The organism is Pantoea sp. SGAir0184 (genome assembly GCF_043544755.1).
On sequence record NZ_CP028050.1, the window covers coordinates 2914375 to 2970179 of the forward strand.

At 59.4% G+C, this 55805-nt stretch carries 56 protein-coding genes, 3 tRNA genes and 1 riboswitch (2 of these 60 only partly in view); of the genes, 19 read left to right on the plus strand and 40 right to left on the minus strand.

The window, feature by feature from the left end:
• The 4 genes from C1N60_RS13785 to C1N60_RS13800 all read right to left on the minus strand — a co-directional run.
• On the minus strand, positions 1–792 hold the 5' portion of the coding sequence (locus C1N60_RS13785) for an MFS transporter (protein ID WP_222951147.1). The gene continues 408 nt to the left of window position 1, outside the view; only the first 792 of its 1200 coding nucleotides appear in the window; its start codon is at positions 790–792; the stop codon falls past the left edge of the window.
• 174 nt (positions 793–966) lie between these two features.
• The gene (dusC, locus tag C1N60_RS13790; protein WP_031279875.1) at positions 967–1929 is read right to left on the minus strand and encodes a tRNA dihydrouridine(16) synthase DusC; all 963 of its coding nucleotides are present in this window, start codon (positions 1927–1929) and stop codon (positions 967–969) included.
• A gap of 4 nt (positions 1930–1933) precedes the next feature.
• A complete protein-coding gene (rhlE, locus tag C1N60_RS13795; RefSeq protein WP_278706925.1) occupies positions 1934–3340 on the minus strand; it encodes an ATP-dependent RNA helicase RhlE in 1407 nt (468 codons plus the stop codon).
• A 239-nt stretch (positions 3341–3579) separates the two neighbouring features.
• Positions 3580–3972 (minus strand): YbhQ family protein, encoded by a 393-nt coding sequence (locus C1N60_RS13800; RefSeq protein ID WP_021508485.1) that lies wholly within the window; start codon positions 3970–3972, stop codon positions 3580–3582.
• Positions 3973–4148: 176 nt separating this feature from the next.
• Between C1N60_RS13800 and C1N60_RS13805 the strand changes: the two genes are divergently transcribed.
• The 3 genes from C1N60_RS13805 to C1N60_RS13815 are packed head-to-tail and all read left to right on the plus strand — an operon-like array spanning position 4149 to position 7116.
• Positions 4149–4910 (plus strand): endonuclease/exonuclease/phosphatase family protein, encoded by a 762-nt coding sequence (locus C1N60_RS13805; RefSeq protein WP_021508486.1) that lies wholly within the window; start codon positions 4149–4151, stop codon positions 4908–4910.
• A complete protein-coding gene (clsB, locus tag C1N60_RS13810) occupies positions 4907–6151 on the plus strand; it encodes a cardiolipin synthase ClsB (protein WP_058757843.1) in 1245 nt (414 codons plus the stop codon). The genes C1N60_RS13805 and clsB overlap by 4 nt, the downstream gene beginning before the upstream one ends.
• On the plus strand, positions 6151–7116 hold the full coding sequence (locus tag C1N60_RS13815; protein WP_021508488.1) for a lysylphosphatidylglycerol synthase domain-containing protein: 966 nt from the start codon (positions 6151–6153) through the stop codon (positions 7114–7116). Before clsB ends, C1N60_RS13815 begins: the two co-directional genes overlap by 1 nt.
• A gap of 136 nt (positions 7117–7252) precedes the next feature.
• Here C1N60_RS13815 and C1N60_RS13820 read toward each other — a convergent pair whose 3' ends face one another.
• From C1N60_RS13820 to moaA, 7 genes are all read right to left on the minus strand, one after another.
• On the minus strand, positions 7253–7960 hold the full coding sequence (locus C1N60_RS13820; protein ID WP_021508489.1) for a Bax inhibitor-1/YccA family protein: 708 nt from the start codon (positions 7958–7960) through the stop codon (positions 7253–7255).
• 57 nt (positions 7961–8017) lie between these two features.
• Positions 8018–9112, minus strand: a complete 1095-nt coding sequence (locus C1N60_RS13825) for a DUF1615 domain-containing protein (RefSeq protein ID WP_394520993.1) — start codon at positions 9110–9112, stop codon at positions 8018–8020.
• Between the two features lie 82 nt (positions 9113–9194).
• Positions 9195–9647, minus strand: a complete 453-nt coding sequence (gene moaE / locus C1N60_RS13830; RefSeq protein ID WP_021508491.1) for a molybdopterin synthase catalytic subunit MoaE — start codon at positions 9645–9647, stop codon at positions 9195–9197.
• Between the two features lie 2 nt (positions 9648–9649).
• On the minus strand, positions 9650–9895 hold the full coding sequence (gene moaD, locus C1N60_RS13835) for a molybdopterin synthase sulfur carrier subunit (RefSeq protein ID WP_021508492.1): 246 nt from the start codon (positions 9893–9895) through the stop codon (positions 9650–9652).
• The gene (gene moaC / locus C1N60_RS13840; RefSeq protein WP_021508493.1) at positions 9888–10373 is read right to left on the minus strand and encodes a cyclic pyranopterin monophosphate synthase MoaC; all 486 of its coding nucleotides are present in this window, start codon (positions 10371–10373) and stop codon (positions 9888–9890) included. The genes moaD and moaC overlap by 8 nt, the downstream gene beginning before the upstream one ends.
• Before the next feature lie 2 nt (positions 10374–10375).
• Positions 10376–10891 carry a molybdenum cofactor biosynthesis protein B gene (gene moaB / locus C1N60_RS13845; RefSeq protein ID WP_021508494.1) on the minus strand — a complete coding sequence of 172 codons (516 nt, stop codon included), beginning with the start codon at positions 10889–10891 and terminating at the stop codon, positions 10376–10378.
• A gap of 17 nt (positions 10892–10908) precedes the next feature.
• On the minus strand, positions 10909–11895 hold the full coding sequence (gene moaA, locus C1N60_RS13850) for a GTP 3',8-cyclase MoaA (RefSeq protein ID WP_021508495.1): 987 nt from the start codon (positions 11893–11895) through the stop codon (positions 10909–10911).
• A riboswitch (molybdenum cofactor riboswitch) is annotated at positions 11884–12020 on the minus strand. (Overlaps the previous gene by 12 nt.)
• Positions 12021–12214: 194 nt before the next feature.
• Here moaA and yvcK point away from each other — a divergent pair.
• Positions 12215–13117: a gluconeogenesis factor YvcK family protein gene (yvcK, locus tag C1N60_RS13855; protein ID WP_125308377.1), complete on the plus strand. Its 903-nt coding sequence runs from the start codon at positions 12215–12217 to the stop codon at positions 13115–13117.
• Positions 13118–13147: 30 nt separating this feature from the next.
• Here yvcK and uvrB read toward each other — a convergent pair whose 3' ends face one another.
• Positions 13148–15169, minus strand: coding sequence for an excinuclease ABC subunit UvrB (gene uvrB, locus C1N60_RS13860; RefSeq protein ID WP_021508497.1), 2022 nt, complete (start codon positions 15167–15169; stop codon positions 13148–13150).
• 918 nt (positions 15170–16087) lie between these two features.
• Between uvrB and C1N60_RS13865 the strand changes: the two genes are divergently transcribed.
• Entirely contained in the window at positions 16088–16804 is a 717-nt protein-coding gene (locus tag C1N60_RS13865) for an ABC transporter ATP-binding protein (RefSeq protein WP_021508499.1), read from the plus strand.
• A 42-nt stretch (positions 16805–16846) separates the two neighbouring features.
• Here C1N60_RS13865 and bioD read toward each other — a convergent pair whose 3' ends face one another.
• The 4 genes from bioD to bioB are packed head-to-tail and all read right to left on the minus strand — an operon-like array spanning position 16847 to position 20434.
• Positions 16847–17518, minus strand: a complete 672-nt coding sequence (bioD, locus tag C1N60_RS13870) for a dethiobiotin synthase (protein WP_394520994.1) — start codon at positions 17516–17518, stop codon at positions 16847–16849.
• The gene (bioC, locus tag C1N60_RS13875) at positions 17515–18270 is read right to left on the minus strand and encodes a malonyl-ACP O-methyltransferase BioC (protein WP_058781278.1); all 756 of its coding nucleotides are present in this window, start codon (positions 18268–18270) and stop codon (positions 17515–17517) included. Before bioC ends, bioD begins: the two co-directional genes overlap by 4 nt.
• A complete protein-coding gene (gene bioF, locus C1N60_RS13880) occupies positions 18251–19402 on the minus strand; it encodes an 8-amino-7-oxononanoate synthase (protein WP_141496539.1) in 1152 nt (383 codons plus the stop codon). The genes bioC and bioF overlap by 20 nt, the downstream gene beginning before the upstream one ends.
• Positions 19403–20434 carry a biotin synthase BioB gene (gene bioB, locus C1N60_RS13885; protein WP_058757850.1) on the minus strand — a complete coding sequence of 344 codons (1032 nt, stop codon included), beginning with the start codon at positions 20432–20434 and terminating at the stop codon, positions 19403–19405.
• A gap of 87 nt (positions 20435–20521) precedes the next feature.
• Here bioB and bioA point away from each other — a divergent pair, with 87 nt between their 5' ends.
• Both bioA and C1N60_RS13895 read left to right on the plus strand, forming a co-directional pair.
• Entirely contained in the window at positions 20522–21814 is a 1293-nt protein-coding gene (bioA, locus tag C1N60_RS13890) for an adenosylmethionine--8-amino-7-oxononanoate transaminase (protein WP_394520995.1), read from the plus strand.
• Between the two features lie 67 nt (positions 21815–21881).
• Positions 21882–22358 (plus strand): kinase inhibitor, encoded by a 477-nt coding sequence (locus tag C1N60_RS13895; protein WP_222985568.1) that lies wholly within the window; start codon positions 21882–21884, stop codon positions 22356–22358.
• A 78-nt stretch (positions 22359–22436) separates the two neighbouring features.
• On the opposite strand, the gene pgl is transcribed toward C1N60_RS13895, so the two are convergent.
• The gene (gene pgl / locus C1N60_RS13900; RefSeq protein ID WP_166719983.1) at positions 22437–23432 is read right to left on the minus strand and encodes a 6-phosphogluconolactonase; all 996 of its coding nucleotides are present in this window, start codon (positions 23430–23432) and stop codon (positions 22437–22439) included.
• Positions 23433–23580: 148 nt separating this feature from the next.
• Here pgl and C1N60_RS13905 point away from each other — a divergent pair, with 148 nt between their 5' ends.
• Positions 23581–24399, plus strand: coding sequence for a pyridoxal phosphatase (locus C1N60_RS13905; protein ID WP_394520996.1), 819 nt, complete (start codon positions 23581–23583; stop codon positions 24397–24399).
• Between the two features lie 169 nt (positions 24400–24568).
• Here the strand turns inward: C1N60_RS13905 and modC are convergent, their stop codons facing one another.
• The 4 genes from modC to C1N60_RS13925 all read right to left on the minus strand — a co-directional run bounded on the left by modC (position 24569) and on the right by C1N60_RS13925 (position 27375).
• The gene (gene modC / locus C1N60_RS13910; RefSeq protein ID WP_132465498.1) at positions 24569–25627 is read right to left on the minus strand and encodes a molybdenum ABC transporter ATP-binding protein ModC; all 1059 of its coding nucleotides are present in this window, start codon (positions 25625–25627) and stop codon (positions 24569–24571) included.
• On the minus strand, positions 25627–26319 hold the full coding sequence (gene modB / locus C1N60_RS13915) for a molybdate ABC transporter permease subunit (protein ID WP_021508509.1): 693 nt from the start codon (positions 26317–26319) through the stop codon (positions 25627–25629). Before modB ends, modC begins: the two co-directional genes overlap by 1 nt.
• Positions 26316–27089, minus strand: a complete 774-nt coding sequence (gene modA, locus C1N60_RS13920; protein WP_264441504.1) for a molybdate ABC transporter substrate-binding protein — start codon at positions 27087–27089, stop codon at positions 26316–26318. The genes modB and modA overlap by 4 nt, the downstream gene beginning before the upstream one ends.
• Positions 27090–27216: 127 nt before the next feature.
• On the minus strand, positions 27217–27375 hold the full coding sequence (locus C1N60_RS13925; RefSeq protein ID WP_021508511.1) for an AcrZ family multidrug efflux pump-associated protein: 159 nt from the start codon (positions 27373–27375) through the stop codon (positions 27217–27219).
• Positions 27376–27492: 117 nt separating this feature from the next.
• On the opposite strand from C1N60_RS13925, the gene modE reads away from it, so the two are divergent.
• The 6 genes from modE (at position 27493) to gpmA (ending at position 34212) form a co-directional block, all read left to right on the plus strand.
• On the plus strand, positions 27493–28275 hold the full coding sequence (modE, locus tag C1N60_RS13930) for a molybdenum-dependent transcriptional regulator (RefSeq protein WP_394520997.1): 783 nt from the start codon (positions 27493–27495) through the stop codon (positions 28273–28275).
• 76 nt (positions 28276–28351) lie between these two features.
• Positions 28352–29824, plus strand: a complete 1473-nt coding sequence (modF, locus tag C1N60_RS13935; protein WP_136546834.1) for a molybdate ABC transporter ATP-binding protein ModF — start codon at positions 28352–28354, stop codon at positions 29822–29824.
• A 262-nt stretch (positions 29825–30086) separates the two neighbouring features.
• Positions 30087–31130, plus strand: coding sequence for a galactose-1-phosphate uridylyltransferase (gene galT / locus C1N60_RS13940; RefSeq protein WP_394520998.1), 1044 nt, complete (start codon positions 30087–30089; stop codon positions 31128–31130).
• Entirely contained in the window at positions 31131–32279 is a 1149-nt protein-coding gene (gene galK, locus C1N60_RS13945; protein WP_058781271.1) for a galactokinase, read from the plus strand.
• Positions 32273–33307: a galactose-1-epimerase gene (galM, locus tag C1N60_RS13950; protein WP_058757860.1), complete on the plus strand. Its 1035-nt coding sequence runs from the start codon at positions 32273–32275 to the stop codon at positions 33305–33307. The genes galK and galM overlap by 7 nt, the downstream gene beginning before the upstream one ends.
• A gap of 152 nt (positions 33308–33459) precedes the next feature.
• Positions 33460–34212, plus strand: coding sequence for a 2,3-diphosphoglycerate-dependent phosphoglycerate mutase (gene gpmA / locus C1N60_RS13955; protein WP_010616013.1), 753 nt, complete (start codon positions 33460–33462; stop codon positions 34210–34212).
• Positions 34213–34275: 63 nt separating this feature from the next.
• Here gpmA and aroG read toward each other — a convergent pair whose 3' ends face one another.
• Positions 34276–35328, minus strand: coding sequence for a 3-deoxy-7-phosphoheptulonate synthase AroG (gene aroG / locus C1N60_RS13960; protein WP_021508517.1), 1053 nt, complete (start codon positions 35326–35328; stop codon positions 34276–34278).
• Between the two features lie 294 nt (positions 35329–35622).
• On the opposite strand from aroG, the gene C1N60_RS13965 reads away from it, so the two are divergent.
• The 4 genes from C1N60_RS13965 to zitB all read left to right on the plus strand — a co-directional run bounded on the left by C1N60_RS13965 (position 35623) and on the right by zitB (position 40663).
• The gene (locus C1N60_RS13965; RefSeq protein ID WP_394521755.1) at positions 35623–35982 is read left to right on the plus strand and encodes a YbgS-like family protein; all 360 of its coding nucleotides are present in this window, start codon (positions 35623–35625) and stop codon (positions 35980–35982) included.
• Between the two features lie 103 nt (positions 35983–36085).
• On the plus strand, positions 36086–36670 hold the full coding sequence (locus tag C1N60_RS13970; RefSeq protein ID WP_021508519.1) for a response regulator transcription factor: 585 nt from the start codon (positions 36086–36088) through the stop codon (positions 36668–36670).
• On the plus strand, positions 36652–39732 hold the full coding sequence (locus C1N60_RS13975; protein ID WP_394520999.1) for an ATP-binding protein: 3081 nt from the start codon (positions 36652–36654) through the stop codon (positions 39730–39732). Before C1N60_RS13970 ends, C1N60_RS13975 begins: the two co-directional genes overlap by 19 nt.
• Entirely contained in the window at positions 39707–40663 is a 957-nt protein-coding gene (zitB, locus tag C1N60_RS13980) for a CDF family zinc transporter ZitB (protein ID WP_021508521.1), read from the plus strand. Before C1N60_RS13975 ends, zitB begins: the two co-directional genes overlap by 26 nt.
• On the opposite strand, the gene pnuC is transcribed toward zitB, so the two are convergent.
• From pnuC to C1N60_RS13995, 3 genes are all read right to left on the minus strand, one after another.
• A complete protein-coding gene (gene pnuC / locus C1N60_RS13985; protein ID WP_058781268.1) occupies positions 40660–41379 on the minus strand; it encodes a nicotinamide riboside transporter PnuC in 720 nt (239 codons plus the stop codon). The genes zitB and pnuC overlap by 4 nt on opposite strands.
• A gap of 24 nt (positions 41380–41403) precedes the next feature.
• Positions 41404–42465, minus strand: coding sequence for a quinolinate synthase NadA (nadA, locus tag C1N60_RS13990; RefSeq protein ID WP_150058435.1), 1062 nt, complete (start codon positions 42463–42465; stop codon positions 41404–41406).
• A gap of 126 nt (positions 42466–42591) precedes the next feature.
• Positions 42592–43107, minus strand: a complete 516-nt coding sequence (locus tag C1N60_RS13995; protein WP_394521000.1) for a methylated-DNA--[protein]-cysteine S-methyltransferase — start codon at positions 43105–43107, stop codon at positions 42592–42594.
• A gap of 159 nt (positions 43108–43266) precedes the next feature.
• Here C1N60_RS13995 and C1N60_RS14000 point away from each other — a divergent pair, with 159 nt between their 5' ends.
• Positions 43267–44733, plus strand: a complete 1467-nt coding sequence (locus C1N60_RS14000) for an AlkA N-terminal domain-containing protein (protein ID WP_058769453.1) — start codon at positions 43267–43269, stop codon at positions 44731–44733.
• A 363-nt stretch (positions 44734–45096) separates the two neighbouring features.
• On the opposite strand, the gene C1N60_RS14005 is transcribed toward C1N60_RS14000, so the two are convergent.
• From C1N60_RS14005 to sucD, 15 genes are all read right to left on the minus strand, one after another.
• Positions 45097–45172 (minus strand) — tRNA-Lys (locus tag C1N60_RS14005).
• A 32-nt stretch (positions 45173–45204) separates the two neighbouring features.
• Positions 45205–45280: transfer RNA gene (locus C1N60_RS14010), tRNA-Lys, on the minus strand.
• Between the two features lie 50 nt (positions 45281–45330).
• Positions 45331–45406: transfer RNA gene (locus C1N60_RS14015), tRNA-Lys, on the minus strand.
• Positions 45407–45572: 166 nt separating this feature from the next.
• Positions 45573–46364 carry a cell division protein CpoB gene (cpoB, locus tag C1N60_RS14020; protein WP_058757869.1) on the minus strand — a complete coding sequence of 264 codons (792 nt, stop codon included), beginning with the start codon at positions 46362–46364 and terminating at the stop codon, positions 45573–45575.
• Between the two features lie 9 nt (positions 46365–46373).
• Entirely contained in the window at positions 46374–46892 is a 519-nt protein-coding gene (gene pal / locus C1N60_RS14025; protein ID WP_021508527.1) for a peptidoglycan-associated lipoprotein Pal, read from the minus strand.
• 64 nt (positions 46893–46956) lie between these two features.
• A complete protein-coding gene (gene tolB, locus C1N60_RS14030) occupies positions 46957–48252 on the minus strand; it encodes a Tol-Pal system beta propeller repeat protein TolB (RefSeq protein ID WP_021508528.1) in 1296 nt (431 codons plus the stop codon).
• A 116-nt stretch (positions 48253–48368) separates the two neighbouring features.
• Positions 48369–49628, minus strand: coding sequence for a cell envelope integrity protein TolA (gene tolA, locus C1N60_RS14035; protein WP_021508529.1), 1260 nt, complete (start codon positions 49626–49628; stop codon positions 48369–48371).
• Between the two features lie 25 nt (positions 49629–49653).
• Positions 49654–50082 carry a colicin uptake protein TolR gene (gene tolR, locus C1N60_RS14040; protein WP_021508530.1) on the minus strand — a complete coding sequence of 143 codons (429 nt, stop codon included), beginning with the start codon at positions 50080–50082 and terminating at the stop codon, positions 49654–49656.
• A 13-nt stretch (positions 50083–50095) separates the two neighbouring features.
• Positions 50096–50782, minus strand: coding sequence for a Tol-Pal system protein TolQ (gene tolQ, locus C1N60_RS14045; protein ID WP_010616001.1), 687 nt, complete (start codon positions 50780–50782; stop codon positions 50096–50098).
• Positions 50779–51201 carry a tol-pal system-associated acyl-CoA thioesterase gene (gene ybgC, locus C1N60_RS14050; RefSeq protein WP_168714917.1) on the minus strand — a complete coding sequence of 141 codons (423 nt, stop codon included), beginning with the start codon at positions 51199–51201 and terminating at the stop codon, positions 50779–50781. Before ybgC ends, tolQ begins: the two co-directional genes overlap by 4 nt.
• Positions 51202–51378: 177 nt before the next feature.
• The gene (gene ybgE, locus C1N60_RS14055) at positions 51379–51672 is read right to left on the minus strand and encodes a cyd operon protein YbgE (protein WP_394521001.1); all 294 of its coding nucleotides are present in this window, start codon (positions 51670–51672) and stop codon (positions 51379–51381) included.
• Positions 51672–51785, minus strand: a complete 114-nt coding sequence (cydX, locus tag C1N60_RS14060) for a cytochrome bd-I oxidase subunit CydX (protein ID WP_010615998.1) — start codon at positions 51783–51785, stop codon at positions 51672–51674. Before cydX ends, ybgE begins: the two co-directional genes overlap by 1 nt.
• Positions 51786–51800: 15 nt before the next feature.
• A complete protein-coding gene (cydB, locus tag C1N60_RS14065; RefSeq protein ID WP_394521002.1) occupies positions 51801–52940 on the minus strand; it encodes a cytochrome d ubiquinol oxidase subunit II in 1140 nt (379 codons plus the stop codon).
• A gap of 11 nt (positions 52941–52951) precedes the next feature.
• On the minus strand, positions 52952–54523 hold the full coding sequence (cydA, locus tag C1N60_RS14070; protein ID WP_058757874.1) for a cytochrome ubiquinol oxidase subunit I: 1572 nt from the start codon (positions 54521–54523) through the stop codon (positions 52952–52954).
• A 676-nt stretch (positions 54524–55199) separates the two neighbouring features.
• Positions 55200–55805, minus strand: the 3' portion of a protein-coding gene (gene sucD / locus C1N60_RS14075) for a succinate--CoA ligase subunit alpha (RefSeq protein WP_021508535.1). Its footprint extends 270 nt past the window's final position; the window shows 606 of its 876 coding nt (coding positions 271–876); its start codon lies beyond the right edge, outside the window; it ends in the stop codon at positions 55200–55202.

Sequence of the window (55805 nt, forward strand, 5' to 3'; positions counted from 1 at the left end):
CACCAGCACGAAGCCGAGGCTGAACAGCGTCAGCGCGAACGCCGCGCCGCTCCAGTCGCGACTGGCGAAATAGAGGGTAATGAAGGTGGAGATCACGCCAAAGCCGATGGTGCCAAATCCCAGCGCCAGGCCAAACAGCCAGACGCGGCTGACCACGCGATGAAACGGAATGCGCACGCCGGCGCTGACGCTGACCGCCGGCTTGCCGGAGGCCATCCAGAAGCCGATCGCCCCCATCAGAGCGACCAGGCCAGCAAAGCCGCTGATGCCAAAAATCTGATTCAGCAGCACGCCCAGCGGCGCACCAATCGCCATGGCAAAGTAAGTCGCCACGCCGTTCCACGAAATGACCCGCGCGGTTTGCCGCGGGCCAACGATGTTCATGCCCCACAGCGTCGAGCCGGTACTGCTGAAGCTTTCCCCGACGCCGAGAAACAGCCGCCCCAGCGCCAGCAGCGTCAGGCTCAGCAGCGGCGCACCGCTGCACAGCGCGGCAATGATCGACAGCACGCCGCTCATGCCGCAGCACACCAGCCCCATCATCACCACGCGTTTCGGGCCGTAACGATCGGCCAGCCGTCCAGAGTGCGGGCGACTGAGCAGCGTAGCGAAATATTGCAGACTGATGATCAGCCCGGCGATAAACGAGCTGAAGCCCAGCTGGTTATGCACAAACCCCGGCAGCACCGCCAGCGGCAACCCGACGGACAGGTAGCAAAAGAAGGTGAAAACGATGACGGAGAGGATGCGTTTATTTAACTGAGCATTACTCAGTACAGCGGCGTCAGACATGGAAGATGGCGTCAGAAACGTGGTGAAAGCGAAGGTTCACTATACCGGTTAGCAGACTAAGGATCGCGGCTTTTTTTGTTATAAAACATGGCGGCAGCGCACACTCTCGCGTGGTGATCGCTGGCTTGCCCGTTAACACGGCGGACCTGACGGTTCAGGTACCACCGCTCAGGTTCAGATGCAGGACACCTGGGCCATGCGTGCGGCATGGCGTTCGATGGCGCTGGCGATCTCGGCGGAGACACGCAGCGTGCGGATCTCGCTGAACAGGCCGTCGGCCTCATGGTAGGCTTTGCGCAGATAGCCCAGCCACTGCTTGATGCGCGCAACGTGGTAATTGCCGGTATCACCCTGCTTTTCCAGCTGGGTGTAGCGCAGCAGCAGCTCAACCACCTGCGACCACGGCATCGGGGCTTCGTTGTATTTCACCACGCGCCCCAGGTTAGGCACATTGAGCGCGCCGCGCCCGAGCATGACCGCGTCGCAGCCGGTAATGCGCAGGCAATCCTGCGCATCCTGCCAGTTCCAGATTTCGCCGTTGGCGATCACCGGAATTGTCAGACGCTGGCGAATCTCACCAATCGCCTGCCAGTTGATGCTCTCTGCACGATAGCCGTCCTCTTTGGTCCGGCCATGCACCACCAGCTCGCTGGCACCGGCCTGCTGCACCGCATCGGCGATCTCGAAACGCCGCGCGCCCGAGTCCCAGCCGAGCCGCACTTTCACCGTGACCGGCAGATGAGCGGGCACCGCCTCGCGCATCGCTCTGGCACCGCGATAGATCAGCTCCGGATCTTTCAGCAGCGTCGCACCGCCGCCGCTGCCGTTCACCAGCTTCGACGGGCAGCCGCAGTTGAGGTCAACGCCCCACGAGCCCAGCTCCACCGCGCGTGCGGCGTTTTCTGCCAGCCACTCAGGATACTGGCCCAGCAGCTGCATGCGCACGCGTGTGCCGGAGGGCGTCCGGCTGTGATGGTGCAGTTCCGGACACAAACGGTAGAAGGATTTTACCGGCAGCAGCTGATCAACCACGCGTAAAAACTCAGTGACGCACAGGTCATAGTCATTCACACCGGAGAGCAGTTCACGTACCAGCGAATCCAGTACGCCTTCCATAGGCGCCAGTAAAACCCGCATACCGTTACGCGTTCCCGTTGCTCTTCGCTGCCGGACGACGTGAGCGCGCCGGTTTACCCGCGTTGCCTGCCGCCGGGCCGTTGTTGCCCGGACGACGCGGTGCACGCGCCTCGCCCTGTGGACGCGCGCCGCCGTTACCGGCGCTGGCACGCTGACCATTGCCGCCGCTGCGGCTGCGCGGTGCGTCAGTACCCTGCCCCGGCGCGCGGCCCTGGCCACGTCCGCGTGGCTGCTGCTGACGGCCATTCTGAATCGGCTCCGCCTTGATGCTCGGATCCGGCTCAAAGCCCGGCAGCGCAATGCGCGGAATTTCCCGCTTCAGCAGGCGCTCGATATCACGCAGCAGCTTGTGCTCGTCCACGCACACCAGCGACAGCGCAGCACCGGTGGCCGCGGCACGACCGGTACGGCCGATGCGGTGCACGTAATCTTCCGCCACGTTCGGCAGCTCGTAGTTGACCACGTGCGGCAGCTCTTCGATATCCAGACCGCGCGCGGCAATATCCGTCGCCACCAGCACGCGAATGCCGCCGGTTTTGAAGTCGGCCAGCGCACGGGTACGCGCGCCCTGACTTTTATTGCCGTGAATGGCGGCGGCAGTGATGCCATCTTTGTTGAGCTGCTCAGCGAGGTGGTTAGCACCGTGCTTGGTGCGGGTGAACACCAGCACCTGCTGCCAGTTGTCGCGACCAATCATCAGCGACAGCAGTTCCCGTTTGCGCTTCTTATCGACAAAATGCACCTGCTGCGACACCTGCTCGGAAGCGGTGTTGCGGCGTGCCACTTCCACCTGTTCCGGGTTAGTGAGCAGTTTTTCCGCCAGCGCTTTGATCTCGTCCGAGAAGGTGGCAGAGAACAGCAGGTTCTGCCGTTTGGCCGGCAGTTTTGCCAGCACGCGGCGAATGTCGTGGATGAAGCCCATGTCGAGCATGCGATCCGCTTCGTCCAGCACCAGGATTTCCACCTGCGACAGATCGACCGCGTTCTGATGCGCCAGATCGAGCAAACGCCCCGGCGTGGCGATCAGTACATCGACGCCGCCGCGCAGTTTCATCATCTGCGGATTAATGCTGACGCCGCCGAACACCACCAGCGAACGCATATTGAGGTACTGGCTGTATTCACGTACGTTTTCGCCAACCTGCGCTGCCAGTTCACGGGTTGGAGTGAGGATCAGCGCACGTACCGGACGGCGACCGCGCGCCGCTGCCGGTTTTTCTGACAGACGCTGCAGCAGAGGCAGCGTGAAACCGGCGGTTTTACCCGTGCCGGTCTGGGCGCTCGCCAGCAGGTCACGACCGGCCAGCACCACGGGAATCGCCTGACGCTGGATTGGCGTCGGTTCACGGTAGCCCTGTTCTGCTACCGCACGCAAAATATCGGCATTCAAGCCGAGAGAGTCAAAAGACATGCAGGTGTATTACTCCGAACCGCCCTGATCGCGCTGCGCGATGTAGTTTTCAGGAGGGATATGACGCAGCCTCAAGGCCTGCGTGTGAAAAGGGCACAAACTACCATGCGTAAGAGCGGCAGTGTAGCAGCTTTCCGCAAGAACCGCGACCAGCAAAACGTGAGGGTGATGGGCCGCTACGCGGTAGCGCATAAAAAAGGAGCCGCAGTGGGCTCCTCTTTTCTTGCTGGCACGTCCGCTTAGCTGCGTTTTTTCTGTACGCGTTGCGGTGGCTCTTTGGCCAGCAGCGACACCAGCGCCGGGCCCACCAGCATTACCACGCCCAGACAACCAATCAGCAGATTGTTGTGGATGAAGCGTGAAATCAGGAACAGCGTCAGCATCGCCGCGCCGAAGTAGTATGTCGTCGTCACTTCTTCCAGAGAGTCACCAAAGCGGCGCAAACGGGCACTACGCTGCAGGGCCAGCATGGTGATGAACACCAGCGCATAAGCTGCCACCAGGGTACTGCTCACTTCGACCAGTGCCTTATGTTTCCAGCCCCACACCAGTGCCGCGATCACCAGCAGGTGGGTCGCAATATGCAGGCAGGTTTGACCGGTAACAATCTGAACACGATTAGACCATTTCATTCTCTTCTCCTGGCAGACCCAACAGGTCGCCCAAGTGTATCTGACCACAGCCAGACGGATTTCCTCAATGTAAAGCAAATTTCGGATAACACCCTAATTTTCTGTCTCCAGCACCACCCATTTGTGACAAAGACTACACTTTGTTCTGTTGATGATGAAAAGGAGCGCGTCGCAGTATGCCACAAAACACGCAAGGATCTTCATTTAAAGTCCTGACGATCAATACCCATAAGGGGTTCACCAGCTTTAACCGTCGCTTTATCCTGCCGGAACTGCGCGACGCAGTGCGCGCGACTTCGGCGGATATCGTCTTTTTACAGGAGGTGATGGGCACGCACGCCATCCACTCCGCACACATTGAAAACTGGCCGGAAAATTCGCACTACGAATACCTTGCCGACACCATGTGGCACGATTTCGCTTACGGCCGCAACGCGGTCTATCCCGAGGGCCATCATGGCAACGCGATACTGTCACGCTTTCCGATCACCGAATACCAAAACCGCGATATTTCTGTCGCCGGCAGTGAGAAACGCGGCATGTTGCATTGCCAGATCAGCCTGCCGGATCGGCCGGAACCGATTCACACGTTGTGCGTGCACCTCGGCCTGAAAGAGAAGCACCGTCTGGCGCAGATGCGCATGATGTGTGAACTGATTGAGTCGCTACCACCGGATGCGCCCCTGGTGGTGGCCGGCGATTTTAATGACTGGCAGGTACGCGCTAATCGATTCTTACAGCGCGGAGCCGGTCTGCAGGAGGTGTTTAGCATGAAAAACGGTCGCCCGGCGCGCACCTTCCCGGCGCGCTTTCCGCTGCTGCGTCTCGATCGCATCTATATCCGTAATGCATCGGTGAGCCAGCCGTGGGCGCTGCCGGTGAAACCCTGGTCACATCTGTCCGATCACGCCCCGCTGGCCGTGGAGATCTTTCTATGAATTTCAGCTGGCGCGAAGGTAACCAGCTGCGGCTGCTGGAGAATGGCGATCAATTCTTTCCACGCGTCTCCGGCGCGATTCAGCGCGCCCAGCGTACGCTGCTGCTGGAGACGTTTATCCTGTTTGAAGATGAGGTTGGTAAGGCGCTGCACCGCGATCTGCTGGCCGCCGCGCAGCGCGGTGTTAAGGTGGAAGTGATGGTGGATGGCTACGGCTCACCGGATCTTTCCACTCAGTACATCAACAGCCTGACCGAAGCAGGCGTGCGCTTTATCTATTACGATCCGCGCCCGCTGGTGATGGGCATGCGCACCAACGTGTTCCGCCGTCTGCATCGCAAAATTGTGGTGATTGATGAGGAGATTGCGTTTGTCGGCGGTATCAATTTCTCCGCCGAGCACAACACCGATTACGGGCCGGAAGCCAAGCAGGATTACGCCGTGGAGGTGAAAGGACCGGTGGTGCTGGACATCGCACGCTATGTACAGCAGGCGATCGGCAGCGAACAGGTAACGCGCCGCTGGTGGGGCGCGCGCTCCCAGCGCCTGGCGGTGAACGCCCTGCCCGGCGATGCGCAGGTGCTGTTTGTCTACCGCGATAACGATGAGCACCGCGACGACATCGAACAGCACTATCTTGATATGCTGCGCAAGGCGAAGCAGGATGTGATTATCGCCAACGCCTACTTTTTCCCCGGCTATCGCCTGTTGCGGGAAATGCGCAGCGCGGCCCAGCGCGGTGTGCGCGTGCGGCTGATTGTGCAGGGTGAACCGGACATGCCGATTGTCAAAGTCGGTGCCGAGCTGCTGTACAACTATCTGGTGGATGCTGGCGTTGAAGTTTACGAATACTGCCGTCGCCCGCTGCATGGCAAAGTGGCGGTGCAGGATCAGCAGTGGTCAACGGTCGGTTCCAGCAATCTCGACCCGCTCAGCCTGTCGCTGAATCTCGAAGCCAACCTGATCATTCACGACCACGCCTTCAACCAGACGCTGCGCGATAACCTTGAGCAGCTGCTGGCTGCGGACTGCGTGCGCGTCGATGAAGACAAGCTGCCGCCGCGCACCTGGTGGCAGCTGACCAAGAGCGTCATCGTGTTCCATTTCCTGCGCCATTTCCCGGCCATCGCCGGCTGGCTGCCTGCCCATACGCCCCATTTGTCTCAGGTCGATCCGCCGGTGCAGCCGGAAATGGAAACCCAGGACCGGGTTGAAGCCGATAACGAAGGAGCGAAACCCTGATGAGCAAAAAGAACCCGCGCTGGCAGTTAGCGAAAAAAATCCTTACCTGGCTGTTCTTCATTGCGGTGATCGTGCTGCTGGTGGTTTACGCACGCAAGGTGAACTGGGAGGACGTGTACAAGGTCATCGTCGGTTATAACCGCTACGTGGTGCTGAGCGCCGCCGCGTTAGTGGTGGTGAGCTACCTCACCTACGGTCTGTACGATTTGATTGGCCGCGCCTACTGCGGGCATAAACTGGCGAAACGTCAGGTGATGCTGGTGTCATTCATCTGTTACGCCTTTAACCTGACGCTGAGCACCTGGGTGGGCGGTGTGGCGATGCGCTATCGTCTCTATTCGCGCCTCGGCCTGCCCGGCGGCACCATCACGCGCATCTTTTCACTGAGTATTGCCACCAACTGGCTGGGCTACATTTTGCTGGGCGGCGTAGTGTTTGTCGCCGGTATGGTGCCGATTCCGCCCGGCTGGTTCATCGGCGAAGGCACGCTACGGGTGATTGGTGCGGTCCTGCTGGCGATGGTGGCGGTTTATCTGTGGGCCTGTGCTTTCGCGAAGAAGCGCCGCTGGACGGTGAAGGGCCAGCATCTGCAACTGCCCTCGCTGCGCATGGCGCTGTTTCAGTTTGCCGTTTCCTGCGCCAACTGGATGGTGATGGGCACCATTATCTGGCTGCTGCTGGCGCGTGAAGTGGATTATCCCATCGTGCTGGGGGTGCTGTTAATCAGCAGTATTGCCGGGGTGATTATTCATATTCCGGCGGGCATTGGCGTGCTGGAAGCGGTGTTCCTTGCGCTGCTCAGCGGCCAGCATGCCTCGCACGGTGAGATTATCGCCGCGCTGCTGGCTTATCGCGTGCTCTATTTTATTCTGCCGCTGCTGCTGGCACTGGTGCTGTATCTGTGGCTGGAGAGCCGCGCGAAGCATTTACGGCAGAAGAATGAGCGCAAGATGGCGGCGCGATAAGGCGTGCCAGGTGGAGGCTGAATAACGCTTAATACATTACGCCGCTACGGAGAAGGTGAAACGGGCTGATAAGTACAGACCGTTCACCTCGCCGTAGCGGCGCGATTATTTTCACAGCCTTAATGGCTGGTTACTGTTAACGACGGTTACCGAAAATCCGCAGCAGCATCAGGAACAGGTTGATGAAATCGAGATACAGCGTCAGCGCGCCCATGATGGAGAAGCGGCGCAGATTCTCTTTATCGTTAACATCAATGCCCTCACCGATGGCTTTCAGCTTCTGCGTGTCATAAGCCGTCAGGCCCACAAACACCACCACGCCGATATAGGTAATCGCCCACATCAGCGCCGGGCTTTTCAGCCAGAAGTTCACCAGCGACGCCAGCAGAATGCCGATCAGCGCCATAAACAGCAGACTGCCGAAGCGGCTCAGGTCGCGTTTAGTGGTGTAGCCGTAAAAGCTCATGGCACCAAACATGCCCGCGGTAACGAAGAAGGTACTGGCGATCGACGAGTAGGTATAAACAAGGAAAATACTCGCCATTGTCAGCCCGGTCAGCGCGGAATAGAGCATAAACAGCCCGGTCGCCACGGCGCCGCTCATGCGCTGCACCATGCCGGAAAGCACGAATACCAGCGCCAGCTGCGCGATAATCAGGCCGAAGAAGGTGATGCGATTGGCAAACACCAGCTCCATGACGGCAGGCGTGCGCGCGGCAAACCACGACACAAACGCCGTCAGCAGTAAGCCGCAGGTCATCCAGCCATACACCTGCGCCATATAGGTTTGCAGCCCGGTCGAAGCCTGCTGCACGATTGAACCATTACGTGGATATCGATCCATGATGCACCTCTTTAAAAGTTACTGATAACGTCAGTGTGAAGTGTACACCACCGATCGTCAACGGCGCGTCATACACTGCTGATATCGCCCGTCAACCCGCTGGGCAAACCACGCGGTGGTGAGATTACGGGTAATTTTCGGGCTCTCCAGCTTAATGCCCGGCAGCACTTCGCGCGGCAGACGTTTTCCCGCCATCTTATCGGCGAGGATAAAGGTCTGTTTCCACAGCGTGCTGTCGCTGAAGCTTTCGCTGTCGCCCTTCTCCAGATCGCGGCGAATTTCCCGCGGGCTCATGTCCAGCTGCTTCGCCAGCGTGCGCACCGCCAGTTCGGTGGCACTCGCCTGTTCGCTGCCGTAGCGGATCAGGTCGCCGTCCAGCGCCAGTTTGATGCCGCTGGCACGCGCCACCGCAGCCTGGAACGCGGCGTTGCGGCTGGCGTACCAGCCGGCGTTGAAGTCGGCGAAGCGATACAGCGGCTGGCTGTAGTCCACCGGATAACCCAGCAGGTGCAGCGTGCCGAAGTAGATACCGCCGCGCCGGCTAAACACTTCGCGCCGGATCGAACCGTCAATCGGGTATGGATAGCCCTGCGCATGCGCTTCGGCAAAGGCAATGCTGACCTGCATCGGCCCGCCGGTGTGGATTGGGTTGAGATTACCGAACAGCTTCTGCCCCATCGGCACCATATCGATAAAGTCATCGAAAATGGCGCTCAGCTCTTTCTCGCTGTGCACCTTATCGAGACGCGCCGCGTAGCTCTCGCCGTTAGAGGATTTGATCAGTAACGCGGTGCGCACCAGAAACGCCGGCACGTGCACGCTGGCGGCGCGGCGGTCAATCTCCGCCCAGGCGATTTTTGGCAGACCCGGCACGGTAGCATCGGCGCTGAAGTTAGATTCCTGATCGGTCACGGCGATCACCGCGCAAATGTTGCTGGCGCTGGCGTCGATGTGCTGCACGCGCAGCGCGGTGTAGATGTCGTCGGCCCAGGCCGATTTTTGCGTCATATGGGCGGGCAGCAATTGCTGAATCTGCGCTTTCACGTCAGCGGGCTGGCGGGCCGGCAGCTGCGGCTCCTTTTTGGTGCTGCATCCGGCCAGCACCAGCGCAGCCAGCAGCGCTGCGCCGCGTAATATCGTGTTGGTGTTCATCCTGCTCCCTGATAAGCCAGCAAAAACCGTACCTTACCGTTTTCGTGGTCTGGCGGCTATCAGCGCGGGCGGATTTTGCGCGCTAGTTCCAGCGTTCAGCGGCCTGATGGTCGCTGTCGCGGGCATCGACCCAGCGATCGCCCTGCGCAGTGGCTTCGCGCTTCCAGAACGGCGCGCGGGTTTTCAGGTAATCCATGATGAATTCACTGGCGGCAAAGGCGCTGCCGCGATGGGCGCTGCTGACGCCAACGAACACGATCTCATCACCGGGGAACAGTTCGCCTACGCGATGAATCACCGTCACCTGCTGCAGCGCCCAGCGCTGACGCGCATCCGCCACAATCTCTGCCAGCGCTTTTTCCGTCATACCCGGATAGTGCTCCAGCGTTAGCGCGGCCACGCTGTCGCCGAGATTGTGGTTGCGGACTTTGCCGGTGAAGGTGACGACCGCGCCGTCGCTGTCATGTGCCGCCAGCAGCGCATACTCGTCGCCAACGTTAAACGGCGCGCTGCCGACGCGAATTCGGGTTGTCATGCTCAGCCTCCGGTAACCGGCGGGAAGAACGCCACTTCATCGCCGGCGCGCAGCGGATGGTTCATCGGCACCAGCGTCTGATTCACCGCCGCCAGCAGCTTGCCGGACTCCAGCGCCAGCGCCCAGCGATCGCTTTTCTGCGCCAGCGCAGCGCGCAATGTGGCGACGTCAGCATACTCTGCCGCCAGATCCAGCGCGGCGGTGCCGGTCAGTTCGCGCACCTGGGCAAAAAACAGCACCTTAATCATGGCGCACCGCCCGGAAATCACCGGATTTACCACCGCTTTTGCTCAGCAGCCGCAGCTGGTCGATGACGATATCTTTCTGCACCGCTTTGCACATGTCGTAGATGGTCAGCGCCGCGACCGAGGCGGCGGTCAGCGCTTCCATTTCCACGCCGGTTTTGCCGCTCAGGCGACAGCGCGAGGTAATGCGTACGCGGCTGTGCTCCGGCTCAGCCACCAGCGTCACCTCGACTTTGCTCAGCATCAGCGGATGGCACAGCGGAATCAGTTCCCAGGTGCGCTTCGCCGCCTGAATACCGGCAATGCGTGCGGTGGCGAAAACATCGCCTTTGTCATGGCTGCCGTCGAGGATCATTTGCAGCGTGGCCGGCTGCATCAGCACCAGGGCTTCCGCCTGCGCTTCTCGCACGGTGTCAGTTTTGCCGGAGACGTCCACCATGTGGGCTTCGCCGGCCGCGTTGATATGGGTTAACGAGGACATGCTTATAACTTCTTCAAATGTGAGACAAAATTACACGGACGCGTACGCGCATCCAGCTGGGCTTCAATGATCCGCTCCCATGCACTGCGGCAGGCGCCGGTTGAGCCCGGCACGGCGAACAGCAGCGTCTGGTTGGCCAGACCGGCCACCGCGCGTGATTGCAGCGTCGCGCTGCCAATCTCCTCGTAGGAGATCATGCGAAACAGTTCGCCAAAGCCGTCAATTTCGCGATCCAGCAGCGGCAGCAGCGCTTCCGGCGTACTGTTTTTACTGTTAAAGCCGGTACCGCCGTTAATCAGCACCACCTGCACATCTTCACTGGCGATCCAGCGCGACAGCGTGGCGCGGATGCGATAACGGTTGTCCGGAACAATGGCGTGATCGACCACCTGATGCCCGGCTTCAGTCAGCGCCTCACGCAGATAGTCGCCGGAGCTGTCACTGCTGGCGTCGCGGCTGTCAGAGACGGTCATCACCGCCGCATTTAAGGCGACAAAATCGCCGGAAGGTTTACCCATGGCCGTAACTCCTGTGTTTAGCCACCAATGAAGGAGAGATTCTGCGTGATGCCGGTATTGCCCTGATGCAGGAAATGCGTCTGCTTTTTCTGCCCGAGGCTGTGAGCGATGCGCGCCTGCAGCTCGGCCTGCTGATCGTCGGAGGCCAGCAGATCGCGCAGCGGTACGCCGCCGTCGCCAAACAGGCACAGATGCAGGTTACCGATCGCCGATACGCGCAGGCGATTACAGCTGGCGCAGAAATCTTTTTCATACGGCATGATCAGGCCAACTTCACCCTGATAATCCGGATGGCGGAACACCTGGGCCGGGCCATCGCTGCGCCCGCGCGGCTGGCGCTGCCAGCCCTGCATGATCAGCTGATCGCGGATCACCTCGCCGGACACATGATGACGGCGGAACAGATCGCCGCCCTCGCCGGTTTCCATCAGCTCGATAAAGCGCAGCTGAATCGGCCGGGTGCGGATCCACGCCAGAAAGGTCTCCAGACTGTGGCTGTTGACGTCGCGCATCAGCACGCTGTTGACTTTGACGGTGCTGAAACCGGCATCAAAGGCCGCATCAATCCCCGCCATGACTTCATGAAACTTGTTCTGCCCGGTAATGGCGTGAAACTGCCGTGCGTCGAGGCTGTCGACGCTGACATTGATATGGGTGAGGCCTGCCGCACGCCAGGCGCCGACGTCGCGCGCCATGCGGTAGCCATTGGTGGTCATGGCGATCTGGCGGATTGCCGCGTTGTCGCGCACGGCGGCAATGATATCGGTGAAGTCGCGCCGCATCGAGGGTTCGCCGCCGGTCAGGCGCACTTTTTCGGTGCCCGCCGCCGCAAAGGCACGCGTCACGCGACGAATCTCATCCAGCGAGAGAAAACTTTTGTTGTGCACGCCGTTCGGCCGGTAGCCGTCGGGCAGGCAGTAGGTACAACGGAAGTTACACACATCCGTGACCGACAGGCGCAGATAATAAAAGCTGCGCGCATAGGCATCTGTAAATTGTGGCACCTGAACACCTTTCCAAAGTACGGGAGATGCAGTCATTTCTTTCTGCACCCTGGCAGCTCGCGGCTGCGGCCAGGCATCCATATCACACGACTTAGGAACGCAAGGCTTGGGAGTCTGTTGTCATTGTGGACAACACGGTTAAAGCAAATGGTAGCGCGATTTGACGCTCGCATCCATCGGCATTTATCGCTATATATATTGATACATAACGTTATTTCACCGCATTTTCGCGACAGGATACGGTAAAATGCGCGACAGATATTGATACACATCAGTTGAACGCCGTCTGCACCTCACGTGCGGCGTTTTAAGGAGCAGCATGAATCGTACCCTGGCAGATTTAGATCGCGTGGTGGCACTCGGCGGCGGCCACGGCCTTGGCCGCGTGATGTCGGCGCTGGCGCCGCTGGGCTCACGCCTGACCGGCATCGTCACCACCACCGACAACGGCGGATCCACCGGCCGCATACGCCGTTCAGAAGGCGGCATTGCCTGGGGCGACATGCGCAACTGCATTAATCAGCTGATCACCGAACCCAGCGTGGCCTCTGCCATGTTCGAGTATCGCTTTACCGGCAACGGCGAACTGGCCGGGCATAATCTGGGCAATCTGATCCTGAAAGCGCTCGATCATCTCAGCGTGCGTCCGCTGGAAGCCATCAACATTATCCGCAACCTGCTGAAGGTGGATGCGTTTCTGATTCCGATGTCAGAGCAGCCGGTGGACCTGGTCGCGCAGGATAGCGAAGGCAATATGGTGTACGGTGAAACGGCGATTGACGAAATGAAGCAGGCGCCGGAAGAGCTGATGCTGCACCCCAATGTGGTGCCGACGCGTGAAGCGCTGGACGCCGTCGCCGAGGCCGATTTGATCCTGATTGGTCCCGGCAGCTTTTACACCAGCCTGATGCCGATTCTGCTGATGGAGGAGATGGCACGCGCGCTGCGCCGGACGCCCGCCACCATGGTGTTCATCGGAAATCTCGGGCGCGAACTGAGTCCGGCGGCGGCCAGCCTGACGGTCGCCGACAAGCTGGCGATGATGGAAAAAGCCATTGGCAAACGGGTGATTGACGCTGTAGTGGTCGGCCCGTCAGCAGACACGCGCGGCGTCACTGATCGGTTGATCGTGCGCGAACCGCTGGAAGCCGCCGATATCCGCTATCGTCACGACCGCCAGCTGCTGCGCCGCGCGCTGGAACATGCCATTCAGGCGGTTTAGCCGGCGCGCAACGCGACCGCCGGTTTCACATTAAGAGGCGGCGATAAACAGTTCACGCAGCTCGTGCAGCTGGTCGCGCACCCGCGCGGCCTCTTCGAACTCCAGGTTCTGCGCGTGCTGCTGCATCTGCCCTTCCAGCTCGTGGATCTTCTTCTGCATGGCCTGGGGCGTGAGCGCCAGATAGCTGGCCTCAGCCTCGGCGGCAGTGCGTGAAGCCGTTTTGCCTTTGCCGCGCGTTTTCACCACGTTTTTGCCCAGCTCAAGAATATCGGTGATTTTCTTGTTCAGGCCCTGCGGCACAATGCCCCGCTCTTCGTTATAACGCTGCTGCTTCTCGCGGCGGCGCTCGGTCTCTTCCATCGCCCGCGCCATCGACGGCGTGATCTTATCTGCGTAGAGAATCGCTCTGCCGTTGACGTTACGCGCCGCGCGTCCGATGGTCTGAATCAGCGAGCGCTCGGAGCGCAGGAAGCCCTCTTTATCGGCGTCAAGAATCGCCACCAGCGACACTTCCGGCATATCCAGCCCTTCGCGCAGCAGGTTGATCCCCACCAGCACGTCAAACTCCCCGAGACGCAGATCGCGAATGATCTCCATACGCTCAACGGTATCAATGTCGGAATGCAGATAGCGCACCTTCTCGCCGTGCTCTTCAAGATACTCGGTGAGGTCTTCGGCCATGCGCTTGGTCAGCGTGGTGACCAGCACGCGCTCGTTGATTTCGACGCGCTTACGGATCTCCGACAGCAGATCGTCGACCTGGGTCGCCACCGGACGCACCTCAAGGATCGGATCGAGCAGACCGGTAGGCCGCACCACCTGATCGATGACGTCGCCACCCGATTTCTCCAGCTCGTAGTTACCTGGCGTGGCCGAGACGTAAATGGTCTGCGGTGCCAGCGCTTCAAACTCTTCAAAGCGCAGCGGACGGTTGTCCAGCGCCGACGGCAGGCGGAAACCGTACTCCACCAGCGTCTCTTTACGCGCGCGGTCACCGCGATACATGCCGCCAATCTGCGGAATAGTCACGTGGGATTCATCGACCACCAGCAGGCCATCCGCCGGCAGGTAATCAAACAGCGTCGGCGGCGGCTCGCCCGGTCCGCGCCCGGAGAGATAGCGCGAATAGTTTTCAATGCCCGAGCAGTAGCCGAGTTCGTTCATCATTTCGAGGTCAAACTGGGTGCGCTGGGTGATGCGCTGCTCTTCCAGCAGTTTGTTGTTCTCCAGCAGCACTTTGCGCCGCACCGCCAGCTCATCCTTAATCTCTTCCATCGCCTGCAGAATACGCTCGCGCGGCGTCACATAGTGCGTCTTCGGGTAGATGGTGAAACGCGGAATCACCGAGATCACCTGGCCGGTCAGCGGGTCGAACAGCGACAGGCGCTCAACCTCTTCATCAAACAGCTCTACACGCAGACCAATGTCATCGGATTCCGCCGGGAAGATATCGATCACTTCGCCGCGCACGCGGAAGGTGCCGCGCTGGAAAACCTGATCGTTGCGGGTGTACTGCAGTTCTGCGAGGCGGCGCAGGATGCTGCGCTGGTCGATGATCATGCCGCGCGTCAGATGCAGCATCATTTTCAGGTAGAGATCGGGATCGCCCAGGCCGTAGATAGCAGAAACCGACGCCACCACAATCACGTCGCGGCGCTCCAGCATCGCTTTAGTGGCAGAGAGACGCATCTGCTCGATGTGCTCGTTTACCGCCGCATCTTTCTCGATGAAGGTATCCGAACTGGGCACGTAGGCTTCCGGCTGATAGTAGTCGTAGTAGGAGACGAAGAACTCGACCGCGTTATCCGGGAAGAACTCTTTCATCTCACCATACAGCTGTGCCGCCAGCGTTTTATTCGGTGCCATTACCATGGTCGGCCGGTTGAGATCGGCAATGACGTTGGCGATGGTAAAAGTTTTTCCTGAACCGGTAACTCCCAGCAGCGTCTGGTGCGCCAGTCCATCCTCCAGCCCTTCTTCAAGGCGACGAATCGCCTCAGGCTGATCGCCTGAAGGTTTGAAAGCGGAGTTGAGTTTAAAGGCTTTACTCATGGTATTACGGTTCCTGCTGAAGAAGTCGGCGGGCAGGCTGGTAATTCTACTCTGCTATGGCGATTTTGCCAGAAAAAAATACTGGATATAATTACAGATATGCTGCACGATGATGGGGAGATGCCGCGATTCGCTTCAGCGTAATTTATGCGGTAATCCGGAAGCGTTTGTTGCGCAAGGTTATCCCCAGACGAGCAACGCTTTTAACAATTGTCAATAGAGCGTCATTAAATTGCAGTCTGATGACAAGCCAGACAATTCTCAGGCTTGCTTTTAAATAACCTGCTGATTTAAAAGAGATTGACTCAAAAGCCCAGTTTCGCAGCATTATGTATGCAACCCGCGTATTTCCTCGCTTGCGCCCGGTTTTCAGTCGCTAATGCACAAGGTTATCCACAGGAATAGTGGATAACTGAATCCAGCCCCACGTCCATCGGCTGTGTATAATTTTCCCCTCGCTTATCCTGCCGTGCGAAAAAATTTTTTTTGCGATTATTTTTCCATCATCCCGTGCGGCTTTAACTATTCTTTTGGCGTACCCCATCGTGCCGTAACGGGAAAAAGCCCAGCGTTAAGGCCACTTATTTCTTCAGTCCCTGCCTTATGACAGTACAGATGCACCAGAAACGTTAAGCAGTCAGCACCGTCAAAGTGCAGGCGAGTTATTACTGCGGGCAATTGTTAAGCTTTACTCATCAATTATGGCGAGTTTCGCTGCCTTTTACCCCGGTTGAGGCTGCTTTGGCGGATCTGGCCTGGGAATTGCAGTGAATTAACGGTGGAGTGACGAGTCCATGCCGGCAGGATGAACAAGCGCCGCCGGCGACAGCAGTGTCCCAATAGCCATTGTGCATGACTGTATGCCAGACGACACAGAGCGGGAGCATTCAGGCGAATAATCTGGAAGGAGAATGTCAGATGCTGAGTTTACGTTCGGTGAATCAATTTTACGGTCAGAACCATATTTTATGGGATGTGGATCTCGATCTGCCGCCAGGCACCTGCACCGGCGTGCTGGGCAGCCCGGGGATGGGCAAAACCACGCTGGTGAACTGTATTATGGGTCGCCTGCCCATTAATAGTGGATCGATGACCTGGCAGGAAGACGGCGCGCCGCCGGAAAACCTGCTGCTGCAGCCTGCTGAGCAACGCGCGCGCATGGGCATCGGCTACGTACCACAGGGACGCCACATCTTTTCCCAGATGAGCGTGGAAGATAACCTGCTGATTGCGCTGATGGCGGCACAGGACGATCGCAGCCGCGCCATTCCCGAGATGGTGTTCGATCTGTTTCCGGCGCTCTACTCGCTGCGTCATCAGCGCAGTGGCGAACTGCCGATGGATCAGCAGCAGCAGTTGGCCCTGGCGCGCGCGCTGGTGCTGCAGCCGAAACTATTGATCCTCGATGAACCCACCGAAGGCATGTCGCCGTGGCTGGAGGAGGAGATGGGGAATCTGATTCGCCGCCTGAACCGCGACTATGGCCTGACGATTCTGCTGCTGGAACAGCATGTGTCGTTCATTCGCCGCGTGGCAGACTATTTTCTGCTGCTGCATCGTGGCCGCAACGTGGCGCAGGGCAGCGTGGCGCAGCTGGATGATGTAACGGTGAGTAAGTGGCTAACGGCCACCTAGCGTCGGTAGCCTGCGGCGCAGAGTGCTGCGCCGCCGCGCCATTTACTGTGGCAGGGTAAGGTAACGGCCACAGTCGGCCTGCTGCGCCGCGCTGCTCAGCCACGGAATCTCACCGAGGAACGGGGCCGCAATGCGCTGTTGTAGCGTCGCCAGATATTCCGCATGTCGCTTACCCGGCGGCTGGATGTCATTGGCAATCCAGCCGGCGAGGCGCAACCCGCGCGTCTTCACCGCTTCCGCCGTCAGCATGGCGTGGTTGATGCAGCCGAGCTTCACGCCAACCACCAGAATCACCGGCAGCTGCTCGGCGGCGACCCAGTCGGCGTAAGTTTGCGTCGCGGACAGCGGCGTGAACCAGCCGCCCGCGCCTTCCACCAGCACCCATTCAGCCTGCTGCTCCAGCGCGCGTAAGCCAGCGGAGAGCTGCGCAAATTCAATCGGTCTGCCCTCTTCCGCGCTGACGATATGCGGCGACGTCGGTTCGATGAACGCCAGCGGGTTTACCTGCTCATAGCTCAGCGCCAGGCTGCTGTAGCGCTGCAGCGCCAGCGCGTCGCTGTTGCGCACGCCGTCGGGCGTAATCTCGCAGCCGGAGGCCACCGGTTTGTAGCCAGCAGTGCGTAATCCCGCAGCGCTGGCCGCCTGCAACAGAGCGCCGCTGGCGACTGTTTTGCCCACTTCGGTGTCAGTTCCGGTAATAAACCAGCGTGTCATTTTTGTAAAACTCCATACATCAGGTGATAACTGAGACGATAGCCGTGCGCATCCTGCGGCCAGTGCTGCTCCAGCTGCGCCAGCTGCGGGCGCGTCAGCAGAGCCGCGTGTCGCCCATCGTGCAGATGCGTTGCGCCGATGCCTTTCAGCGAGCGCATGGCGCTGAGCGCGCTTGGGAAGTGCAGCGTGACGATCTGCGTCTGGCTGCGCAGCGGCAGGCCCGCGGTCGCCAGGGCAAAGGCATCGCCGCTGAGGAAGCGATTGGCGTGACGCCGACCATCGATCTGCGCCCACGCCTGGTGCACCTCCTGCAGCGAGCCGTCGAGCAGCGTCGAGAACAGCACGCTGCCGCCCGGGCGCGTCACGCGCAGAAACTGCTGCAGCGCGGTGCGCAGATCGCTGCTCCATTGCACCGCCAGGTTGCTCCAGACGCCGTCGACGCTGTTATCTGCCAGCGGTAACTGGTCGATATCGCCCTGTAAATAGTCGTGCGCCGAGTGCTGTTCGCGCGCCGCCTGCAGCATCGCCGGTGACAGATCCAGCGCGCAGACCTGGCGACCGCGATCGCGCCAGTAGCGGCTGAACCAGCCGGTGCCGCAGCCGGCATCCAGCAGCTGTGGGCCAAATCCGGCCGGCGCCAGCGCCAGCAGCGCCTCGCCGCTCTGGCGCTGCAGCTGAGCATGCTGTTCGTAGTGCGCGGCCGCCCGGCCAAACGCCTGCGCCACCGCCTGTTTATTCACCTGCAGCGTCATACAGTGCCTCCAGTAACGCGTCGATATCTTCGGGATGATGCGCCGCGGTGAGCGTAATGCGCAGCCGCGCGGTACCCGGCGGCACCGTCGGTGGCCGGATCGCGCTTACCCAGCAACCGGCCTGCGCCAGCCGCTGTGACAGCGCCAGCGCGGCACGGTTTTCGCCAACGATCAGCGGCTGAATGGCGCTGTCAGAGGCCATCAGCTGCCACGGCAACTGCGCCGCTCCCGCGCGAAAGCGGGCAATATTTTGCTGCAACCGCGCGCGCAGCGCGTCGCCCTGCTGGATCTGCGCCAGCGCCGCCAGCAGCGCACAGCACTGCGCCGGCGGCATGGCGGTGGAATAGATTAAATGGCGCGAGAATTGCTCGACGTAATCTGCGGTGGCGTCATCACACAGCAGCGCGGCGCCGCTGACGCCAAAGCCTTTACCAAAGGTCACCACCAGCAATTCCGGTTTCACCTGCTGCTGCCAGCAGCTGCCGCGTCCCTGCTCACCGGTAACGCCAATGCCGTGCGCATCGTCCACCAGCAGCCAGCCGCCCGCGCGCCGGGTTTCGGCGGCAAGTTCAGCCAGCGGCGCACTGTCGCCATCCATGCTGAATACGCCCTCGGTCACCACCAGCGTGCCGCCTTCCGCGCGCGTCGCCAGCAGCTTCGCCAGGCTGGCCGGCTGGTTGTGGGCAAAACGGCGCAGCGTTGCCGGACTGTGGCTGGCGGCATCCAGCAGCGAGGCGTGCGCCAGTTTGTCAGCGATAATGCGATCCGACTTTTGCGCCAGCAGATGGATCACTGCCTGGTTGGCGGCAAAGCCGGAGATAAACAGCAGCGCGCGCGGGTAGCCGAGCCAGGACGCCAGCTGCTGCTCCAGCTGCGCATGGTGACGGCTGTAGCCGGTGACGTGGCCGGAAGCGCCGGCACCGACGCCCGCCTCGCGCACACCCTGCTGCCAGGCGGCCATCACCGCCGGATGCTGGCTCAGCCCGAGGTAATCATTGCTGGAGAAGTGGCGATAGCGCTGCCCGTCGAGGGTAATTTCACGCACGCTGTTGTGCTCAATGCGCCGCCGCTGCCGCCAGCCGTCGGCGGCACGCTGCGCCGTCAGCGCCTGCGCAATACGTTCAGACCACATTTACACGGCCGCGTTATAGAACTGCGCGCTGTCGGCGTGCAGCAACTGCTCGCTGAGCTGATGCTGCTGTTCGTTATCGCCTGCAGTCGTGGCGGTGTGCTCCGGATTCAGGCCCAGCTTGCGGAACAGGATCAGATCTTTGTCCTCTTCCGGGTTCGGCGTGGTCAGCAGCTTGCAGCCGTAGAAAATCGAGTTGGCACCCGCCATGAAGCACATCGCCTGGGTCTGTTCGCTCATCTGCTCGCGACCGGCCGACAGGCGCACGTGCGAGGTTGGCATCATGATGCGCGCCACGGCAATGGTGCGGATAAAGTCGAACGGCTCGACGTCATCGTTATCCGCCAGCGGCGTGCCTTTGACTTTCACCAGCATGTTAATCGGCACGCTCTCCGGCGGCGTGGGCAGGTTGGCCAGCTGCACCAGCAAACCGGCGCGGTCGTTGACCGTTTCGCCCAGCCCGACAATGCCGCCCGAGCACACTTTGATGCCGGCGTTGCGCACTTTATCCAGCGTATCAAGACGCTCCTGATAGGTACGGGTGGTGATGATGCTGCCGTAAAACTCCGGCGAGGTGTCGAGGTTATGGTTGTAAAAATCGAGCCCGGCGCTGGCCAGCCGCTGCGCCTGATCGTGGTCGAGCGTTCCCAGCGTCATGCAGGTTTCCATGCCCATGGCTTTCACGCCCTGCACCATCTGCTCAAGGTACGGCATGTCGCGCTCGTGCGGGTTTTTCCACGCTGCGCCCATGCAGAAGCGGCTGGAGCCGGCTGCTTTGGCCTTGCGCGCCGATTCCAGCACCGCTTCCACCTCCATCAGGCGCTCGGTTTCCAGCCCGGTTTTGTAACGCGCGCTCTGCGGACAGTATTTACAGTCTTCCGGACAGGCGCCGGTTTTGATCGACAGCAGCGTGCTGACCTGCACCTGACGCGGGTCGAAGTGCTGGCGGTGCACCTGCTGTGCTTCAAACATCAGCTCGAGAAAAGGTTTATCAAATAGCGCCTGAGCCTGAGCCAGTGTCCAGCGATTAGCCATTGCTTACTCCAAAAAAGGGGGTTCATCCTGACGATTAACGTGGTTATACTTGTAAACTAAATCTTTTCAAAATGGTTTACAAGACAGATGTTCACACAGGACGACCTCCGCTTTGACCGCCAGCATATCTGGCATCCTTACACCTCAATGCGCGATCCGCTGCCGTGCTACCCGGTGGTGGCCGCGCACGGCTGCACGCTACAGCTGGCCGATGGACGTGAGCTGGTCGACGGCATGTCGTCGTGGTGGGCAGCGATCCACGGCTATAACCATCCGCGCCTCAATCAGGCGTTGCAGCAGCAGATGGCGCAGATGTCACACGTGATGTTTGGCGGCATCACCCATCCGCCAGCCGTGGAGCTGAGCCGCCAGCTGATCGCCATGACGCCCGAGGCGCTGGAGTGCGTGTTCCTCGCCGATTCCGGCTCGATCGCCGTCGAAGTGTCGATGAAAATGGCGCTGCAGTACTGGCTGGGTCGCGGAGAGACGCGGCAGAAATTCCTTACGCTGCAACGCGGTTATCACGGCGATACGTTTGCCGCCATGTCGGTCTGCGATCCGGAAAACTCCATGCACAGCCTGTGGCGCGGCTACCTGCCCGAGCATCTGTTCGCCCGCGCGCCGCAGTGTGGCTTTGACGATGACTGGGATGACAACGATATTGCCGATTTCGCCCGGCTAATTGAGCAGCACCATCGCAGCATCGCCGCGGTGATCCTCGAACCTATCGTGCAGGGTGCCGGCGGCATGCGTTTCTACCATCCACGCTATCTGCAACAGGTGCGGGCGTTGTGCGATCGCTACGGTTTATTGCTGATCGCCGATGAGATCGCCACCGGCTTCGGCCGCAGCGGCAAGCTGTTTGCCTGCGAGCACGCCGGCATCACGCCGGACATTTTGTGCCTCGGCAAGGCGCTGACCGGCGGCACCCTGACGCTCTCCGCCACCCTGACCACGCGCGACGTCGCCGATACCATCAGCCGCAGCGCGGCGGGCTGCTTTATGCATGGTCCGACGTTTATGGGCAATCCGCTGGCCTGTGCGGTGGCGGTCGAAAGCCTGAAGCTAATCAACGAAGGGCACTGGCCGGCGCAGGTGGCGGCGATTGAGCAGCAGCTGCGAACGGAACTGCTGCCGCTGCGCGGCCATCCGATGGTGGCAGATGCGCGCGTGCTGGGGGCGATTGGCGTGATTGAGACCCATCAGCCGGTGAACATGGCGGCTCTGCAGCAGTTCTTCGTGGAACGCGGCATATGGATTCGCCCGTTCGGTAAGCTGATTTACCTGATGCCACCTTATCTGATTTCTGCCGCACAGCTGACGCAGCTGACGGCGGCGCTAAGCGCTGCACTGGCGGTGGACGGCCACTTTCAGCCCTGACACCGCTGGCACTCGCCGCCATTTTCCACCATCATGGAAAGCAGTACACAACAGGAAAGGAGAGATCATGCGCGTAGTGAGCCAGGATTTTAACGATGGCGATAAAATGCCCGAGCGCCACGTGTTTAACGGCATGGGTTACCAGGGCGATAATCTGTCGCCGCACCTGGCATGGGATGAAGTGCCGGCCGGCACCAAAAGCTTTGTGGTGACCTGCTACGATCCGGATGCCCCGACCGGCTCCGGCTGGTGGCACTGGGTGGTCGCCAATATTCCGGCTGAGGTGACCGTGCTGTCACAGGGCGCCGGTTCCGGCGTGGCGGAACTGCCAGAGGGTGCCATTCAGACGCGTACCGATTTCGGCCAGAGCGGTTACGGTGGCGCAGCGCCGCCGCAGGGCGAATCGCATCGCTACATCTTTACGGTGCATGCGCTGGACGTGGAGAAAATTGAGGTGGACGAAGGTGCCAGCGGCGCGATGGTCGGCTTCAACGTGCACTTCCACGCGCTGGCCAGCGCATCGATCACGGTGACATACGCCTGATTACATAAGGTGCGCATCGCTGCGCACCCCAGCAGAGGTCGCCGTAGATGGCGACCCTGCATGACCGAATAGTGTTCCTCAGTCCAGCGCGTGAATCACTACCCACATCGGCCCCTGACCCACGGCGTAACGCGCCAGCGGTTGCAGCAGGCCACGCTCGCCGATGCGATAGACTTCAATGTGATGCGATTTCTGCCCCGCCGCCACCAGATACTGACCGCTGCCATCAATGTTAAAGCCACGCGGCTGAGTTTCGGTCGGCTGATAACCTTCAATCGTCAGCACCGAGCCGTCCTCACTGATACTGAACACGGTCAGCGTGCTGCTGGTGCGGTCACAGGCATACAGGAAGCGACCGTCCGGGGTGATATGGATATCCGCTGCCCAGCGCGTATCGCTGAAGCCCGGCGGCATGATATCAAGACTCTGCACGCGCTCGACCTGGCCGTTAACATTGTTCAGTGCCCAGACGTCGACGGTACTGTCCAGTTCGTTAACCACATAGCCATAGGCACCGTTCGGGTGGAACGCCATATGACGCGGGCCGGCGCCTTCTACGGTGGTCACCTGTGGCTGCGCGCGCGGTGCCAGCGTGCCGTCGGCCTGCAGCTGATACAGGCAGATGCGATCCTGCTTTAGCGCCGGTACAAACAGCGTCTGGTTGCTGAGGTCGATATTCGCCGAATGGCAGCCTTCCAGCCCGTTAATTACCTGCAGCGGCGCCTGCGGCAGGCCGTCGCTGCCAATCGGGCTGATGCTGACGCAGGCATCGTTATAGGAGCCGCAGAACAGATAGTTGCCCTGGCGGTCGGTAGAAATGTGAGTCGGGCTGCCCGGCAGCGGCGCTTCACCGGCCAGGCTTAACGTACCGTCGGCCGCAATGCGGTACGCCAGTACGCGAAAATTCGGACGCACGCCGACATAGAGAAAATCTTTCTTCGGGCTCACCACCATCGGCTGCACCTGGCCGGCCACATCCGTGACCTGCAATAACGTCAGTGCGCCATCTTCCTGCATTTGCCAGGCGTGGATCTGCTGGCTCTCGGGACTGGCGGTATACACGACTTGTTTCATGCGTTTTCCTTATTCGCTGCCTGATGAAAAACAGTAACTGTAGCGCGTTTCACCGCCGCGCGCTGGGCTGATTTGTGCCCTGCTTTTTGTCTCAGGGCCGCTGGCGGGTGTAGACTTAATGCTTTGCTAACTCCGGACGGAAAGTGTAATGAGCTACCGCGTAATCGCCCTTGACCTCGACGGCACCCTGCTAACCCCAAACAAAACCATCCTGCCAGAATCCCTTGAAGCCTTAGCCCGCGCGCAACAGGCTGGCGTTCAGGTGCTGATCGTCACCGGTCGCCATCACTGCGCGATTCACCCGTTTTATCAGTCGCTGCAGCTGACAACGCCCGCCATCTGCTGTAACGGTACGTACCTGTACGATTACCAGGCGCAACGGGTGCTGGCGGCCGATCCGCTGGAGAAAAGTCAGGCGGCGCGGGTGATTGAGATGCTCGATCAGGAGAATATTCACGGTCTGCTGTATGTCGATGATGCGATGCTGTACCAGGAAGCGACCGGCCATGTGACGCGCACCCTCAACTGGGCGCAGTCGCTGCCGGAAGCGCAGCGCCCGCTGTTTGTGCAGGTGCCGAGCCTGGCGCAGGCGGCGCACGACGCGCAGTCGATCTGGAAATTTGCCCTGTCGCATCCGGATACCCGCGCGCTGCAGCAGTTTGCCGAGCGCACCGAACGCGAGCTGGGTCTGGCGTGTGAATGGTCGTGGCACGATCAGGTCGATATCGCTCAGGCCGGCAACAGCAAAGGCAAACGCCTGGCGCAGTGGGTGGCGAGCCAGGGTCTGAGCATGCAGGACGTGCTGGCGTTTGGCGACAATTACAACGATCTTAGCATGCTGGAGCAGGCCGGGCTGGGCGTGGCGATGGGCAATGCCGATGACGCCATCAAAGCACGCGCGCGCAAAGTGATCGGCACCAACCTTGAGCCGGGCATTGCGCAGGTGATCTACCAGGAAGTGCTGTAACGCCAGGCTGGTCGCGGCACAAGGTATCTGTAGGGTGACCGGAAAAAAGCGCGCCGCTCCAGAGGGTGCAACGGGTGATTACTGCAGCGGTACATGGCACATCCGGTAGCGGCGCGATTAATCGCGCTGATCCGCAGACCAGACGTACCGCGTTGTCGTCCGGTTTGTGTTACGCGGTAATCGACACGCTCTTGATCTGCGCATACAGCCACTGATCGGGCCGGATATTCAGCTCGTCGCGCGCCCACGGTGAAATGCGCGCCCACAGCTCGCTGACGCCGATGCGCAGTTTCACTTCGACCTGGTCGTCCAGCTCCAGCAGCTCCACCACCTGCGCCGGTAAAATATTGCGAATCGAGGTGTTTTGCGGCGGCTGCAGCGCCAGCGACACGTCCGCCGAGGCGATACGGATGCGCAGTACGCTTTTCACCGGCTGATTCACCCGGCTGACCCAGATGTGCTGATCGCCAAGCGACAGCGCGGTCATCGGGTAATCCGGATGCTGCTCCAGCACCTGCACGCGCAGCACGCTACTGCGCTCGGCCGCCGGCAGCCAGGGCCGCATCGCGCTGCTGCCCCACACTTTTTCCAGCGCGCCGAAGGCTTTGACGTTACCGTTATCCAGCACCAGCACCTGATTCGCCAGCTGGACAATCTCCTCCAGACTGTGGGTCACGTACAGCAGCGGAATCTCCACCTGCTTCGCCAGCTTCTGCAAATAGGGCATCAGCTCGCGCTTGCGTGGCAGATCGAGCGACGCCAGCGGTTCGTCCATCAGCAGGATATCCGGCGCGCTCAGCAGCGCCCGGCCCATCGCCACGCGCTGCTTTTCACCACCCGACAGCGAGGCCGGATAGCGATCCAGCAGCGCATCCAGTCCCAGCAGCGTCACCAGCGCCCCGAACTGCGCTTTCATTTTAGGCGCCATGCCATACTGCAGATTGCCGCGCACGCGATAATGGGGAAACAGCCGCGCATCCTGAAACACGTACCCGATGCGGCGTTTTTCCGGCGGCAGATTGATGCCGCTGTCGCGGTCAAACAACAGACGATCGTTAAGCGCAATCTGGCCGCTCTGCGGCTGCGTCAGGCCGCTGATAGCATTGATTAATGAGGTTTTTCCTGCTCCGGACACGCCAAAGATAGCGGTGATGCCGCTGGCCGGAATCTCCACATCGACGTTGAGCTGATGCTCACCGAGCTGTTGCGCAATGTTGATTTTCAGCATCAGGCCGCTCCCAGCCGCTTGCGGCCCCAGCGCGCCAGCAGCTCCGAAGCCACCAGTGACAGCAGTGCCAGCGCAATCGCCACCGCGCACAGCCGCGCCGCGGTGCCTTCCGCGCCGGGCGTTTCAATCAGGGTAAACATGGCGGACGGAATGGTGCGGGTTTCGCCAGGAATGTTGGAGACAAAGGTAATGGTGGCGCCAAATTCACCCAGCGAGCGGGCAAACGCCAGCACGGTGCCCACGATGATGCCCGGAAAAGTCAGCGGCAGCGTGATGGTGAAAAACACCCGCCAGCGGCCCGCGCCCAGGGTACGTGCCGCCTGCTCAAGCCGGCTGTCTACCGCTTCCAGTGCCAGACGAATGGCGCGCACCATCAGCGGAAACGCCATCACTGCGGAGGCCAACACCGCACCGCGCCAGCTGAAGGCGAAGGTGATACCGAACCAGTCATACAGCCAGCTGCCAATCAGGCCGCGCCGGCCCAGCGTCAGCAGCAGCAAATAGCCCACCACCACCGGCGGCAGCACCAGCGGCAGGTGAATCAGGCTATCGAGCAGGGTTTTGCCGGGAAAGCGGCAGCGCGCCAGAATCCAGGCCATCAGGATGCCAAACGGCAGGCTGCACAGCACCGCCACGCAGGAAACTTTCAGGCTGAGGAACACGGCCTGCCATTCGGGATCGCTCAGTATCATCTCTTCGGCGTAAATCCATACTGTTTAAACACGGCAGCGGCATCCGGCCCCTGCAGATAGTCATAGAAGGCCTGCACCGCTGCGTTCTGGTGATCGCTGACCACCGCCATCGGGTACTCTACGGGTTTGTGACTCGCTTCGGGGAAGCGTCCGACCACCTGCACCTTATCACTGGCTACCGCGTCGGAACCGTACACGATGCCATACGGCGTTTCGCGGCGTTCCACCAGCGCCAGCGCGGCACGCACGTTGTTAGCCGGTGCGAGCCGTGAAGCCAGCGTGTCCCACGCGCCCAGCTTTTGCAGCGCTTCTTTGGCATAAATACCTGCCGGCACGTGATCCGGATCGCCCACCGCCAGGCGCTCGCCCTTAAGCAGGTTCTGCCATTGGGTCTGCGCATTGATGGTCACCGGCTGCGCGTTAGCGCTTTTTGCCGCCACCAGCACCAGATCATTGCCCAGCAGCGTGTGACGCGTACTGCCGATCACGCTGTTTTTCGCCGCTGCATCGTCCATCCACTGCTGATCGGCAGAGATAAACAGATCCGCCGGGGCGCCCTGCTCGATTTGCCGCGCCAGCGTCGATGAGGAAGCGAATGAGGATACCACTTCAACGCCGCTTTTTTGCTGATATTGCGTGGCAATCTGCTGCATCGCATTGGTCAGCGAGGCCGCAGCGAACACAGTAATTTTCTCCGCCGCCAGCGCCTGACCCGACAGCGACACGGTGACCACGGCCGCGGCCGCCCAGTGATAAAGCGTATTTTGCATAGAGAACTCCAGGTTACGTTATATAGTTGATAATACAACGCGAGCCTGAAAGCTGTCATGAGCTTTATATCGGCAAAAACGGCGGGAAGTTAAGGGCAAAACGCCCGCAGCGTGCGGGCGTTAAAAATCAGTGGTGTGAGCTATTGGCGGGACGGTCGTCGCGGCGGCCAAATTTAGAGATGACGTTAAAGACTTCACCCAGGCCGTAAATCAGACCCAGCATAATCGCCATCACGATGGGCACCATGATGATGGCGACCGCCAGGCTTTTTAACAGTTCCAGCATGGAAACCTCGCGCAAAGAGTAAAAAAGTGATTGTAACGGCTCGAGAAAAAAAGGCACTGCCCTTTTCGTGCTTTTACTTTAGGCCTTACAATTGGCGCATTCACCTAAGGAGCTGACATGCAGGCAGAACTCTCTCTTCACATCCGTCTTCAGCAGAAACTGTTTGCCGATCCGCGCCGTATCGAGCTGCTCAGGCGCGTGCAGGAAACCGGCTCCATCAGCCAGGGCGCCAGACTGGCGGGCATCAGCTATAAAAGCGCCTGGGACGCCATCAATGAGATGAATCAGCTGGCGGATCAGACGCTGGTCGAACGCGCGACCGGCGGCAAAGGCGGCGGTGGTGCGCGGCTGACGCGCTACGGCGAGCGATTGATTCAGCTGTTTCAATTGATGGAGCAGATCCAGCAAAAAGCCTTTGACGTGCTGCAAAACGACAGCCTGCCGCTTGACAGCCTGCTGGCGGCGATCGCCCGCTTTTCCCTGCAAACCAGCGCGCGCAACCAGCTGTTTGGCACGGTGCAGGCGCGCGATCGTCAGCAGGTGCAGCAGCATGTTGAGGTACTGCTGAACGACGGCGTGACGCGCCTGCAGGTGGCCCTGACCGAACGCAGCGCGGAGCGGCTGCAGCTCGACAGCGGTAAAGAGGTGCTGGTGCTGATCAAAGCGCCGTGGATCCGCCTGACGCCTGACGCCGCAGAGGGCGATAACCAGCTGCCGGGCCTTGTCCACACCATCGAACCTGGCGAGACGCAGAGTGAAGTAATGATTGCGCTGGCGGGCGGTGAAATGCTGTGCGCCACCGTTCCCAGCCAGGCACTTCACCAGCATAATCTGCAGCCCGGCAGGGCCGTGACCGCCTGTTTTAATGCAGAACACGCCATCATCGCCACACTGCTCTGATCTGGCCGCCATGATTTGACTTCATTTCGCTGGCTCGCTACAACTGAGCGACTTGATGCAGAAAACGGAACAAATCATGGCCTCATTGCAAATTTCGCAAGGCATATTTCACCTGAGCGATAGCCGTACCCTGACCCTGCCGGACTTAACCCTGCACAGCGGCGAAAGCTGGGCCTTTGTCGGTGCCAACGGCAGCGGTAAATCTTCGCTGGCGCGCGCGCTGTCCGGCGAGCTGACGGCGGCAAAGGGCGAGCTGCGGCAGGATTTTCAGCGCCGCACCCGTCTGTCGCTGGAGCAGCTGCAACAGCTGGTGACGCAGGAGTGGGAGCGCAACAACACCGATCTGCTGAGTGAAGGCGAAGATGACACCGGCCGCACCGCGCTGGAGATCATTCAGGATGAAGTAAAGGATGAGGCGCGGGCGCAGGCGCTGGCCCAGCAGTTTGGCATCAGCGCTTTACTGACTCGCCGCTTCAAATACCTTTCTACCGGCGAAACGCGCAAAACGCTGCTGTGTCAGGCGCTGATGGCGCAGCCGGATTTGCTGATCCTCGACGAACCTTTTGATGGTCTGGATGTGGCATCGCGCGCCAGCCTTGCCGATACGCTGCATCAGCTGCATCGCGACGGCTACACCGTGGTGCTGGTGCTGAACCGCTTTGACGATATTCCGGATTTTGTCCAGCAGGTCGGCGTGCTGGCGGAGTGCACGCTGACGCACGTGGGCGCGCGCCAGGCGATTCTCGCCGAAGCGCTGGTGGCGCAGCTGGCGCACAGCGAACGCCTGCAGGGCATGGCGCTGCCGGAGCCGGACCAGCCGGATCAGCTGCCGCAGCTGGCGGCAGATGCGCCGCGCGTTATCCTGCGCAACGGCGTGGTGTCGTATAACGATCACGCGGTGATCGACGGCCTGAACTGGCAGGTCAATCCCGGCGAGCACTGGCAGATCATCGGCCCCAACGGGGCGGGTAAATCGACCCTGCTCAGCCTGGTCACCGGCGATCATCCGCAGGGCTACAGCAATGATTTAACGTTGTTTGGTATTCGCCGCGGCAGCGGTGAAACCATCTGGGACATCAAGCAGCATATCGGTTACGTCAGCAGCAGCCTGCATCTGGATTACCGCGTCAGCTGTAATGTGCGTACGGTGATCCTCTCGGGCTTTTTTGATTCGATCGGCCTGTATCAGGCGGTATCGGATCGGCAGAAAGCGCTGGCGCGCCAGTGGCTGGCGCTGCTTGGCATGGACAATGCGCTGGCCGATGCGCCGTTTCATAGCCTGTCGTGGGGCCAGCAGCGGCTGGTGCTGATTGCGCGCGCGCTGGTGAAGCACCCGACGCTGTTAATCCTGGATGAGCCACTGCAGGGGCTCGATCCCATTAACCGCCAGCTGGTGCGCCGCTTTGTGGATGTGCTGATCGGCGAAGGCCGTACTCAGCTGATGTTTGTGTCCCACCACGCCGAAGACGCGCCGCAGTGCATTACCCACCGCCTGAGTTTTGTAAAACAGGGCGCGGGCTATGCTTATCAGCAGGAGGCGTTGCGTTAGTTTTCATTGATGAGCGGGTCGCCATCCATGGCGGCCCGGCAGCAACAGTACGCACCTGACAGATTTCTTCCTCTAAAAATGTAACCGCTACCACTAGCCTGCCGCATTATTCAGCAAACGCTGCGCATAAACCCACAAAATGAGAATCGTCACCTTGTGTAAACGATACCATTTATCCAGACTGGATCACGCTTTCAGCGCCACCGTTATGCTACGTTGAAGGCAGTGATTTTCTTCTGTTTGCCGATTACCAGGACTTGTTATGCAAAAATTTAACCCGGTCGATCATCCGCATCGCCGCTATAACCCGTTGATCGATCAATGGGTGCTGGTGTCACCGCATCGCGCCAAACGTCCGTGGCAGGGTGCGCAGGAGACGCCAGCGCTGGAGCAACTGCCCGCACACGATCCGGACTGCTTCCTGTGCGCCGGTAATACCCGTATCACCGGCGACAAAAATCCCGATTACAAAAGCACTTACGTGTTCACCAATGACTTCGCCGCGCTGATGACCGATACGCCGGACGCGCCGCAGAGCGATGATGTGCTGATGCGCTGTGAAGGCGCGCGCGGTACCAGCCGGGTGATCTGCTTCTCGCCGGATCACAGCAAAACCCTGCCCGAACTGCCGCTGCACAACTTGCAGGACATCGTGCATACCTGGCAGGAGCAGACCGCTGAACTCGGTCAGCACTATCCGTGGGTGCAGGTATTTGAAAACAAAGGCGCAGCCATGGGCTGCTCGAATCCGCATCCGCACGGTCAGGTGTGGGCCAACAGTTTTCTGCCGAATGAAGCGCAAAAAGAGGATGACAACCAGCGCCGCTACTTTGCCGATAAAGGTACGCCGCTGCTGGTGGATTACGTAACGCGCGAACTGCAGGACGGCAGCCGTACCGTGGTTGAAACCGATCACTGGCTGGCGGTAGTGCCGTGGTGGGCGGCCTGGCCGTTTGAAACCCTGCTGCTGCCTAAAACGCACGTGAAACGCATTACCGATCTTAATGAGGCGCAGCGCACCGATCTGGCGCTGGCGCTCAAGCAGCTCACCAGCCGTTACGACAATCTGTTCCAGTGCTCGTTCCCCTATTCGATGGGCTGGCACGGCGCGCCGTTTAACGGCGAAGCCAACGATCACTGGCAGCTGCACGCGCACTTCTATCCCCCGCTGCTGCGCTCCGCCACGGTACGAAAATTTATGGTTGGCTACGAGATGCTGGCCGAGACCCAACGTGATTTAACGGCGGAACAGGCAGCAGAACGTCTGCGCTCTGTCAGCGCTATCCATTTCCGCGAGGAACAATAAATGTCTTTAAAATCGATCACTCAACAGGTTTTCGCTGACACCTTCGGCTATGCGCCGAGCCACAGCATTCAGGCACCGGGCCGGGTGAACCTGATCGGCGAGCATACCGATTACAACGACGGCTTCGTGCTGCCCTGCGCCATTGACTATCAGACCGTGATTGCCTGCGCCCGCCGCGACGATCGCCAGGTGCGCGTGGTGGCAGTGGATTACGACAATCAGCAGGATAGCTTCTCGCTGGATGCGCCGATTGAGCCGCTCAGCGAACCGATGTGGGCCAATTACGTGCGCGGCGTGGTGAAACATCTGCAGCAGCGCGACGCCAGCTTTGGCGGCGTGGATATGGTGATCAGCGGCAACGTGCCGCAGGGTGCCGGTCTCAGCTCGTCCGCCTCGCTGGAAGTGGCGGTGGGCACCGTGTTCCAGCAGCTCTATCAGCTGAAGCTCGACGGCGCAGCGATTGCCGTTAACGGGCAGGAAGCGGAAAACCAGTTTGTTGGCTGCAACTGCGGCATCATGGATCAGCTGATTTCAGCGCTCGGCCAGCAGGATCACGCCATGCTGCTGGACTGCCGCACGCTGGGTACGCGCGCCGTATCCATGCCGGAGGATGTCGCGGTGGTGATCATCAACTCGAACTTCCGTCGTAATCTGGTGGGCAGCGAATACAATACCCGCCGCGAGCAATGCGAAACCGGTGCGCGCTTCTTCAACAAAAAGGCGCTGCGCGACGTGACGCTGGAGGAGTTTGCGGCGGCAGAACAGCAGCTCGATCCGCTGGTGGCCAAACGCGTGCGTCACGTGATCACCGAAAATGCCCGGACGCTGGAAGCGGCGGACGCGCTGAGCAGCGGCGATCTGCAACGCATGGGTGAGCTGATGGCCGCCTCGCACGCCTCAATGCGCGACGATTTTGAGATCACCGTGCCGCCCATCGATCAGCTGGTGGAGATTGTTAAAGCGGAAATCGGCCCGCGCGGCGGCGTGCGTATGACCGGCGGCGGCTTCGGCGGCTGTATTGTCGCCCTGATGCCAACCGATCTGGTCGATCAGGTGAAAGCGGCGGTGGCGCAGCAGTACGAAGCGCAGACCGGCATCAAAGAGACCTTTTACGTATGTAAAGCCTCAGCAGGAGCCGGCCAATGGTAAGCGACGTCAACTCTCATGCGCCGGACGGCCAGCCGTGGCGCATCACCGTGCTGCGCAACCGCAACGGCATGGTCGCCACCTTTATGGACTGGGGCGCCACCTGGCTGTCGGCGCGCGTGCCGATGCAGGACGGCAGCGTGCGCGAAGCGCTGCTCGGTTGCGCCACGCCGTCCGACTATCTGCATCAGGATGCTTATCTCGGTGCCACCATCGGGCGTTACGCGAACCGCATCGCCTTCGCTGAGCTGAAGCCGCTTAACCGGCTGCTGGCGGCCAATCAGGGTCCGCACCAGCTGCACGGCGGGCCGCAGGGTTTCGACAAGCGCCGCTGGCAGATTCTCAGCCAGAGTGACAGCGAAGTGCACTATCGTCTTGATTCGCCGGACGGCGACCAGGGCTACCCCGGCAATCTGATTGCCGATGTAATTTACCAGCTCGATGACGATAACTGCCTGTCGATTCGCTATGAAGCGCAGACCGATCAGGCCTGTCCGGTCAACCTGACCAACCATGCTTACTTCAACCTTGATGCGCATCATGGCGACGCGCGCCAGCATCGCTTACAACTGCAGGCCGATCGTTATCTGCCGGTGGACAGCGCAGGCATTCCCAATGCGCCGCTGAAAGCGGTAGACGGTACCAGCTTTGATTTCCGCCAGCCGAAACGCGTGGCGGATGAGTTCCTGGCCGATGACGATCAGCGCGCGGTGAAAGGTTACGATCACGCGTTTCTGCTCACCACCGCCGGTGACAGCAGCCAGCCTGCTGCGCAGCTGTGGTCAGCGGACGACAAACTTAGCGTGAGCGTGTTCACCGCCGCGCCGGCGCTGCAGTTCTACTCCGGCAACTATCTGGAGGGAACGCGCGCCCGTGAACAGGGCAGCTATACTGCTTTCCAGGGCATCGCTCTGGAGAGTGAGTTTTTACCGGATTCGCCCAACCATAGCGAGTGGCCGCAGCCTGATTGCTGGCTGCAGCCCGGCGACACATGGCACTCCGTGACGCGTTATCGCTTCACCCCGCACTAAGCGCCGGTTGAAAAACGCGCACTGCGGTGCCGACAGGCTTACGCCGTGCGCTGTTTTCCGCTATGGTATGGCGCTATCAGTGTGCCGCTGAAATCAGCGGCCGCAGCCGGTTTCTATCATCATCGAAACATTAAGCATTAAGGAGTAAAGCTATGGCCGTAACTAAGCTGGTTCTGGTGCGCCACGGCGAAAGCCAGTGGAATCAGGAAAACCGCTTCACCGGATGGTACGACGTGGATCTGTCCGACAAGGGTCGCACCGAAGCCAAAGCAGCCGGTCAGCTGCTGAAAAAAGAAGGTTTCGTGTTTGATTTTGCCTACACCTCAGTGCTGAAGCGTGCCATCCACACTCTGTGGAACGTGCTGGATGAGCTGGATCAGGCCTGGCTGCCGGTCGAGAAAACCTGGCGTCTGAATGAGCGTCACTACGGTGCGCTGCAGGGTCTGGACAAAGCGGAAACCGCCGCCAAATACGGCGACGATCAGGTGAAACAGTGGCGCCGCGGCTTTGCCGTTACGCCGCCAGAGCTGGATCGTAACGACGAGCGTTTCCCGGGCCACGACCCGCGCTACAAATCCCTGACCGACGCGCAGCTGCCGACCACCGAAAGCCTGGCACTGACCATCGATCGCGTGATCCCATTCTGGAACGAGAGCATTCTGCCGCGCATCAAGAGCGGTGAGAAAGTGATCGTTGCCGCGCACGGTAACTCACTGCGCGCGCTGGTGAAATACCTCGATAACATGAGCGAAGATGAGATCCTCGAACTGAACATCCCAACCGGCGTACCGCTGGTGTATGAGTTCGACGAGAACTTCAAGCCAATCAAACATTACTATCTGGGTGATGCCGACGAGATCGCAGCGAAAGCCGCCGCCGTTGCTAACCAGGGTAAAGCGAAGTAAGTTCACGCTGAAACGCAAAAGGCCAGACGCGAGTCTGGCCTTTTTTTATGCCGTGCGCTGCCGTTAGCCGCGACGGGTTTTGATCGCCTGCGCCAGCTGACGCAGCGCTTTTTCCGTGTCGTCCCAGCCAATACAGGCGTCGGTGACGCTCTGGCCGTACACCAGCGGTTTACCGCTGTCGAGGCTCTGGTTGCCTTCCACCAGGTGGCTCTCAATCATCACGCCGGTAATCGCCTGCTCGCCGCCAGCAATCTGCTGTGCCACGTCTGCGGCCACCACCATCTGACGCTGGAACTGCTTGCTGCTGTTGGCGTGGCTGAAATCGATCATCACCTGTGGACGCAGGCCCGCTTTTTCCAGCCCGGTTTTCACCGCCGCAACGTGCTCCGCACTGTAGTTTGGCTCTTTGCCGCCGCGCAGAATGATGTGGCAATCTTCATTACCGCTGGTTTCGACAATCGCCGAATGACCATATTTGGTGACCGACAGGAAACAGTGCGGCGCGCTGGCAGCGCCGATGGCATCGATCGCCACTTTGATGGTGCCGTCGGTACCGTTTTTGAAGCCGACCGGACAGGAGAGCCCGGAGGAGAGCTCGCGGTGCACCTGCGATTCGGTGGTGCGCGCACCAATCGCGCCCCAGCTCATCAAATCCGCCATGTATTGCGGCGTGATCATGTCGAGGAACTCACCGGCAGCCGGCAGTCCGGTGTCGTTGATATCCACCAGCAGCTTACGCGCCAGGCGCAGGCCGTCGTTAATCTGGAAGCTACCGTCCATGTAAGGATCGTTGATCAGCCCTTTCCAGCCCACCGTGGTACGCGGTTTTTCAAAGTACACGCGCATCACCACTTCCAGCTCACCCTTCAGCTCCTCGCGCAACGTCAGCAGGCGAGCGGCATACTCTTTGGCTGCCTGCGTATCGTGGATGGAGCATGGCCCAATCACCACCAGCAGGCGGTCATCTTCACCGTGCAGAATGCGGTGAATGGCCTGGCGGGCCTGGGCAACGGTTTGAGCAGCGTTATCGGTGGCGGGGAATTTTTCCAGCAGCGCAACAGGGGGCAGTAACTCTTTGATCTCTCTGATGCGTAAATCGTCGTTCTGGTAATCCATACTTATTCCATTCAAATTTCTGGCCCTGCGTACGCCGGGCGCAACCCGTCCAATGTATCCCTTCAGGCACCAGGTGTAAATTATGTCCTGTGCGCCAATGGCTCGCTCAGATTTGCATTTATTCGTTTATGAACTAAGCTTTTTAAACGTAAGCACTGAGGAATGAGGTGCTTTCGCTATTTATATTCATGCCGAACACTCATGACGGAATTAAATTCCGTCGCGGCACGCTTTTTTCGTCAAACAGCACCAGCGGGTGTCACGCGGCAACTATCCATTTATTACAGGAGCATAATGATGAATAAGTTTGCATTGATCTTTCTGACGGCAGCGATGACTTTGGGCAGCGGCGCAGCACTGGCTGCGGATAACAACAACGGTCAGGCGAATGCGTCAGCTGAAGCCGGCGCAGCCGCGGGCGGCGCGAAAGAGAATCTGCCGCCAAATAATGTCGATAATAGCAACATTAATAACGGCAGCATGAACACCAACAGTGCCGCGACTTCTGGTACGACCTCTGGCAATATGTCGGCCAGCCAGGAACACAAAAATACCATGTGTAAAGATGGTCGCTGCCCGGATATGAACAAGAAAGTTGAAACCAAGGAAGGCGGTGGTCACGTTAAACACAAAACTGACGGCACCACACAGTAATCCACGCGGAGCGTGATGCAGGGCGAGCTTCGGCTCGCCCTGTTGTTTTTCCCCTGCCCTATTTCCGCTATGCTAACGCTATGAAATTCACAGGAACTGTTTCATGGCCGCGCTGCTGCTTATCGATGATCACCCTTTAGTTGAAGTCGCGCTGGAAGCGGCCTGCCTCAACGCCCCTATTCCATTACAGCTTTACGCCGCCGGTGACGAAGCCCAGGCGCGCCAGCTGCTGCAACAGCATCATATTGACCTGATTGTGCTGGATATCGGCCTGCCGGATAGCGATGGTCTGGAGCTGTTGCGCCGTCTGCGCGCGCGCCATCCGCAGTGTCCGGTGCTGATCTACTCGGCCCAGCAGAGCCGCCACACGCTGCTCAGCGCCGCCTCGCTCGGGGCGGCCGGCTATGTGGTGAAGAGTCAAAGCATGGCGCAGTTGCTGAGCGCGATTCTGGCGGTGCTGGGCGGCCAGCAGGCGTTTCCGCCGCTGCCGGAGCGCATTGCGCTACCGCTCACGGAGAAAGAGCAGCAGATTGTGGCGCTGCTGGTGCGTGGGCTGTCGAATATTCAGATTGGCGAACAGCTGCACATCAGCAATAAAACCGTCAGCACCCACAAGAAAAATATCCTTGAGAAGACCGGCGTGCAGTCGGTGGTCGAGCTGGCAGAACTGTGGAAAGCGCAGCAGTGAAACGCTGGCTGCTACTGTTCGCGCTGTTTTTCAGTCTGCTGGCACGCGCCGGCTTGCAACCCGCCAGCAGCGTGATGCTGCCCGCCATGATGCCCGCGCCGCACGCCGAGCCGTGGCCAGGACCGGTGCTGCGCGTGGCGGTGCCGGCGCAAAACAGCGCGCCCTGGGCGATGCGCATCGGCGATCGCATCTGGGGCATTGATGCCGATTATCTCAGCGCCCTCAGCCAGCTGAGCGGCAGCACATTCAGCCTGCACGGCTATCCTGACTTTGCCGCCCAGCTGGCGGCGCTGCAGCGTGGCGACGTGGACATGGTGCTGAGCACCCGCCAGCGCGATCTGCCCGCCGACGTACTGACCAGCGATAGCTGGTTCACCAGCCCGATGCGCATCTACCGCAATCGCGACAACCAGCGCGCGGTGATGTTCAACAGTGACAACGCTCAGCTGACCATCGCCGCCGACACGCTGGCGCAGCTGCCGGAAAACTTTGCACATCGCCACCGTTGGCAGACGCTGCCCGGCAATTTACAGGCGCTGTATGCGCTGCTGAACCAGCAGAGTGACTATCTGGTGGCCGATGAAGCCAGCGCCGGTTTCCTGCTCAGCCAGCTGCAGCAGGGACAGATTTATCAAATCACCGCCGATCCCGGTGCCGGTGAGCTGTCGCTGCGCGCACTGACGCGCGATCCGGCGCTGATTGCCTGGCTCAACCGCCAGCTGCGTTTGCTGCCAGCGGAGTTCAGCAATCGCGTGCAGCAGCGCTGGAGTCCACCGCTGCTGCGCTATCAGGATACGCAAACCCTGATGCTGACGGGCGAAGAGAAACAGTGGCTGGCGCAGCAGGATGCCATCCCTTATGCCGCCGAGAGCGATAACGCGCCGTGGAGCTATCGCGATGCCAGCGGCAACGCGCGCGGCTTCGGTATTGACCTGCTTAACGCGCTGAGCCAGAGCACCGGCCTGCGTTTCACGCCGCGCTGGGTCAATAGTCCGCAGCAGGCCGCCAGTCTGTTGCAGCAGCAGCAGGTGATGCTCAACCTGTTACAGCCGCTGTACGGGGACGATGCTAACCGCACCGCGCTGCCGGTGTGGCGCGCCATCTGGGGCATTTACACGCTGTCCGACAGGCAGCCGATGGACTGGTCCGCGCTGCACGCTCAGCGCGTCGGCGTGCTGCGTGGCGATCTGGCGCAGCGTCTGCTTCCGGCTGAGATCGCGCCCCAGCTGTTCGACGATCGCGCCCAGCTGTGGCAGGCCCTCAACACTGGCCAGATTGATGCAGTGGTGGATAACGTGCTGTCGGCGCGCTGGCGCATGGCCAGCCATGAGGGCAACCGCGTGCATCTCGCGTTTGTGGCCAGCGATATCGCCTGGCCGCTGGCGCCGCAGGTGAGCGCACAGCAGCCGCAGCTGAGCGCCCTTCTCGACCATGCGCTGCAGCAGATTCCGGCGGATACGCTGAACCAGATGCGCGTCAGCTGGTCGCAGCCGCCGCAGCCCGGCACCACCATGACGATGCGCAATGTGCCGCTGCTGATTTTAATTGCGGCCGCCGTGATCATCCTGCTGTTGCTGGTATTGCTGCTGCGCCGTTATCTGCAGCAGCGGCGTGAGCGGTTACAGCGCGAGCAGGCGGAGCGTGCCAACGCCGCTAAAAGCCAGTTTCTCGCCACCGCCAGTCACGAGCTGCGCACGCCGATGCAGGCGATTCTCGGTCTGCTGGAGCTGGAGCAGCAGCAGCATCCGAGCGCGCGGCTCGATCTGATGCACAGCAGCGCACGGTCGCTGATGACGCTGCTGAACGATTTGCAGGATCATGCGCGCATTGAGAATCACAGCTTCCGCCTGACGCCACGCCCGCTCGATCTCAGGTTGTGGCTACAGCAGCAACAGCAGTTTTATCACCCGCTGATGCGCGATGGCGGGCCACAGCTGCACGTGGCGGCGCTGACCCCGCTGCCGGCCAGCGTGATGCTCGACAGCGATCGCCTGCAGCAGGTGGTGAACAATCTGGTGGCCAATGCGCTGAAATTTACCCGCCACGGCGAAATCCACCTGACGCTGGCGGTCAACGGGGATATCGCGCTGACGGTGAGCGACAGCGGCAGCGGCATTCCGCTCAGCGAGCAGGCGCAGCTGTTTGAACCGTGGTATCAGGCGCCGTCGGGCAAGCGCCATGCGGTGCAGGGCAGCGGCCTCGGGCTGTTTATCTGTCGCGAGATTGTACAGCGCATGGGCGGCACGCTGTCGCTGGAGTCCGCGCCGCAGCAGGGCACCACGGTGAGCGTGCGCCTGCCGCTGGAACCCTGTGCGGCATCGGCGGCGGATGACGCCACGCACTGGCCGCACTATCCGCAGCTGCGCGTGGCGATTGTCGACGATCACCCGACCAATCTGCTGGTGATGCAGCAGCAGCTGGCAAGCTTTGGCATTACTGCGGCGGTGTTTGAGGATGGCCGCGAACTGCTGCGGGCCGATGCGCAGCAGCCGTTTGATGTGCTGTTTATCGACCAGATGATGCCACGCCCGGATGGCCTGACGCTGCTGCGCATCCTGCGCCGCCGTCAGCGCCAGCGCGTGCAGCCTGCGCTGCGCATACTGTGCTCCGCCGACGTACAGCTGCTGAAACTGCCGCTGCAGGCGCACGAAGCGCAGCTGGTCAAGCCGGTGACTCTGCGGGATATTGCACCGCTGCTGGCGCAGGCGGTGCGCGATCCGTTGCAGGTGTTGCCGGACAGCCTGCAGATTCTGGCGCAGCACAATCCGGCTTTCATCCCGCGTATTTGCCATACCCTGCAGCGTACGCTGCAGCAGGATCATGATGCGCTGCTGCAGGCGAGCGCGGCCGCAGACTGGCCCCAGCTGGCGCGCGCGGCGCACCGCCTGAAAGGCAGCTGGCTGATGCTCGGCATTGACGACGTAGCCGCCCGCTGCCAGCAGCTGGCCGACGCGGCAAAACAGCATCAGCCTGACCCTGATAATCTCAATTTACTGATATCATTAACGAACAGGCTACTTAACCAACTGGAACGTTATGGCACACACTCATTCTCACAGTGAGCACGGCGGCAACCGCACGCGTCTCGCCGCCGCGTTTGGCGTCACCGCGCTGTTTATGGTTGCCGAGGTCATCGGCGGGCTGGTGTCCGGTTCGCTGGCGCTGCTGGCAGATGCCGGACATATGCTCACCGACGCCGCCGCGCTGCTGATGGCGCTGCTGGCCGTGCAGTTCGCCCGGCGCAAACCGAATGCGCGTCACACTTTTGGCTTACTGCGTCTGACCACGCTGGCAGCGTTTGTGAACGCCATCGCGCTGCTGGTGATTACCGTCCTGATCGTCTGGGAAGCGCTGCGCCGTTTTTACCAGCCCGAGCCGATTGAAGGCGGGCTGATGCTCGGCATCGCCATTGCCGGCCTGCTGGCGAATCTGCTGTCGTTCTGGCTGCTGCACCGCGGCAGCGAAGAGAAGAATCTCAACGTGCGTGCTGCCGCGCTGCACGTGCTGGGCGATCTGCTGGGTTCGGTAGGCGCGATCGTGGCAGCGGTGATCATCATGCTGACCGGCTGGACGCCGATCGATCCGATTCTGTCGCTGCTGGTGGCGTTGCTGGTGGTGCGCAGCGGCTGGGCGCTGCTGCGCGAGAGCCTGCACGAGCTGCTGGAAGGCGCACCGACGCATATCGACGTGGATAAGCTGGCGCGGGCGCTGACGCGTCACATTGATGAAGTGCGCAATGTACATCATGTGCATGTGTGGCAGGTGGGCGAAAAGCCGGTGCTGACGCTGCACGTGCAGGTGATTCCGCCGTACGATCACGACGGCCTGCTGCGACGCATTCATCAGTATCTGCACCAACATTATCAGATCGCCCATGCCACGGTGCAGATGGAGTATCAGCCCTGCGTCGGCCCGGACTGCGAGTTATGCGAGGAGAGCGGCACGCAGCACGAGCACGCAGCGCTGGAAGGCCACGCGCATCACCACCACTAATGGGACAGCGCGCGCGAACCCTGTTCCCGTGCGCTCTGCATCCACAGGCGCGTGCCGTTCAGCGCGATCAGCGTCAGGATGGCGTACTCCAGCGCCATGGCATACACGCCCTGACGCGCAAAGATCATCACGCTGATAACGTTGATCACCACCCACAGCAGCCAGTTCTCGACGTATTTGCGCGTCATCAGGATCATCGCCACAATCGACAGCACCATCATGCAGGAATCCCAGAACGGGAAGGCATCTGGCTGCAGCTGCGGCATCACCACGTTAAGGCCGAGCGACTGCATCAGACCCACCGCGGTGCGCGTGAGGAAAGCAAATACCGGGTCGATATAGTGCGTCATCAGCGCAATGGCGATCACGCAGGCGGCGCCCCAGCCGATGGCTTTCGGCAGCGGCAGCCAGCGGATTTTCAGCGCCGCTTCATGGCTGCTGGTCTGCCGGCTCCACGCGTACCAGCCGTACACGTTGGCAACAAAGAAGAACAGCTGCAGCAGCAGGCTGGCATACAGCTGAATCTGAAAGAAAATCACCGCAAACAGCGTGACGTTAATCAGACCAAACAGGTAGTTGATAATTTTTTCCTGGCTGGCGAGCCAGATACACAGCAGGCCGGCCAGCGTACCAATTGCCTCAATCCATGACAGATCGTAGCCGCCGACGCCAATCGGAATATGAACCAGAATATTGTGTGTGCTAAAGAAGTCCATCATCTGCACCTGTATGAAACCGCCTCAGGCGTTCCCTTTCAGCGTAAGTTTGAGTTGTGCTGCAAAGTCTAGCATGCGGTTGAGCGGCAGCAACGCTGCCTTGCGCAGTGCCGCATCGACGTGAATTTCATGCTGTGCGCCGCCGTGCGCCAGCCCTTCAGCGATAGCCTGCAGGCCATTCATCGCCATCCACGGGCAGTGCGCGCAGCTGCGGCAGGTCGCCCCTTCGCCTGCGGTTGGCGCTTCCAGTAACTCTTTATCCGGTACCGCCTGCTGCATTTTGTAAAAGATGCCGCGGTCGGTCGCCACAATCATCTGCGGATGCGGCAGCGTTTTGGCGGCCTGAATCAGCTGGCTGGTGGAACCGACCGCATCGGCCAGTTCGACAATCGCCTGCGGTGACTCCGGGTGCACAAGCACCGCCGCGTCAGGATAAAGCGCTTTCATGCGCTGCAACGCCTGGGTTTTGAACTCATCATGCACGATGCAGGCCCCCTGCCAGCACAGCACATCAGCGCCGGTTTGCTGCGTAACGTAGCGGCCCAGATGGCGGTCCGGTGCCCAGATGATTTTTTCACCGCGACTGTCGAGATATTCAATCAGCTCAACCGCAATGCTGGACGTCACCACCCAATCGGCACGTGCTTTTACCGCTGCCGACGTGTTGGCATACACCACCACGGTCCGATCCGGATGCGCATCGCAGAAGCGGTTAAATTCGTCAATCGGGCAACCGAGGTCAAGCGAGCACTCCGCCTGCAGCGTGGGCATCAGCACGGTTTTTTCCGGGCTAAGGATTTTGGCGGTTTCGCCCATGAAACGCACGCCGGCCACCAGCAGCGTTTGCGCCGGATGCTGGCTGCCAAAGCGCGCCATCTCAAGGGAATCCGCCACGCAGCCGCCGGTCTCTTCGGCCAGCGCCTGAATTTCCGGATCGGTGTAGTAATGCGCTACCATCACCGCATCGCGTGCTTTGAGCAGACGTTTAATTTCTTCGATGTAACCGGCTTTTTCCTGCGGGCTGAGGCGCGCCGGTTTCGGCGGGAAGGGATAAATGGCGCTTTCAGCATCAAACATTGCACTCATGACACGGCTCTCGTTTTATCGATTTAACAAAATCGCCCATCAGGACGATGATGCGGCATTAAATCCGCCATCGTGTTTTATATGCTAAACACAATAGCGGATTACACCGAGCCTGTCGTGTGATTTTTATGCGGGAAGTACCAGCTGCGCGCCGGCCTGCGCCTGTTGTGGGCTTTCCAGCTCAAGCAGAAACGCTTTTACCGCCAGGCCGCCTGCAAAGCCGGTGAGCTTACCGTTGCTGCCGATAACCCGATGACAGGGCGCCATGATCGACAACGGATTTTTACCGTTGGCAGCCCCGACGGCGCGTACCGCTTTCGGGTTGCCGATCTGCTCCGCGATTTGCAGATAGCTGCGGGTTTCACCAAACGGAATGGTGAGCAGCGCCTGCCAGACCTTTTTCTGAAACGCAGTGCCAACGGTGTCGTAAGGTATGTCAAACTGCTGACGCTCGCCAGCAAAGTACTGACACAGCTGCCGTTCGGCCTCACAGAGAATCGGATGCTGGTCGTTACGCGCGATCGGTTTCAGCGGCACGCGCTGCGCGCCTTCGTTTTCCCATAAAATGGCTGACAGACCGCGATCCGTGGCAATGAGCGTCAGTTCTCCGACGGGCGTGGTAATGATTTTAGCGTGATACATGGTTGCACCTCCGGCATGGGCTATGCGGATGATTATCGCACTTTTGCGCAGCGAAACTGGCTGTTTTCGGCCATGAGCATAAACTGGTTAGCTGTCCGAAAGCAGCCAGTTTTCCATCCGCACCTGCGCAACGATGGTGTTTATTTGCCGGAGACGATGATGTTTGATCCTGAAATTGCCTATCAGGCGCTGACGGCGCGCGACAGCCGTTTCGACGGGGTGTTTTTTGTCGGCGTGACCTCCACCGGTATTTACTGCCGTCCGATCTGTCCGGTGAAAGCGCCGATGCAGAAAAACTGCCTGTTTTTCACCAGTGCCGAAGCGGCTGAAAAGGCGCACTTTCGCCCCTGCCTGCGCTGTCGTCCCGAGCTGGCACCTGGTTCGGCACCGGTCGATAGCCATCATCGCATCGCCGACCGGCTGATTCGCCGTATCGAAGAAGGCTTACTGGAAGAACAGGAGACGCTGGCTGAGATCGCCAGCGAGTTTGACCTGAGTGAACGCCAGCTAAGACGGGTAATTCAGCAGGAGCTGGGCGTGTCGCCACTTGAACTGCGGCAAACCCGGCGTATGCTGCTGGCGAAGCAACTACTGACTGAAACCGCATTGCCGGTGACCGAGATTGCCTATGCCAGCGGTTTTCGCAGCCTGCGCCGTTTTAACGACGTGTTCCAGGCGCGCTATCGCATGACGCCATCGCGTCTGCGTAAGCAGATTCAGACGGAAACCCTGAATGGTGAGCAGGAGAGCGCCGAACTGCGCCTCAGCTACCGGCCTCCTTATGACTGGGACGCCATCCTCGATTTCCTGCAACAGCGCGTGATGAAGCAAGTCGAGTGGGTCAGCGAGGGCGTTTATCATCGTACTGTGGCGCTCGGTCAGTGTCGTGGCTGGGTGCGCATTAGCCATTTGCCGGAAAAGCAGGCGCTGAAGGTGCAATTTACTACCACGCTGACGCCGGTGCTGCCTGCCCTGCTGCGCCGCTTGCGCGATCTGTTTGATCTGGATGCCCAGCCACAGCGCATCAGCGAGCAGCTCAGCCAGGATCCGCTATTAGCTGCGAGTCTGGCACGCTATCCAGGTTTGCGCGTTCCTGGTGCCTTTGACGGCTTCGAGCTGGCGGTCCGCGCCATCCTCGGCCAGCAGGTGACGGTGAAAGCCGCGACCACGCTGAGCAGTCGCGTGGCGGAGCGTTTTGGCGCGCCCCTCACCACGCCGTGGCCTGCGCTCTCCCGCTTACCGCCAGAGGCCGAATCACTGGCTACTGCAACTCTGGATGATATCGCCAGCCTCGGCATTGTGAGCGCCCGCGCGCAGGCGATCCAGGCACTGGCCGGGGCCTGCGCCTCAGGAGCGCTGCGCTTCAATGGCGCGGTTAATCCGGACGTGGTGCAGCAGCAGTTGCTGGCGCTGAAGGGTGTCGGGCCGTGGACAGCGAGTTATATCGCCATGCGCGCCCTGCGCTGGCCGGATGCCTTCCCGAAAGAGGACATTGCGATCCGCAATAATCTCGGCGGCGTGAGCGCAAAGGTCGCAGAGCAGATGTCACAGGTGTGGCGCCCGTGGCGCAGTTACGCGGTGCTGCATATCTGGAAGAGCCTGACGCCGGATAAGGTAAAAAAGTAGATCAGCTTGAAACCTTGCAGCCAGCCGAAAGTACCGGGCGGTTCCGTAAAGTCGCCGTAAATACGTCCCTGTAGGCTCTGCCGGCGCATCCATGCGCCGGAAGCTTTACTCCACCGCCCGGCCCTTCCGTCTTCTTTGAGCATGGGTGCGATTATCTAAAGCAATGACAAGGCTTGATGGCCAGTTAAGGCGGGAGCGGAAGGAGCGAAGCGTCCGAGCCATGGATGGCGAGGCCGATCCACAGGGATGTGAGATTCCTTTGCGATCCGCCCCGCCTTATCTGGCCTGAGTACGATCTCAAAGCAACATACCGAACTTCGTAAAAAAGCAAAAAGGCGCCTTTAGGGCGCCTTTCTACATAACTGGTGGGTCGTGCAGGATTCGAACCTGCGACCAATTGATTAAAAGTCAACTGCTCTACCAACTGAGCTAACGACCCGCTCGGGAAGTGGCTTACAACTTTCGACTTGATGGTGGGTCGTGCAGGATTCGAACCTGCGACCAATTGATTAAAAGTCAACTGCTCTACCAACTGAGCTAACGACCCATCAAGGTTGTGAAGCAAACTGAAGTGACATCAAAACTGAATGGTTGAGATGGTGGGTCGTGCAGGATTCGAACCTGCGACCAATTGATTAAAAGTCAACTGCTCTACCAACTGAGCTAACGACCCATCTTCAGTGCTGCCGATACTTGTTAAGATATGTCCCGGCAACGGCGGCATATATTACTGATTTAGCGGGAGGGCGCAACCCTTATTTTCCGCTAAATGTCTCAACTGCTTACCTTTCATGCGGCAAGACCAGAAATCAGACGAAATCCGGTCTTAACTGCAGCAATTACATCGCAGCGAGCCGTTTTTGTGCCTGCTTAGCAGACTCAGAGTTAGGGAACTGTTTGATCACCTGCTGGTAGACCGCTTTCGCTTTCGCTGTATCGTTCTTCTCCTGCATGATCACCCCAACCTTAAACAGCGCTTCCGCCGCTTTTGGCGATTTCGGGTAGTTTTTAACTACAGTGGCAAAATAGTAGGCCGCATCGTCCTTTTTGCCTTTGTTGTAAAACAACTGACCCAGCCAGTAATTGGCATTCGGCTGATAGGTGGAGTCCGGATACTTCTTCACCCACGCCTGCAGCGCAGTAATCGCCTGGTCGTACTGTTTCTTCTCAAGAATCAGCGCGACGGCAGCATTGTAATCGGTGTTGGCATCGCCGGTTTGTGCGGGTGCAGCGGCAGCCGTATTGCTGCTCCCCGCATCAGCGTTTCCCGCTGCGGCACCGGCTGCTGCATCCGCACCACCGCTGGCCTGCGCACCATTACTGCTGCTCAGACTATCGATCTGCTGATAAAGCTGCTTCTGCCGCTCAATCACCTGATTAAGCTGATAACTGTTCTGCTGGATCTGCCCGCGCAGCGAATCGATATCGCTTTGGTTATCACTCATCTGCTGCTGCAACTGCTGCAGAAGCTGAGCCTGGGCATTGGAGATACGTTCAAGAGTGGTGACACGGTCTTCGACCGAGCCTGAGCCAACGCTACTGATTGACGCCTGGGCATTAGCGGCCCAGGGGGCCGCTACGCCAACCAGTAACGACAGACTCAACAGATGAAGTCTGAAGTTACTAATCATGTGATTCTCTTAGTAAACCAGTACGGCACGACGGTTTTTAGCGTAAGCCGCTTCGTCGTGGCCCAGTACAGCAGGTTTCTCTTTACCGTAAGATACGATAGACATCTGGTCAGCAGACACGCCTTTACCCTGAAGGTACATTTTAACGGCGTTAGCACGACGCTCGCCCAGGGCGATGTTGTACTCTGGGGTGCCGCGCTCATCCGCGTGACCTTCGATGGTCACTTTGTAAGATGGGTTGCTGCGCAGGAAAGCAGCGTGCTGATCCAGCATCTGAGCGTATTCAGACTGCACGTCATACTTGTCCAGACCGAAGTAAACGATGTTGTTCTGCTGCAGCTGCTGCATCTGCAGACGCGCCTGCTCGTCAGAAGACATGTTGCCGTTCTGGCCAGCGCCAGCGCCGTATGCACCGTCAGCACCCATACCGGTCTGATCGTTGTTGTTGTTTTTGTGAGAGCTACATGCAGCTACCGCGATAACCGGCAGAGCCAGCATCAAACCCTTCAGCACTTTGTTCAGTTGCATTTCTTTATCCTATTATTTTGTTTGCCATACATTTTACTCCCCCGCCAGGCGAGGGAGCGATGCATCACAGATACGGCGACCAGGCAGGGAATTTGACCTGTCCATCAGTTGCCGGAAGACGCGCTTTGAAACGCCCATCGGTTGAAACCAACTGCAACACGGAACCCATCCCCTGAGTAGAGCTATAGATTACCATCGTGCCGTTAGGAGCCAGACTTGGCGTCTCATCCAGGAACGTGTCCGTTATTGTCTGAACGGCTCCCGTTTCCAGATCCTGTTTGGCGACGTGCTGCGCGCCACCGGCGCTGCTGATCATCACCATCGTTTTACCGTCAGATGACACATCCGCATCCTGGTTCTGAGCCCCTTCCCAGGTAATACGCTGTGGCGTTCCGCCGTTAACGTTAACTTTGTAAATCTGTGGCGCACCGGCCTGATCCGAAGTGTAAGCCAGCGTCTGGCTGTCCGGGAACCAGGTAGGTTCGGTGCTGTTGTAGCGGCCATCGGTCACCTGACGCGTCTGACCGGAGGCCAGATCCATCACGTACAGGTTCAGGCTACCGGTTTTCGACAGGGCGAAGGCCAGCTTAGAGCCGTCCGGCGAGAAGGCTGGCGCACCATTGTGACGCGGATAAGAAGCCACCTGACGGATAGCGCCGTTGGCCAGCGTCTGCACCACCAGCGCCGATTTACCGCTTTCGAAGGTCACGTAAGCCACTTTGCTGCCGTCTGGCGACCAGGCCGGTGACATCAGCGGCTGCGGCGAACGGTGTACCACAAACTGGTTGTAACCATCGTAGTCAGACACGCGCAGCTCGTACGGGAACTGACCGCCGTTGGTCTGCACCACATAGGCGATACGGGTACGGAACGCGCCTTTGATACCGGTCAGCTTCTCAAACACTTCATCGCTGGCGGTATGCGCGGCATAACGCAGCCACTGTTTGGTGACTTTGTAGGAATTCTGCGCCAGCACGGTGCCCGGTGCGCCACCGGTATCCACCAGCTGGTAAGCCACCTGGTAGCTGCCATCGGCGTTCGGCGTAACCTGCCCGACTACCACGGCATCAATACCCAGTGCGCTCCACGCGGCAGGCTGAACTTCCTGTGCGCTGGTCGGCTGCTGTGGCAGACGAGAGCGATCCAGCGGATTGAATTTACCGCTGTTACGTAAGTCTGCTGCGACGATGCCACCAATATCTTCGGGTGCAGCGCCCGGACCGGCCCACTGGAACGGCACCACACCAATTGGGCGCGCGGTATTCACGCCCTGCGTAATTTCAATGCGTACTTCCGCGTGCAGCATCGCTGCCCACAGCAGTACAAAAAAACCTAAGGTTACACGAAGTGCCTGCTTCATCTTATCTCCCTTATCTGAACCTGAGTTCATGATAATTCGCACAGTTCCTGAAAAAACACGAGTACTCATAGAGTACGGCAAGCTAACCTTAGTTCAACCTGCCGTACGTTACTGCATTATTCTGGTTTGAAACGCATCGGTGCGTTCTTAAACACTTCATATACTGCCTGCGAAGGCGGCTTCGGAATGCGTGCCTGCTTCGCTGCGGTAATCGCCGCCTGACACAGCGCCGGATCGCCGCCTTCAGCTTTCACGTCAATCAGCAAACCATCCGGTGCCAGTTTAATCCGCAGATCGCAGCTTTTACCGCGATACAGATCGGCATCGTAGAAGCGGCTCTGAATCGCACTGGTGATCTGACCCAGATACGCATTGACCTCAGCACCTGAGGCACCCGCCTTCTTCTGATTGCCCTGACCTGCCGCCGCACCACCACCGGACGCCGCACCGCTTTTTGGCGCATTCTTACCGGAAGAGAGACCGCCTAACAGATCATCCACATCGCTCTCGTTCTTCGCCGCTTCGGCAGCCGCTTTCTTCTTCGCATCGGCGGCAGCTTTAGCTTTGGCCGCCGCATCCGCTTTGGCTTTGGCTGCTGCCTCAGCTTTCGCTTTGGCTTCGGCGGCCGCTTTCTCTTTCGCGGCTTCCGCAGCTTTCTCTTTGGCTTCCTGTGCAGCTTTGGCTTTTGCATCTGCCGCGGCCTGAGCTTTGGCTTCTGCCTCCGCTTTGGCTTTCGCTTCAGCTGCCGCTTTCGCCTGCTGCGCGGCTTTCTCTTTCGCTGCTTCGGCTGCGGCGGCTTTGGCCTGCTCTTCCGCTTTCTTCTTCGCGTCGGCAGCGGCCTGCTTCGCCTGCTCTTCCGCTTTGGCTTTCGCGTCCGCTGCGGCCTTCGCCTGAGCATCGGCCTGCGCTTTGGCATCGGCTTTGGCTTTCGCTGCGGCCGCTTCTGCAGCTTTCTGCTGCTCCTGCGCCTGCTTCGCTGCTGCTTCAGCCGCCTTCTGCTGCTCTGCCTGCTGCTTCGCCTGCTCTTTGGCTTCCTGCTGCGCCTGCAGACGCTCTTTTTCCAGCTCTTTCAGCCGCTGCTGTTCAGCGGCCTGCTTCTGCTGCAACTCTTCCGCCTGCTGCTGTGCCTGCTTCTGGCGCTGCTGCTCGGCGCGCTGACTGTCACTCTGCTGATTCTGCTGACGGTTATACTGCTCAACCACCGCGCCAGGATCGACCATCACCGCGTCGATATCACTGCCGCCACCGCCGCCGCTGGCTTCGATATGTTCGTTAAACGAGCTCCAAATCAGCAGGGCGATCAGCACGATGTGCAGAATCACCGAAATGATTATCGCGCGTTTTAACTTCTCGTTCTGCTCGGTTGCCTTCGACACTCTCGGTTCCCAAAAACGGTTCGCGTTAAATCGGCTGCGTCATCAAACCGACGGATTTCACGCCAGCCTGATGCAACAGGTTCAGCGCCTTGATGATTTCGTCGTAAGGCACATCTTTCGCCCCACCAATCAGGAAGACCGTCTTCGGATTGGCTTCAATACGGCGCTGCGCTTCGCTCACCACCTGCTCCGGCGGCAGCTGCGTCATACGATCGTGATCCACCACCAGGCTGTACTGCCCTACCCCGGCCACTTCCACAATCACCGGCGGATTATCGTCGCTGGAAACGGTTTTCGAATCGGTTGCGTCCGGCAGGTCCACTTCCACGCTCTGCGTAATAATCGGCGCGGTTGCCATAAAAATGAGCAGCAACACCAGCAGCACGTCCAGCAGCGGAACAATGTTGATTTCCGACTTAAGGTCGCGACGCCCGCGACCACGGGTTCTGGCCATCGTTAACCTCGACTTACTTGCTGTTGTCGGTAGAGAAAGCCTGACGATGCAGGATGGCCGTGAACTCTTCCATAAAGTTGTCGTAGCCCTGCTCCAGCTTGTTCACGCGCTGGTTCAGACGGTTATACGCCATAACGGCAGGAATGGCCGCGAACAGACCGATTGCGGTGGCGATCAGCGCTTCGGCGATACCGGGCGCAACCATTTGCAGCGTGGCCTGTTTCACCGCACCCAGTGCGATAAAGGCATGCATGATCCCCCACACCGTACCAAACAGACCGATATACGGGCTGATGGAACCGACGGTGCCAAGGAATGGGATATGATTTTCCAGCGCTTCCAGTTCACGGTTCATCGAGATGCGCATGGCGCGACCGGCCCCTTCGACCACCGCTTCCGGCGCATGGCTGTTGGCGCGGTGCAGGCGGGCAAACTCTTTGAAGCCAGAGTAGAAAATCTGTTCGGACCCGCTCAGCTCGTCACGGCGCGCCTGGCTCTCCTGATAGAGACGCGACAGCTCGATACCGGACCAGAACTTGTCCTCGAACGCCTCGGCCTCACGCCCCGCCGCGTTAAGAATGCGGGTGCGCTGAATGATGATTGCCCAGGAGGCAATAGAAAAGCCGATCAAAATCAACATGATAAGTTTGACCAGAAGGCTTGCCTTCAGGAACAAATCAAGAACGTTCATGTCAGTCACTGCTTGAACTCCGCGACAATAGACTTGGGAAGCGCAATCGGCTTCATTAGATGTGGGTTGATGCAGGCAATCAGGACGTCTGCTTCATTGAGCACTTTGCCTTCAGCATTCACGATACGCTGCGAGAACGTCATGGTTGCGCGCGTCATTGCTGTCACTTCGCTCTGGATCTCCAGAAGGTCGTCGAGACGTGCCGCGGCAATAAAGTCCACCGTCATGCGCCGTACCACAAAAGCCACCTGCTCTTCCAACAGGGCCTGTTGATTGAAATGGTGCTGGCGCAACATCTCGGTACGTGCTCGTTCATAAAAAGCAAGATAGCTGGCGTGGTAAACCACACCACCGGCGTCAGTGTCTTCGTAATAGACCCGAACCGGCCAGCGAAACAGCGTTGTACTCACTCTACATCCCGGTCTCATTTTAAACGTTGCTACTATACGCAAGTGAGATCGGCTTGGGAATGGTCCGCCAGAGCCAGGAGAAAATAATTATCAGACGTTAACAACTGGAAGGATTTTTGGGAGATTTCCTGACCAACCGCTGACAAAAACTCACGTCAGCAGCGGTAAAACAGCCCTTGCGGGCTGAGAAAGAACTTAATGGTAGAACCAGTAAATTCCCAGCGCCAGCACGATCAACGCCGGCAGCGGGGCAAACAGCGCCTTCCAGCGGGCACGCTGTGGCCGGAAACCGGTGCCGTGGATCACGCCGCTGCACACCGCCCAGATTAACAATAATCCGTGCCAGATAGCGAGCTCACTGGTGCGTGCGGCAAAGCGCGCCGGCTGCCAGATGACGCATCCGGCCAGCCACAGCGCCAGAATCAGTGAAAGGGCCCGCAGCGGGCCCTTATCCATCAGACGATACAGCGTCTGTATCAGGCTGCGCATCAGAGCTTGTCGTCCTGCGCGCCGCCCTCTTCCACATGCTCGATCGCCAGTGCCGTGACTACGCCAAACGCACAGGCCAGCAAGGTGCCAAGAATCCAGGCAAAATACCACATGCTCAATCTCCTCAATCAGTACAGGGAGTGCGTATTGCGCTCAATGTGTTCTTTGGTGATGCGGCCATACATCTTGTAGTAACACCAGCTGGTGTAAGCCAGAATAATCGGCACAAAGATGATGGCGGCCACGGTCATGATCTGCAGCGTCAGCATGCTGGAGGTCGCGTCCCACATGGTCAGGCTGGTGCCTGGCACGGTGCTGGATGGCATGATGAACGGGAACAGCGCAATGCCCGCCGTCATAATGACGCACGCCAGCGTCAGCGAAGAGAAGATAAACGCCCATGCGCCCTTCTCCATGCGCGAACACAGGATCGTCAGCAGCGGCAGCAGCGCGCCGAGCAGCGGGAACAGCCACAGCACCGGCATCTGTTCAAAATTGACCAGCCAGGCGCCGGCTTCACGCACCACGTCTTTACCCAGCGGGTTAGACGCCGCGTGATGATCGATTGCGCTTTTCAGCACATAGCCATCAATGCCGTATTTCACCCACACGCCGGCCAGTACAAAGCCCACCAGCATCACCAGCGCGCTGATTTGCGCCGCGGTGCGGGAACGCAGGTGCAGTTCGCCGCTGGTGCGCATCTGCAGGTAAGTCGCACCCTGGGCCAGAATCATCGCGACGCTGATCACCCCAGCCAGCAGGCCAAACGGATTAAGCAGCTGGAAGAAATTACCGGTGTAGAACAGGCGCAGGTACTCATCAGCATGGAACGGCACACCCTGCAGCAGGTTACCGAACGCCACGCCAATCACCAGCGGCGGCACAAAGCTACCAATGAAGATGCCCCAGTCCCAGGCACCGCGCCAGCGCATATCTTCAATCTTCGACCGGTAATCAAAGCCGACCGGACGGAAGAACAGCGAGGCCAGCACCAGAATCATCGCCACGTAAAAACCGGAGAACGCGGCGGCATAGACCATTGGCCAGGCGGCGAACAGCGCCCCGCCGGCAGTGATCAGCCAGACCTGGTTACCGTCCCAGTGCGGCGCGATGCTGTTAATCATGATGCGACGCTCGGTATCGGTGCGACCGAGGATGCGGGTCAGCATTCCCACGCCCATATCGAAGCCGTCGGTGACGGCAAAACCGATCAGCAGAATGCCAATCAGCAGCCACCAGACAAAACGCAACACTTCATAGTCAAACATGGTCGCTCTCCTTATCCGCGCGCCGGTTGAGTCACAGCCTGCACTGTTTCATGGTGATAGCGGCCGGTTTTCAGGCTACTTGGACCAAGGCGGGCAAATTTGAACATCAGATACATCTCCGCCACCAGGAACACGGTATACAGGCCGCAGATCAGGATCATCGAGAACAGCAGATCGCCGACGGTCAGCGACGAGTTAGCCACTGCGGTTGGCAGCACCTCACCGATCGCCCACGGCTGACGGCCATATTCAGCGACAAACCAGCCAGCTTCGACGGCAATCCACGGCAGTGGAATACCGTACAGCGCCGCTTTCAGCAGCCAGCGATTCTTACCGATGCGGTTACGAATCACGCTCCAGAACGACAGCGCAATGATGCCCAGCAGCAGCACGCCACACAGCACCATGATGCGGAAGGCAAAATAGAGCGGTGCCACGCGCGGAATGGAATCCTGCGTTGCCTGCTGGATTTGCGCTTCCGTGGCGTTCGCCACGTCCGGGGTATAACGCTTGAGCAGCAGACCGTAGCCGAGATCCTGTTTATGCGTCTCAAACTCACTGCGCACCGCCGGATCTTTACTGCCGGCACGCAGCTCGTTCAGCAGCGCATAGGCTTTCATACCGTTACGGATGCGCACTTCATGCTGCGCCAGCAGATCTTTCAGGCCGGTGACCGGCGTATCGACGGAACGCGTAGCAATCAAACCGAGCAGATACGGGATCTGGATGGCGTACTTGTTCTCCTGCGTCGCCTGATCCGGCACGCCAAACAGCGTAAAGGCCGCCGGCGCCGGCTGGGTTTCCCATTCGGCTTCGATGGCGGCCAGCTTGGTTTTCTGCACGTCGCCCATTTCATAGCCGGATTCGTCACCCAGCACGATGACCGACAGCACGGCAGCCATACCGAAGCTGGCAGCGATCGCAAAGGAGCGTTTGGCAAACGCGATGTCGCGCCCTTTCAGCAGATACCAGGCGCTGATGCCCAGAATGAACATCGCTCCGGTGGTGTAGCCCGCGGCCACGGTATGCACAAATTTCACCTGCGCCACCGGGTTCAGCACCAGCTCGGAGAAGCTCACCATCTCCATACGCATGGTTTCGAAATTGAATTCGGAGGCGATCGGGTTCTGCATCCAGCCGTTCGCCACCAGGATCCACAGCGCGGACATGTTCGAGCCGAGTGCCACCAGCCAGGTCACCGCCAGGTGCTGCACTTTACCGAGGCGATCCCAGCCGAAGAAGAACAGGCCGACAAAGGTGGATTCAAGGAAGAACGCCATCAGGCCTTCGATGGCCAGCGGCGCACCGAAGATATCGCCGACGTAGTGGGAGTAATAAGACCAGTTGGTACCGAACTGAAATTCCATGGTCAGACCGGTGGCCACGCCCAGCGCAAAGTTGATACCAAACAACTTGCCCCAGAATTTGGTCATATCTTTATAAATCTGTTTTCCCGACAGGACATAGACCGTTTCCATGATCGCCAGCAAAAACGCCATACCGAGCGTTAAGGGCACGAACAGGAAATGGTACATCGCCGTCAGGGCAAACTGTAAACGCGACAGCTCGACAATATCTAACATGATGACTCCTTGCTCCTCGCATGAACTCATCCTGCGAATAACAACCACAAACAGCGGGCAGTGCGATGCAGAATAAGGTCAGGAACGACTGATTATTGATTCCAGTTTTGTTACCGACAGCACAATGCGTACTGCGGCCCGAAGTGAGCGAGTAACAGTGGTGAAAATTCCCCGAAAAACCGATCGCTTCAGCCTGTTTCGAGCAGGAGTAAGATGAGGAGGCGACAGAATTGATATGACAACGCCTGGCACAAACTCCTGAAAAATGATGAAAAAGACTGAATTGATGCAGCGCAATTTATACCGGTTGGGTTGCTTTTAGCCAGCGGTAAAGTTTGCTATATATCGCCTTTTATTGATCTGGATTAAGACAATAATTTTCCAGATATGTAGTGTTAGAGTTGTTGTTAATTAGTTGTCATAAATCGATAGCGCAATTAAGAAAACAATTACCTTTCCCGTAATTATTTAACCTCTTTGCCAGCCAGACGCCTGGACGCTGACGGGAAAAAGCACGCCTCTTTGCCCTTCTTTACTCAACGACAAAGTAAGCATAGCCGCAGAAAATGTTGCCGTTACGTTTTTACTGCAAATGTGTGAGGACGGCTAATGGCCGTGCATGACAGCCATAAAAAAAGCCACCCGCAGGTGGCTTTGTTCTTTCAGCAGCAAAATCTTATTTCGCTGGCAGTACCGCTTTCACCGCGTCGCCGATATCGGCCAGGCTGCGAACGGTTTTCACACCGGCCGCTTCCAGCGCAGCAAATTTCTCATCGGCGGTGCCTTTACCACCGGCAATGATGGCGCCGGCGTGGCCCATACGCTTGCCCTTCGGCGCCGTTACGCCGGCGATGTAGCCGACGACAGGCTTGGTCACGTGCTCTTTGATGAACGCCGCGGCCTCTTCTTCAGCGCTGCCGCCGATCTCACCGATCATCACGATCGCTTCGGTCTGCGGATCGTCCTGGAACATTTTCAGGATGTCGATGAAGTTGGAGCCTGGGATCGGGTCACCGCCGATGCCCACACAGGTGGACTGGCCGTAGCCGATGTCGGTGGTCTGCTTAACCGCTTCATAGGTCAGCGTACCGGAACGCGACACGATACCCACGCGGCCTGGCTGGTGAATGTGGCCCGGCATGATGCCGATCTTACATTCGCCTGGGGTGATCACGCCCGGGCAGTTAGGGCCGATCATGCGCACGCCCGCTTCGTCCAGCTTCACTTTCACGGTCAGCATATCCAGCGTCGGGATACCTTCGGTGATGGTGATGATCAGTTT

What these genes read in the sequence shown, in the direction of transcription:
- rhlE (WP_278706925.1), bottom strand. Translation starts at nt 3,340, where the DNA reads ATGTCTTTTGACTCTCTCGGCTTGAATGCCGATATTTTGCGTGCGGTA.
- tolB (WP_021508528.1), bottom strand. Translation starts at nt 48,252, where the DNA reads ATGAAGCAGGCACTTCGTGTAACCTTAGGTTTTTTTGTACTGCTGTGG.
- bioF (WP_141496539.1), bottom strand. Translation starts at nt 19,402, where the DNA reads ATGTGGTCTGAACGTATTGCGCAGGCGCTGACGGCGCAGCGTGCCGCC.
- modC (WP_132465498.1), bottom strand. Translation starts at nt 25,627, where the DNA reads ATGCTGAAAATCAACATTGCGCAACAGCTCGGTGAGCATCAGCTCAAC.
- moaC (WP_021508493.1), bottom strand. Translation starts at nt 10,373, where the DNA reads ATGTCCTCGTTAACCCATATCAACGCGGCCGGCGAAGCCCACATGGTG.
- moaE (WP_021508491.1), bottom strand. Translation starts at nt 9,647, where the DNA reads ATGACAACCCGAATTCGCGTCGGCAGCGCGCCGTTTAACGTTGGCGAC.
- C1N60_RS13865 (WP_021508499.1), top strand. Translation starts at nt 16,088, where the DNA reads ATGCTGAGTTTACGTTCGGTGAATCAATTTTACGGTCAGAACCATATT.
- uvrB (WP_021508497.1), bottom strand. Translation starts at nt 15,169, where the DNA reads ATGAGTAAAGCCTTTAAACTCAACTCCGCTTTCAAACCTTCAGGCGAT.
- C1N60_RS14000 (WP_058769453.1), top strand. Translation starts at nt 43,267, where the DNA reads ATGTTTGATCCTGAAATTGCCTATCAGGCGCTGACGGCGCGCGACAGC.
- bioB (WP_058757850.1), bottom strand. Translation starts at nt 20,434, where the DNA reads ATGGCTAATCGCTGGACACTGGCTCAGGCTCAGGCGCTATTTGATAAA.
- C1N60_RS13800 (WP_021508485.1), bottom strand. Translation starts at nt 3,972, where the DNA reads ATGAAATGGTCTAATCGTGTTCAGATTGTTACCGGTCAAACCTGCCTG.
- bioD (WP_394520994.1), bottom strand. Translation starts at nt 17,518, where the DNA reads ATGACACGCTGGTTTATTACCGGAACTGACACCGAAGTGGGCAAAACA.
- modE (WP_394520997.1), top strand. Translation starts at nt 27,493, where the DNA reads ATGCAGGCAGAACTCTCTCTTCACATCCGTCTTCAGCAGAAACTGTTT.
- clsB (WP_058757843.1), top strand. Translation starts at nt 4,907, where the DNA reads ATGAATTTCAGCTGGCGCGAAGGTAACCAGCTGCGGCTGCTGGAGAAT.
- galT (WP_394520998.1), top strand. Translation starts at nt 30,087, where the DNA reads ATGCAAAAATTTAACCCGGTCGATCATCCGCATCGCCGCTATAACCCG.
- galM (WP_058757860.1), top strand. Translation starts at nt 32,273, where the DNA reads ATGGTAAGCGACGTCAACTCTCATGCGCCGGACGGCCAGCCGTGGCGC.
- C1N60_RS13970 (WP_021508519.1), top strand. Translation starts at nt 36,086, where the DNA reads ATGGCCGCGCTGCTGCTTATCGATGATCACCCTTTAGTTGAAGTCGCG.
- pnuC (WP_058781268.1), bottom strand. Translation starts at nt 41,379, where the DNA reads ATGGACTTCTTTAGCACACACAATATTCTGGTTCATATTCCGATTGGC.
- cydX (WP_010615998.1), bottom strand. Translation starts at nt 51,785, where the DNA reads ATGTGGTATTTTGCCTGGATTCTTGGCACCTTGCTGGCCTGTGCGTTT.
- galK (WP_058781271.1), top strand. Translation starts at nt 31,131, where the DNA reads ATGTCTTTAAAATCGATCACTCAACAGGTTTTCGCTGACACCTTCGGC.
- C1N60_RS13820 (WP_021508489.1), bottom strand. Translation starts at nt 7,960, where the DNA reads ATGGATCGATATCCACGTAATGGTTCAATCGTGCAGCAGGCTTCGACC.
- C1N60_RS13995 (WP_394521000.1), bottom strand. Translation starts at nt 43,107, where the DNA reads ATGTATCACGCTAAAATCATTACCACGCCCGTCGGAGAACTGACGCTC.
- C1N60_RS13925 (WP_021508511.1), bottom strand. Translation starts at nt 27,375, where the DNA reads ATGCTGGAACTGTTAAAAAGCCTGGCGGTCGCCATCATCATGGTGCCC.
- modF (WP_136546834.1), top strand. Translation starts at nt 28,352, where the DNA reads ATGGCCTCATTGCAAATTTCGCAAGGCATATTTCACCTGAGCGATAGC.
- zitB (WP_021508521.1), top strand. Translation starts at nt 39,707, where the DNA reads ATGGCACACACTCATTCTCACAGTGAGCACGGCGGCAACCGCACGCGT.
- tolR (WP_021508530.1), bottom strand. Translation starts at nt 50,082, where the DNA reads ATGGCCAGAACCCGTGGTCGCGGGCGTCGCGACCTTAAGTCGGAAATC.
- moaD (WP_021508492.1), bottom strand. Translation starts at nt 9,895, where the DNA reads ATGATTAAGGTGCTGTTTTTTGCCCAGGTGCGCGAACTGACCGGCACC.
- C1N60_RS13825 (WP_394520993.1), bottom strand. Translation starts at nt 9,112, where the DNA reads ATGAACACCAACACGATATTACGCGGCGCAGCGCTGCTGGCTGCGCTG.
- bioC (WP_058781278.1), bottom strand. Translation starts at nt 18,270, where the DNA reads ATGACGCTGCAGGTGAATAAACAGGCGGTGGCGCAGGCGTTTGGCCGG.
- cydA (WP_058757874.1), bottom strand. Translation starts at nt 54,523, where the DNA reads ATGTTAGATATTGTCGAGCTGTCGCGTTTACAGTTTGCCCTGACGGCG.
- ybgE (WP_394521001.1), bottom strand. Translation starts at nt 51,672, where the DNA reads ATGCGCAGCCTGATACAGACGCTGTATCGTCTGATGGATAAGGGCCCG.
- C1N60_RS13895 (WP_222985568.1), top strand. Translation starts at nt 21,882, where the DNA reads ATGCGCGTAGTGAGCCAGGATTTTAACGATGGCGATAAAATGCCCGAG.
- cydB (WP_394521002.1), bottom strand. Translation starts at nt 52,940, where the DNA reads ATGTTTGACTATGAAGTGTTGCGTTTTGTCTGGTGGCTGCTGATTGGC.
- aroG (WP_021508517.1), bottom strand. Translation starts at nt 35,328, where the DNA reads ATGGATTACCAGAACGACGATTTACGCATCAGAGAGATCAAAGAGTTA.
- C1N60_RS13965 (WP_394521755.1), top strand. Translation starts at nt 35,623, where the DNA reads ATGATGAATAAGTTTGCATTGATCTTTCTGACGGCAGCGATGACTTTG.
- nadA (WP_150058435.1), bottom strand. Translation starts at nt 42,465, where the DNA reads ATGAGTGCAATGTTTGATGCTGAAAGCGCCATTTATCCCTTCCCGCCG.
- C1N60_RS13815 (WP_021508488.1), top strand. Translation starts at nt 6,151, where the DNA reads ATGAGCAAAAAGAACCCGCGCTGGCAGTTAGCGAAAAAAATCCTTACC.
- C1N60_RS13805 (WP_021508486.1), top strand. Translation starts at nt 4,149, where the DNA reads ATGCCACAAAACACGCAAGGATCTTCATTTAAAGTCCTGACGATCAAT.
- cpoB (WP_058757869.1), bottom strand. Translation starts at nt 46,364, where the DNA reads ATGATTAGTAACTTCAGACTTCATCTGTTGAGTCTGTCGTTACTGGTT.
- gpmA (WP_010616013.1), top strand. Translation starts at nt 33,460, where the DNA reads ATGGCCGTAACTAAGCTGGTTCTGGTGCGCCACGGCGAAAGCCAGTGG.
- C1N60_RS13905 (WP_394520996.1), top strand. Translation starts at nt 23,581, where the DNA reads ATGAGCTACCGCGTAATCGCCCTTGACCTCGACGGCACCCTGCTAACC.
- bioA (WP_394520995.1), top strand. Translation starts at nt 20,522, where the DNA reads ATGTTCACACAGGACGACCTCCGCTTTGACCGCCAGCATATCTGGCAT.
- yvcK (WP_125308377.1), top strand. Translation starts at nt 12,215, where the DNA reads ATGAATCGTACCCTGGCAGATTTAGATCGCGTGGTGGCACTCGGCGGC.
- modB (WP_021508509.1), bottom strand. Translation starts at nt 26,319, where the DNA reads ATGATACTGAGCGATCCCGAATGGCAGGCCGTGTTCCTCAGCCTGAAA.
- moaB (WP_021508494.1), bottom strand. Translation starts at nt 10,891, where the DNA reads ATGGGTAAACCTTCCGGCGATTTTGTCGCCTTAAATGCGGCGGTGATG.
- dusC (WP_031279875.1), bottom strand. Translation starts at nt 1,929, where the DNA reads ATGCGGGTTTTACTGGCGCCTATGGAAGGCGTACTGGATTCGCTGGTA.
- ybgC (WP_168714917.1), bottom strand. Translation starts at nt 51,201, where the DNA reads ATGAGACCGGGATGTAGAGTGAGTACAACGCTGTTTCGCTGGCCGGTT.
- modA (WP_264441504.1), bottom strand. Translation starts at nt 27,089, where the DNA reads ATGCAAAATACGCTTTATCACTGGGCGGCCGCGGCCGTGGTCACCGTG.
- pgl (WP_166719983.1), bottom strand. Translation starts at nt 23,432, where the DNA reads ATGAAACAAGTCGTGTATACCGCCAGTCCCGAGAGCCAGCAGATCCAC.
- pal (WP_021508527.1), bottom strand. Translation starts at nt 46,892, where the DNA reads ATGCAACTGAACAAAGTGCTGAAGGGTTTGATGCTGGCTCTGCCGGTT.